Genomic DNA, 56403 nt, shown 5'->3' on the forward strand with positions numbered 1-56403 from the left:
ATGAGATTTCCCATAGCGCAAGCTAGTAAGATCCCTGAAAGATGATCAGGTTGATAGGTCAGAGGTGGAAGCGTGGCGACATGTGTAGCTGACTGATACTAATCGATCGAGGACTTAACCAAACTTTTAAAAGCGTAAGCTTTACTCAGCAAACTGTTACCTAGTTTTGAGAGAACAAAACTCTTTCAAAAAAGTCTTGCTTTCTTTTGAAAATCATGTATAATGTAATATGTCTGGTGGCGATAGCGAAGAGGTCACACCCGTTCCCATACCGAACACGGAAGTTAAGCTCTTTAGCGCCAATGGTAGTTGGGACTTTGTCCCTGTGAGAGTAGGACGTTGCCAGGCACCTGAAAAAGGACTAGCTATTTTAGCTAGTCCTTTTTTGTTTACAATTTATTTGTTTTATGAAAAAGTATAGTGAGAACAATAAAATTCACGATTTGCAGGTTTTGAAATAAATTTTAGTGGCAACGATAAAAGTAAAGAATAAACTTTAATAGTACATAGTTGAAAATTTTTTCGTTTCCTTTTATATTTAAATTAAGGTCAAATATAGTCAAAGTCAGAAGGAGGGGGCAGCGTGCCAAATATCTCTGACATTATCGAACAGTATTTAAAACAAGTACTTGAATTAAGTGAAAGAGAAATTGTTGAAATAAGGCGCAGTGAGATTGCTGATAAATTTCAATGCGTTCCGTCGCAAATTAATTACGTTATCAATACCCGTTTTACAGTTGAAAGAGGTTATCTTGTAGAAAGTAAGCGAGGCGGCGGCGGCTTTATTCGTATTGCAAAAGTAAAAATGCATGATGCAGCGGATTTGTTTCAGCAAGTAATTGAGATGATTCAAAATGAAATTTCACAAGTAAGCGCTGAAAACGTCATTATTAGGTTAGTTGAAGAAAAAGTCATCACAGAACGAGAAGCAAAAATCATGTTGAGTGTTATCAATCGTTCAGTTATTAATATTGAACTTCCTTATCGTGATGAGCTAAGGGCCAATCTTTTAAAAGCAATGCTTAATTCATTACGCTACCGATAAGCTCATGATCTATTTTATTTAGAACAGGGAGTGATGACAGGATGATTTGTCAGCAATGTGAAACGAGACCTGCAACTCTTCACTTCACAAAAATCATTAATGGTGAAAAGACGGAGATGCATGTATGTGAACAATGCGCTTCAGAAAATGGAGATGCATTTTCTTTTTCAAATCAGCAAGGTTTTTCAATCAATAACTTACTAGCTGGCCTACTTAACCTAGATCCGGCAGTAACTGAAAATTATAAGCAACAAAGTCAGGAGGTTCTTTCTTGTCCTACTTGTGGCATGACATATCAAAAATTTGCTAAAATCGGCAGGTTTGGATGTGCAGATTGCTACAAAACATTTGAGCGACCTCTTATTCCTTTCTTGAAGAGGCTGCATGGAGGTAATTATCTGCATCACGGAAAAATACCAGCAAGAATTGCAAGTAATCTTCATTTAAAAAAGGAATTACAGGCATTAAGATTGAACTTAAAAGAGTATATCGAAAAAGAGGAGTTTGAGAAAGCTGCCGAACTCCGAGATCACATTCGATTACTAGAAAAGAAGATGAACGAATCGAGAGAGGAGGAAGCGTAATTCATGTCCCAGGATTTGTTCTTTTCCCAGCCTGTTAGCTCTTGGATGCGTCAAGAAGCTTCGAATTCAGATATTGTTCTAAGCAGTCGAATCAGGCTGGCTCGAAATTTAACTCATTATCTTTTTCCAACTCTCTTTTCTAAAGAACAAGCAGTTGAAGTGGTTCGAGTATTCGAGCAAGTTTTTCAAAAAAGTGAGAACACCAATCAGTGGAATTTGCATTTACTAAAGATGAACGAATTACAGCCTCTTCAAAAGCAAGTGTTGGTTGAAAAGCATCTTATCAGTCCTAACTTGGCTGAAGGAGATAACAACGGAGCTTGTTTTTTATCAGAAAAAGAAGATTTGAGTATTATGGTTAATGAAGAAGATCATTTACGCATACAATGTTTATTTCCAGGCCTTCAATTATCTGAAGCTTTAAGCACAGCGAATAAAGTAGATAATTGGATTGAGAAATACGTAGATTATGCGTTTGATGAAAATAGAGGGTATTTAACCAGCTGTCCCACAAATGTGGGTACTGGGCTACGTGCATCCGTGATGATGCATCTGCCGGCTTTAGTGATGACCCGTCAAATTCATCGTATTATTCCCGCTATTAACCAGCTCGGTTTAGTGGTGAGAGGAATTTATGGAGAAGGTAGCGAAGCTTTAGGGAATATCTTTCAAATTTCTAATCAGATAACCTTAGGGAAATCTGAAGAAGATATTGTGGCAGATTTAAATAGTGTCGTACAGCAGTTAATTACACAAGAGCACTCTGCACGAGACGCGCTGTTTAAAACATCTCATGTAGAGTTAGAAGATCGAGTGTATCGTTCATATGGAGTATTGGCCAATAGCCGTATTATTGAGTCAAAAGAAGCTTCACAATGTTTATCAGATGTTCGATTAGGAATCGATTTAGGGTATATAAAAGGACTGAGTCAAAATATATTGAATGAACTTATCATTATGACGCAGCCAGGCTTTTTACAGAAGTATTCGGGAGGGCCCCTAAAGCCTCAAGAACGTGACATTAAAAGAGCCACCTTAATTCGAGAACGTCTCACTATAAATAAAAACACAAATTAAACGTGGAGGGTGACGATTATATGATGTTTGGTAGATTTACAGAGCGCGCACAAAAAGTATTAGCTTTAGCACAGGAAGAAGCACTACGCCTAGGTCACAACAACATTGGAACGGAGCATATTTTATTAGGTATCGTTCGTGAAGGTGAAGGAATTGCAGCAAAAGCTCTTTCTGCTCTAGGCCTAAGCACTGAAAAAATTCAAAAAGAAGTGGAAGCATTAATTGGCAGAGGCCAAGAATTAACGCAGACTATTCATTATACACCTCGAGCGAAAAAAGTCATTGAACTTTCAATGGATGAAGCCCGAAAGCTTGGTCATTCTTATGTAGGAACAGAACATATCTTACTAGGCTTAATTCGTGAAGGTGAAGGCGTTGCAGCACGCGTTTTAAATAATCTAGGTGTCAGCTTAAATAAAGCTCGTCAGCAAGTGCTTCATCTATTAGGTAGCAATGAAGCTGCTTCAAGCCATCAAGGCGGAGGCTCTTCAAATGCCAATACACCTACGCTAGACAGCTTAGCACGCGATTTAACAGTTGTAGCGCGTGAAGGAAGCTTAGACCCTGTTATCGGACGTGGGAAAGAAATTCAGCGTGTTATTGAAGTGTTAAGCCGACGTACAAAAAACAATCCTGTATTAATTGGGGAGCCAGGTGTCGGTAAAACGGCAATCGCTGAAGGTTTGGCTCAGCAAATCGTCAACAATGAAGTCCCAGAAATTTTACGCGATAAACGCGTTATGACTTTGGATATGGGAACGGTCGTTGCTGGTACAAAATACCGTGGAGAATTTGAAGATCGCCTGAAGAAAGTAATGGATGAAATTCGTCAAGCAGGTAATATCATTCTCTTTATCGATGAGTTACACACATTAATTGGCGCTGGTGGCGCAGAAGGTGCTATCGATGCTTCTAATATTTTAAAACCGTCTCTTGCTCGTGGAGAACTTCAGTGTATCGGTGCTACGACTTTAGATGAATACAGAAAATACATTGAAAAAGATGCAGCGCTAGAGCGTCGCTTCCAGCCAATTCAAGTGGATGAACCAACGTTGGAAGAGTCTATTCAAATCTTAAAAGGGCTTCGTGACCGTTATGAAGCGCATCACCGAGTATCTATTTCTGATGAGGCAATCGAGCAAGCGGTGAAACTATCAGATCGCTACATTTCAGATCGTTTCTTACCGGATAAAGCAATCGATTTAATTGATGAAGCTGGTTCAAAAGTGCGTTTACGTTCATTTACAACGCCGCCAAATTTAAAGGAATTAGAGCAAAAATTAGAATCAGTACGCAATGAAAAAGATGCGTCTGTTCAAAGTCAAGAATTTGAAAAAGCAGCATCTTTACGCGATACAGAGCAACGCCTACGCGAAGAATTAGAAGACACAAAGAAAATTTGGAAAGAGCAGCAAGGTAAAGAAAACTCAGCTGTAACCGTAGAAGATATTGCGATGGTGGTATCTAGCTGGACGGGTGTACCGGTCTCTAAGCTGGCACAGGAAGAGACAGAAAGACTGCTGAACATGGAAGAGATTCTTCACTCTCGTGTAATTGGGCAAGAAGAAGCGGTAAAAGCAGTTGCAAAAGCTGTGCGCCGTGCTAGAGCAGGCTTGAAAGATCCAAAACGTCCAATTGGTTCATTCATTTTCTTAGGACCAACAGGGGTTGGTAAAACAGAGCTTGCACGTGCATTAGCGGAGTCAATCTTTGGCGATGAAGATGCAATGATTCGTATCGATATGTCTGAGTACATGGAGAAACATTCTACTTCCCGATTAGTAGGTTCACCTCCAGGATATGTTGGATACGAAGAAGGTGGCCAGTTAACGGAAAAAGTAAGAAGAAAACCTTACTCAGTTGTTCTTTTAGACGAAATTGAAAAAGCGCATCCGGATGTATTTAACATTTTATTACAAGTGTTAGAAGATGGACGCTTAACAGATTCAAAAGGCCGTACAGTTGATTTCCGTAATACGATTTTAATTATGACATCAAACGTAGGTGCTGATACATTAAAACGAAGCAAGCACTTAGGGTTCACAGTTGAAGCAGAAGGGCAAGACTACAAAGATATGAAAGGAAAAGTAATGGCGGAAATGAAGCGCGCGTTCCGTCCGGAGTTCCTAAACCGTATCGATGAAATTATCGTCTTCCATTCATTAGAGAAACCTCACTTAGCTGAAATCGTTAAATTAATGGCAGATCAGTTAACAAAACGCTTAAAAGAGCAAGAAATTGATCTTGAATTAACAAAAGAGGCAATTGATAAGATTGCAGAGGAAGGTTTTGATCCAGAATACGGTGCTCGTCCACTTCGTAGAGCAATTCAAAAACATATTGAAGACCGTTTATCTGAAGAGCTGCTAAAAGGGGTTGTTCAAAAAGGTCAGAAAGTGACGCTAGATGTAGACAAAGGAGAATTTGTTGTTAAATCCTCCGCTCCAAGCAGCATCAGCTAAATTTACTCAAACCAAGACGAGGCATACGAAAAAACACGTATGCCTCCCTTTTTATTTTAGCTTAGGAAATAGTGTACAATAGAGATAGAAATCGATTGAATGAACGGAGAGATTGATAACATAATGGCGAAACGAAAAACAAAATTTGCATGTCAGCACTGCGGATATGAATCAGCAAAATGGATGGGGAAATGTCCCGGATGCGGAAGCTGGAATTCTATGGTAGAAGAAATGGAAGAAACGAAATCATCACGCCGAGGAGCTTTTTCCGGAGCTACTGCTTCTAAAGTCCAAAAACCTCAGTCAATTACAGCGATTGAATCTACAACAGAACCACGAATTTTTACACCTTCTGCAGAGTTAAATCGTGTATTAGGTGGAGGTATTGTCAGAGGCTCACTCGTTTTAATAGGGGGAGATCCGGGTATCGGAAAGTCTACTTTACTTTTGCAAACCTCCGCGCAGTTAGCAATGAAACAAAATAAAGTACTATATATTTCAGGAGAGGAATCAACCAAACAAACGAAGTTAAGAGCGGACAGGCTAGGTGTAAAAGCTGAAGAGCTTTATGTTCATGCAGAAACAAACTTAGAATTAATACTAGAGGCCATCTCAAGCATGCAGCCTGATTTTGTGGTGATTGATTCAATTCAAACCATTTACCATGCTGATGTGACATCAGCGCCAGGAAGCGTCTCACAGGTGCGAGAGTGTACGGCTGAACTAATGCGTGTTGCTAAAACGAATGGAATTGCCATCTTTATTGTGGGTCATGTAACGAAAGAAGGAGCCATTGCAGGACCAAGACTTCTTGAACATATGGTGGATACGGTTCTTTATTTTGAAGGAGAGCGCCATCATACGTATCGTATATTAAGAGCGGTTAAGAACCGATTTGGATCTACAAATGAAATGGGCATTTTTGAAATGAAAGAAAGTGGGCTAGAAGAAGTATTGAATCCATCTGAAATCTTTCTAGAAGAACGGTCTCAGGGAGCAGCAGGGTCGGTTGTTGTCGCTTCAATGGAAGGGACAAGACCGGTATTAGTAGAGCTGCAGGCGCTAATTAGTCCAACGAGCTTTGGAAACCCTAGAAGAATGGCTACGGGAGTAGATCATAATCGCGTTTCGCTTATCATGGCTGTCTTAGAAAAGCGTGTAGGAATGCTGCTGCAGAATCAAGATGCGTATTTAAAAGTAGCAGGTGGAGTGAAATTAGATGAACCAGCAATCGATTTAGCTGTAGCCGTTAGCATTGCTTCAAGCTTCAGAGATGCTGCTTCTAGCGCTACAGATGTTATTGTAGGAGAGGTAGGATTAACAGGTGAAGTACGCCGAGTGTCTAGAATTGAACAGCGCGTTCAAGAAGCGGTAAAATTAGGGTTTCAACGAATTATTATCCCCGAGAAGAATTTAGGAGGATGGAAAGTCCCAGATGGTATTGATGTGATTGGGGTATCAACAGTAGCGGAGGCTCTGCAATATACATTAGGAGGATAAGCAGTGGAAGGAGAAAAAACAACAGTTAGTCAAAAACAAATATCAGAAATTCTGCAGTTTGTAGCACCAGGAACCCCTATTCGTGACGGTATCGATAACGTCTTGCGGGCAAAGACGGGCGGCTTAATTGTTATGGGCTACAATGAACAAGTCAAAAAGATGGTGGATGGGGGATTTTCGATTAATTGTGCATTTACACCTGCGCACTTATACGAGTTAGCCAAAATGGATGGAGCGCTTATTTTAAACGACAGCGGAAGCAAGATATTATTTGCTAATGCTCAGCTCATGCCAGATCCCTCTACTCCTTCTTCACAGACAGGAATGCGTCACCGTACAGCAGAACGCGTAGCTAAGCAGTCAGGTGTATTGGTGATAGCTATTTCACAAAGACGAAATGTGATTACGCTTTACAAAGGGTCTCTGCAGTATGTATTGAAAGACATTAGTGTTATTTTAGCAAAAGCGAATCAAGCGCTTGGGACACTTGAAAAGTACAAGGCGGTATTAGACGAATCGATTACAAGTCTCAGTGCATTAGAGTTTGAAGAGCAAGTAACTCATACAGATGTGCTGCAGTCGCTTCATCGTACAGAAATGGTTCTGCGTATTAAAAATGAAATTTTGAGCTATATTAGCGAGTTAGGAACAGAAGGAAGACTAATCCGTCTCCAAATGAATGAATTACTTTCCCACTTAGAGGAAGAAGCAACTTTATTAATCAAAGATTATATGTATGACCTCAGCTTTGACCCTTACCGAGTAATTGAACGCATGCAGCAGCCGTCAAATAATGTTCTTCTCGATGACCAAACGCTCCTTCGCTTAATGGGATATCCCATGTATACAAGCTTTGAAGACAGCGTTATTCCTAGAGGGTATCGAATGCTTCATAAAATTCCAAGACTTCCATCGATTATTATTGAAAATCTCATTGATGAATTAGGGGATTTAAAAACGATAGCAGATGCGTCGGTAGAAGAATTGGATGAGGTAGAAGGCATCGGTGAAATTCGAGCAAGGAAAATCAGAGAAGGACTGAAAAGACTAAAAGAGCAGCATCTTACAAACCGTCAGCTATAGGATATTAATTGACATTAAATGTTTGATTCATTAAGATATTGTGAAAATACAAAAAAAGTGACAGTTTGTTTACAAATTCTGTTTTTTGGTTAAATAACAGGTTTCAATCATTGTAAACTGTTTATAATGATAAAGGGAGGTGAAGGCGTGTTAAAACGTTTTGTACAGTTATTTTTTATTATTACAGGTGGTACATTGGGCGTCTTTTTTATACCTGAACTTATTCAATTATTAAATCTGCAAGATGTAGCATTTCTAGAAAAGCCTTACGTCGATGCAATACTGGGAGCCATTTTGTTTTTCCTTGTCACGTTTTGGATTGTTGATTATATAGTTGAATTAATTCGCCGAGTGGAAGAGGCGTTACTGAAGGCGCCTGTAACGGATGTGCTTTTTGGGAGCTTAGGATTGATTTTAGGGCTTATTGTGGCCTACTTGGTCGGAGCTTTTTTAGGCAGAATTCAACTTCAAGTAGTAAGTACCATTTTACCAATCTTTCTAAGTATTCTTTTAGGTTACTTAGGGTTTCAAGTCGGGTTTAAAAAACGTGATGAGCTTGTAAGCGTGTTTTCGATGCCGGCTCGAATTGGGAAGAAAAAAGGCCAAGAAGAAGAAACAGATAACGAAGAATCATTAAAGTCTCTTAAGATTTTAGATACAAGCGTTATTATTGACGGCCGTATCGCAGATATTTGTCAAACAGGATTTTTAGACGGAACGATTGTTATTCCGCGCTTTGTGCTTGAGGAACTTCAGCATATTGCTGATTCGTCGGATGTTCTAAAACGAAACAGAGGTAGACGAGGTCTAGATATTCTAAACCGTATTCAAAAAGAACTGGCAATGAAGGTAGAAATTTATGAAGGCGATTTCGAAGACATTCAAGAAGTAGACAGCAAGCTGGTTAAATTGGCAAAGCTGACTTCCGGTTTGGTCGTGACAAACGATTTTAATTTAAATAAAGTATGTGAACTTCAAAATGTTGGCGTTTTAAATATCAATGACTTAGCAAATGCCGTCAAGCCAATTGTACTTCCAGGAGAAGAAATGAACGTATTGGTTATAAAAGACGGTAAAGAGCATAATCAAGGTATTGCCTATCTTGATGACGGTACAATGATTGTGGTAGAAGAAGGAAGAAATTATATTGGAAAGCAAATTGATGTACTGGTGACGAGCGTACTCCAAACCTCAGCAGGCCGTATGATTTTTGCGAAACCCAAGTTATTAGAAAAAGCACTGTGACGTAACAGGTAAAGGGAGTATACCTATGAAGTATGAAATTATCGTGTTAGCTGCAGGTCAGGGGAAGCGAATGAAAGCGGGGCGGAACAAACAATTTTTAACTATTCAAAACGTTCCGCTTATCATTCATACGCTGCAAAAATTCGAACAAGATCCTTGGTGCAGTGGAATTGTACTAGTCGTAAACGAAAAAGAAGTGCAGATTTTTGAAGAGTTATTAATCGAATATCCAATTCAAAAGGTTCAATCTTTGACAGTTGGAGGCGATGAACGTCAACATAGCGTTTATAACGGTCTTAAAAGTTTAAAGCATGCTCAGATGGTATTAATTCATGATGGCGCTCGTCCATTTGTTCAACAAAACACAATCCATGAGTTAGTAGAAAAAGCTGCTAGTGATAAGGCTGCTGTGCTGGCTGTTCCAGTAAAAGACACAATTAAGCGTGTGGAACAGGGTACTGTCATTGAAACAGTTGAGCGCTCTAGCTTGTGGGCTATTCAAACGCCGCAGGCTTTTCTTTTTGATGTAGTAATGGATGCACACGAAAAAGCAAAAACAAATGAATACTTAGGCACCGATGATGCAAGCTTAGTAGAAAAAGCGGGGCAAAAAGTATCGATTGTAGAGGGAAATTACGATAATATAAAACTAACAACACCAGAAGATTTGTTATATGCAGAAGCTATATTAACAAAGCTAAACAGGACTGAAGGAGTGGAAAAATGAACATTCGAGTAGGACAAGGTTTCGACGTACATGAATTTGCAGAAGGAAGACCTTTAATCATCGGCGGTTTAGAAATTCCGTATGAAAAAGGGTTATTAGGCCATTCAGATGCAGATGTGCTGTTACATACAATCGCAGATGCCTTATTAGGAGCGGCGGCTAAAGGAGATATCGGAAAGCATTTTCCGGATACAGACCCTGAATTTAAAGATGCTGATTCAGCAAAGCTTCTTCAACACGTATGGAAATTGCTAAAAGATGAAGGTTATGAATTAAGCAATGTAGATTGCACCATTATCGCGCAAAAACCTAAAATGGCTCCTTACATTGAACCAATGAGAGAGCGTATTGCGCAGCTGTTAGAAGCAAGCATTTCTCAAATTAACGTCAAGGCAACAACAACAGAAAAGTTAGGCTTTACGGGACGTGAGGAAGGAATTGCCGCCCAAGCAGCCGTTTTAGTTTATCAAAAATAAAAACAGTTGACTTTGACAGATACCTATTTGGTGATAAAATTAGAACATGTCTAAAACATATAAATACATACTATAAGTAATATTAAATTGGAGGTCATCTTAGTTATGTCAAGCGAAGTAAGAGTTCGTTATGCCCCGAGTCCAACTGGACATCTTCATATAGGGAATGCAAGAACAGCACTATTTAATTATTTATTTGCACGAAATCAAAACGGTAAATTTATTATCCGTATTGAAGATACAGATCAAAAGCGTAATATCGAAGGCGGAGAAGAAAGTCAGCTGCGCTATTTAAAATGGTTAGGTATTGAATGGGATGAGAGTATCGACGTAGGCGGCGAGTACGGTCCTTACCGCCAGTCTGAACGTACGGAAATCTATCAAAAATATACGGAAGAACTTCTTGAAAAAGGATTAGCTTATCACTGTTACTGTACGTCAGAAGAGCTTGAGAAAGAGCGTGAAGAACAACAGGCGAACAGTCAAATGCCGCGCTATTCAGGTAAGTGCCGTAACTTAACAGCTGAACAGCGTGCTGAACTAGAAGCAGAAGGCCGTGAGCCAAGCATTCGCTTCCGTGTTCCTAGCAACACAGAAATTAAGTGGAATGATATTGTCAAAGATGAAGTATCATTTGAGTCTGAAGGCATTGGTGACTTCGTTATTGTGAAAAAAGACGGTACACCAACATATAACTACGCTGTAGCCATTGATGATTATCTAATGAAGATGACGCATGTTCTACGCGGAGATGACCATATTTCTAATACACCGAAGCAAATTCTTGTGTATGAAGCTTTGGGCTGGACGCCTCCTGTATTTGGTCATATGACATTAATCGTAAACGAAAATCGCCGTAAGCTAAGTAAACGTGATGAGTCAATCATTCAGTTTATTGAGCAATATAAAGAATTAGGCTACTTGCCAGAAGCACTGTTTAATTTCATTACAATGCTTGGCTGGTCACCTGTGGGAGAAGAAGAAATCTTCTCTAAAGAACAGTTTATTGAAATCTTTGACCCAGCTCGTTTATCAAAATCTCCAGCACTATTTGATACAAGCAAATTACGTTGGATGAACAACCAATACATGAAACAATTGGATTTAGACGAGGTGGTAGCTTTATCAGTTCCTCACTTAGTGAAAGCCGGAAAAGTTGAAGAAACGCGCGATGCAGAAACAGAACAATGGGTACGTGACTTAGTCGCTCTATACCAAGAACAGATGAGCTTTGGCGCTGAGATTGTTGAACTTACTGAAATGTTCTTTAAGAAAGAGATTGATTACAGTGAAGAAGCGAAAGCAGTGCTTGCTGAAGAGCAAGTACCGGAAGTGTTAAAAGCATTTGCTGCAGAGATTTCTTCCTTAGAAGAATTCAGCGCTGATGAAATTAAGGCAGCAACAAAAGCTGTACAAAAAGCAACAGGTCAAAAAGGTAAAAAACTATTTATGCCAATTCGTGTAGCAACAACAGGCGAAACACACGGTCCTGAGCTTCCAAAAGCTATTTCTCTTTTAGGGAAAGAAACAGTTTTAGCTCGTCTAGAAAGCATTTATAGTTAACAAATTTCTATTTTGCCCATATGATAAAATAATCAAATATGGATATCGTTGAGAAGGAAGAGTAGGCAAGTTCATTGCATATCAGAGAGGGTTATCACCGGCTGAAAGTAACCTATGACAAAACTTGTTGAAGTGCGCCTTTGAGTCTTTTGTTGAATGCTACTAAGTAAGTAGGCAAAAGCGGGTACTTTCACGTTATGAGAGAAGAGTTGGGATTGTTTGTTGATCCAAACAGAGTGGAACCGCGTATATACGTCTCTGTGTCATTTGACATAGGGGCGTTTTTTTATACAATCAATGAGTAGATAGAGCAATAGCGGAATTGGGGTGAGATGATGCTAAAGTTGTTAAAGGAAGACATTGAAGCCATATTTGAACAAGATCCTGCAGCAAGAAGTTATATTGAAGTGATATTAACCTATTCGGGGTTGCATGCTATTTGGGCACATAGATTCGCTCACGGGCTTTTTAAAAGAAAGTGGTTTTTTCTGGCACGTGTAATCTCACAAATTAGCCGATTCTTCACAGGGATTGAAATCCATCCGGGTGCGAAAATTGGCCGCCGCTTTTTTATTGACCACGGAATGGGAATTGTTATTGGGGAAACGTGCGAAATTGGAGATAATGTAACAGTATATCAAGGAGTAACACTCGGAGGAACAGGGAAAGAAAAAGGAAAGCGTCACCCGACGATTGAAGACAATGTCTTAATTGCAACAGGTGCTAAAGTGCTAGGGTCAATTACGATTCATGCACACTCCAAAATTGGAGCAGGTTCAGTTGTGTTAAATGACGTCCCAGAAAACTCAACGGTTGTTGGTATCCCTGGCCGAGTCGTCATTCAAAATGGCGTCCGGATTCCAAAAGATTTGAATCATCAAGATTTGCCAGATCCAGATGCAGAGCGTTTCAAACAGCTAGAGAAAGAAATTTTACACCTGCAAAATCAATTAAAGGAATTAAAAGAAGGGAAGATTCACCATGGCAATTAAGCTATATAACACGTTAACACGTCAAAAAGAGACGTTTGTACCGCTGGAAGAAAACAAAGTCAAAATGTACGTGTGCGGACCGACTGTATATAACTATATTCATATTGGAAATGCGCGTCCTGCGATTGTATTTGATACGGTGCGCCGCTATTTAGAATTTAGAGGCTACGATGTAGAGTATGTCTCAAACTTCACAGATGTAGATGATAAATTAATTAAGGCAGCAAAAGAGTTAGGAGAAGATGTTCCAACGATCGCAAACCGCTTTATCGATGCTTACTTTGAAGATACGTCAGCTCTTGGATGCAAGCATGCCGATGTGCATCCGCGCGTAACTGAAAATATGGATATCATTATTGAGTTCATTGATGAACTTGTGAAAAAAGGTTATGCGTATGAGTCAGAGGGTGATGTATACTATCGTACACGTAAGTTTGAAGGATACGGAAAATTATCACATCAGTCTATTGATGAATTGCAATCCGGTGCTCGTATCGAAGTTGGCGAAAAGAAAGAAGATCCATTAGACTTTACTCTTTGGAAAGCAACCAAAGATGGAGAGATCGCATGGGATAGCCCTTGGGGTCAAGGCAGACCAGGCTGGCATATCGAGTGCTCGGCAATGGCACGCAAATATTTAGGTGACACAATTGATATACACGCAGGCGGTCAGGATTTAGCTTTCCCTCATCACGAAAATGAAATTGCCCAATCAGAAGCGCTCACTGGGAAATCGTTTGCGAAATACTGGCTTCATAACGGATATATCAATATTGATAATGAAAAGATGTCTAAATCACTAGGGAACTTCGTGTTAGTTCATGACATTATTAAAAAGCATGACCCTTCCCTACTTCGATTCTTTATTTTATCTGTTCACTATCGTCACCCAATTAACTATAACGAAGAAATTTTAGAGAATACGCGCAAAGCGCTTGAGCGTCTGCAAACAGCTTACGGCAACTTAACTCACCGTCTAGAGGCAGCAACAAATCTTCAAGAAGATGATTCGGAATGGTTCGAAAAGCTAAAAGAGCTTCGCGAAACGTTTGTTGAAGAGATGGATGATGATTTTAATACAGCAAATGCCATTTCTGTTCTGTTCGAGCTAGCAAAGCAAGCTAACTTGTATTTATTAGAACAAACAACGTCTACAGATGTAATTGAAGCCTTTATTAAAGAGTTTAAAGAATTAGGTGCTGCAATAGGCATTACGTTTGGAGAAGCTGAACTTCTAGACGAAGAAATTGATCAATTGATCCAAGATCGTATTCAGGCTCGTAAAGATCGTAATTTCCAATTAGCAGATCAAATTCGAGATGAATTAAAGGCTAAAAATATTATTTTAGAAGATACGGCGCAAGGAACAAGATGGAAAAGAGGATAATAGTGTTATGAGCAGCAGTAAATTAGATGTAAAACAGCTAAATAGCTTAGCTCTTGCTTATATGGGTGATGCGGTGTTTGATTTACATGTTCGCCGCCACCTGCTGGTGTTAGGGACAGTGCGCCCTAACCAGCTTCATAATAAAGCTAAAAAATATGTATCAGCAAAAGCACAAGCACAAATCGTATATTATTTTAAAAATGAAAACTTTTTTACTGAAGAAGAAGAAGGTGTACTGCGCCGAGGACGCAATGCAAAGTCCGGTACAGTCCCTAAAAACACAGATGTGCAAACGTATCGCTACAGTACGGCATTTGAAGCGGTCGTAGGCTATTTGTATCTTTTAGGTGAAGAAGAAAGAATGATGGAACTTATTACTAAAGCTATCTCTTTCGTCGATGAAGGAGAGGGAGGAATGAATCATGGAACATGAATTTATCATTGGACGTAATCCGGTCCTAGAAGCCCTAAAGTCTGGGCGCGACATTAACAAACTATGGATTGCCGAAGGATCGCAAGGCGGTTCTATGGGGCAAATCACGCAGTTAGCAAAAAGTAATGGTGTATTGGTGCAGTTTGTACCGAAAAAGAAAATTGAGCAAATGGTAGACGGTATTCATCAAGGAGTAGCTGCACAAGTTGCTGCTTATCAGTATGCAGAGCTAGATGATTTATTTAACTTAGCGGAAAAACGTAATGAAAGTCCGTTTTTTCTTCTGTTAGATGAGCTTGAAGATCCCCATAATTTAGGTTCTATTATGCGAACAGCCGATGCCGTTGGCGCACACGGTATTATTATTCCAAAGCGCCGTTCAGTTGGATTAACGGCCACTGTAGCTAAGGCCTCTACAGGAGCGATTGAACATGTTCCCGTAGCAAGGGTAACAAACCTATCAAGGACGATTGACGAATTAAAAGATCGAGGCGTATGGATTGTTGGAACAGATGCGAAAGAAAGCGATGATTACCGCAACTTAGATGGAGGTATGCCGCTTACGTTAGTGATTGGAAGCGAAGGAAAAGGCATGAGTCGTTTGATTCGTGAAAAATGCGACTTCCTTGTACAGCTTCCAATGGTTGGGCATGTTACATCGTTAAATGCATCTGTAGCAGCTAGTCTTCTCATGTATGAGGTTTACCGAAAACGCCATCCTCTAGGTGAATAAGAATGGATATTCTACTGGTGGATGGTTATAACATGATAGGTGCGTGGCCCGACCTAAGAAAGCTTAGAGATAATGATTTAGCCAGTGCTCGAGACCTGTTAATCGAAAAGATGGCAGAGTATCAAGCATATATGGGCTATCGTGTCATTATTGTCTTCGATGCTCATATGGTCGAAGGAATTGAAAAGAAGGCAAAAAATCATAAGGTTGACGTTGTATTTACAAGAGAAAATGAAACAGCGGATGAGTACATTGAAAAGCTGGCTCAAGAGCTAAACAATGTAAAGACACAGATCCATGTTGCTACATCTGATTTTACGGAGCAGTGGGCAATCTTTGGACAAGGTGCGCTTAGAATTTCTGCTCGAGAATTGTACAACGAAATTGAGCAAATTGAGAAACATATTAATCTTGATGTGAAGTCTATTCAAAATCAAAAGCCAGCGGCACGCATTCAACTTTCCAATCAAGTAGCCGAAATTTTCGAAAAATGGCGTCGGGGACAGCGGTGAGGTTATTGACGGTACGGAATTAGCTACTGTATAATATTTCTATCTACTGTGCGGTCGGGGGGATCGATATGGGCGATAATTATGGGAGAAAACTGCATGCTCATTTCGAACAACAAGAGGATGAAACAGTTGTCGATCTTGTGCATAAAGGCGATATTGACGCATTAGAGTATTTGATTCATAAATACAAAAACTTTGTGCGAGCAAAGGCGCGGTCATATTTTTTAATTGGGGCAGACCGTGAAGATATTGTACAAGAAGGTATGATAGGGTTATATAAGGCAATTAGAGATTTTAGAGAAGATAAGCTAACTTCGTTTAAAGCTTTTGCTGAACTTTGCATTACCAGGCAAATTATCACCGCTATTAAAACCGCAACAAGGCAAAAACATATTCCATTAAACTCTTATGTATCATTGGACAAGCCAATATATGATGAAGAGTCCGACCGAACCTTAATGGATGTTATTTCGGGGACAAAAGTAGCAAATCCAGAAGAGTTGCTCATTAATCGAGAGAAGTTTGATGATATTGAATTAAAGATGGCTGAACTGTTAAGTGATCTTGAGCGAAAAGTTCTCGTTCTTTATTTAGATGGTCAATCTTATCAAGAGATTTCAGAAGAGTTAAACCGCCACGTCAAATCCATCGATAATGCACTTCAGCGTGTGAAGAGGAAATTAGAGCGCTACCTCGAGATTCGTGAAATCACAATGTAGCCTTCTATCCTCATATTGACATGCTAAGAAAGTCTGTGATACTTTTTTATAGACATTATCACTCTATAGGTGGTTGACATTATGCGTAAAAAAGTTGTACTTGCGTGTGTGCAATGCGCTAGTCGTAACTATACGACTATGAAAAACACACAGCAAAACGAAGAGCGTTTAGAAATGAAGAAGTTTTGCAAAACGTGTAACGCACATACGATTCATCGTGAAACAAAGTAGATCAATAATCTGCACAGACTAATACCCCTTTTAATTTATTGGAGGTTACAAACATGAACCGTGTAGGAAATTTCTTGCGTGATGTTGGGCGTGAGATGAAGAAGGTAAGTTGGCCTAAAAAAAATGAGCTAACTCGTTATACAATTACTGTTATTTCTACAGTTGTATTTATGACACTCTTTTTTGTAGTAGTTGATTACGGAATTTCGTCACTTATTCGTTTAATCCCTTGAATAAATTGACTTAAATCATGGTATAATAAAGCTAAATTATGTTTTTTTTAGAAAAGCCCGGAGACGGGTTTTTTAATTTGCTTTAAGAATGATTGTGCTAGGAGTCAACTATTTTCCTAGTGCGTTGTCTGTGCAATAGATTAGGACATCTTATTTTATAGTGAGCTGGGAGGGAAGGACGTATAGTCCTCAGAAATGGAGAAAAATTGGTATGTAGTCCATACTTATTCTGGATATGAAAATAAAGTAAAAACAAATTTAGAAAAGCGCGTAGAAACAATGGGTATGCAAGATAAAATTTTCCGCGTTGTTGTTCCTGAAGAAGAAGAAAGAGAAATTAAGAACAACAAAGAAAAGATTACAAAGAAAAAAGTATTTCCAGGGTACGTGTTAGTTGAAATCATCATGACGGATGATTCATGGTATGTAGTTCGTAATACACCTGGCGTTACGGGCTTTGTAGGTTCAGCAGGTTCTGGATCAAAGCCAACTGCTCTTCTACCAGAAGAAGTAGAAATGATCTTAAAACAAATGGGCATGGACGAGAAGCATGCTGACTTTGACTTTGAACTAAAAGAAACAGTATTGGTTCAAGAAGGTCCGTTTGCAAACTTCGAAGGTACCATTGAAGAAATCGATACAGATAAACGCAAAGTTAAGGTTCATGTGGATATGTTCGGAAGACAAACGCCAGTAGAGCTAGACTTTACACAAATTGAAAAAATATAATCTGTAAGACCTTGCAATTCATGAAGTTTAATGTTAATATTTCATAAGTCAGTATGTCTCAAAACTAGAGACTAAAACAACTATTTCTTTATTTTATATATAAAGAACATTGAGTGGGAGGGCATCGCCCTATTACCACATCACGGACTTAAGGAGGTGTGTCTCGTGGCTAAAAAAGTAATTAAACTTGTTAAGTTACAAATTCCTGCAGGTAAAGCAAATCCAGCGCCACCAGTTGGTCCTGCATTAGGTCAAGCCGGTGTTAACATCATGGGTTTCTGTAAGGAGTTTAACGCTCGCACAGCTGATCAAGCTGGTCTTATCATTCCTGTTGAAATCACGGTATTTGAAGACCGTTCATTTACATTTATTACGAAAACTCCACCTGCTGCTGTACTACTTAAGAAAGCGGCTGGTATTGAGTCTGGTTCTGGTGAACCAAACCGTAATAAAGTTGCAACAGTCAAGCGTGACAAAGTGCGTGAGATTGCTGAAACTAAAATGCCTGACTTAAACGCTGCTAGCGTTGAATCTGCAATGCGCATGGTAGAAGGTACAGCGCGCAGTATGGGAATCGTAGTTGAAGACTAATTCCATTTGATTGGGTGTTAGAAGGTTGCGAGAAATGGAAGTTTTCCTATGCTCGCAACCTTTATTAGTGGGAGGTTATTCCGTTAAAACCACATAAGGAGGAAACAAAAATGGCTAAAAAAGGTAAAAAGTACGTTGAAGCTGCTAAGCTTGTAGATCGTACACAAACTTATTCAGTACAAGAAGCGATTGAATTAGTAAAGAAAACAAACACAACTAAATTTGATGCAACTGTAGAAGTAGCATTCCGTTTAGGAGTTGACCCTAAGAAAGCTGACCAACAAATTCGTGGTGCAGTAGTACTACCAAACGGTACAGGTAAAACTCAACGTGTATTAGTATTCGCTAAAGGCGAAAAAGCTAAAGAAGCTGAAGCTGCAGGCGCTGACTACGTTGGCGATGCTGACTACATCAACAAAATCCAACAAGGTTGGTTCGAGTTCGATGTAATCGTAGCTACTCCAGACATGATGGGTGAAGTTGGTAAACTTGGTCGTGTATTAGGACCTAAAGGTTTAATGCCAAACCCTAAAACTGGTACAGTAACATTTGATGTTCAAAAAGCAGTTAACGAAATCAAAGCTGGTAAAGTAGAATACCGCGTTGATAAAGCTGGTAACATCCACGTACCAATCGGTAAAGTATCTTTCGAAGAGAGCAAGTTAGTTGAAAACTTCACTACAATCTTCGAAACTATGGTAAAAGCTAAGCCGGCAGCAGCAAAAGGCACATACATGAAGAACGTAGCTGTTACTTCAACAATGGGCCCTGGTATCAAAGTTGATACTGCTTCATTCTCTGCTTAATAAATTTGGAAATAAATCGGTGTTGACTTTTTGAAAGTCCCTGATTATAATAGATAATGTTGTTAAAAAGAATAACATTTGTACCGTAGACAGTAGGTGCTGCAAAGCTTAATTTCCTACCGAGGTGTGTGAGATAAATTAGTGAAACGTTATGGTTCGCTTACTACACCTCCATGTCTTTATTGTCATGGAGGTTTTTTATTGCACCTTGTCTGAGTGTACGGAAGGAAATCTACAGGAGGTGTAAAGATGAGCAACGTAATTGAACAAAAGAAACAAGTCGTAGACGAAATTGCTGAAAAACTTCAAGCGAGTAACTCAATAGTTGTCGTTGACTACCGTGGTTTGAATGTTGCTGAAGTTACTGAACTTCGTAAGCAATTACGTGAAGCAGGCATTGAGTTCAAAGTTTACAAAAACACTTTAACTCGCCGTGCTGTAGAAAAACTTGAACTAACAGATCTTAATGATGCGTTAGTAGGTCCAAATGCAATCGCATTTGGTGGAGAAGATGTTGTTGCTCCAGCTAAAATTCTAAACAACTTCGCTAAAGAACACGAAGCGTTAGAAATCAAAGCTGGTGTAATTGAAGGTAATGTTGCATCTGTTGAAGAAATTAAAGCACTTGCAGAACTACCATCTCGCGAAGGCTTACTTTCTATGTTGCTTAGCGTGCTTCAAGCTCCAATTCGCAACCTTGCTCTTGCTACAAAAGCTGTGGCAGATCAAAAAGAAGAACAAGGTGCATAATCTAGTCTGTTATATATAACACAATCACAAGGAGGAAATTAACAATGACTCAAGAACAAATCATTGAAGCAGTTAAAAATATGACTGTTTTAGAACTTAACGATTTAGTAAAAGCAATCGAAGAAGAATTTGGCGTAACTGCTGCTGCTCCTGTAGCTGTAGCTGGCGGTGCTGCTGGTGAAGCTGCTGCTGAGAAAACTGAATTTGACCTAGTACTTGAAAGTGCTGGCGGACAAAAAATCAAAGTTATCAAAGTAGTACGTGAAATCACTGGTCTTGGCTTAAAAGAAGCTAAAGAAATCGTTGATAACGCTCCAAAAGCTCTTAAAGAAGGTATTTCTAAAGAAGAAGCTGAAGAAGCAAAAGCTAAACTTGAAGAAGTTGGCGCTTCTGTAGAAGTTAAGTAATTATTGCTTAACAACTGATATAAAAAAGCTCGCTTGTACAAGCGAGCTTTTTTGCTTCTGTCATCCTTTTCATTTATAGTAAAGAAGAACATATTGATTAGGAGGTTCTATTTTGACAGAACATTATTTTTCTAATACACCATCGTCTGCAAGTAATGAAGAGCGCTTTTCATTTGAATTGAGAGGAACCTCTTTTTCATTTACGAGTGACCACGGTGTTTTTTCAAAAAAAGAGATCGATTTTGGATCGCGCCTGTTAATTGAAACGTTTCAAATGCCCGAGAGTCCCGGCCCGCTTCTGGATGTTGGATGCGGATATGGCCCAATTGGGTTGGCGCTTGCAAAAGAGGACAGCCAAAGAAACGTTCATATGGTCGATGTTAATGAACGTGCATTAGCACTAGCTCAAAAAAATGCTGAAGTTAATTCAGTATCAAATGTTTCGATCTATCAAAGCTCTTGCTATGAAAATGTGAAGGAAACGAATTTTGCAGCTATTCTTAGTAATCCGCCGATCCGTGCGGGTAAAAAAGTTGTTCATGAAATTCTAGAAAAATCATTAGATCACCTTGCTGACCAAGGAGAACTTTGGATTGTGATTCAGAAAAAGCAAGGAGCGCCATCTGCTCTTGCGAAATTAGAATCTCTATTTAATGAAGTAGAAGTAGTAGACAAGAAAAAAGGGTATTATATCATATGTGCTAAAAAATGTTGACTAATATTTTTTAGTATGTTAGCATTATAAAATGCCAATATATAAATATTCCATATAAGCTCGGGTTATACATAAAATAAAAGGTATAATTTTGAATTATATGGGAAAAACTAATAAAATCAATAGTACGTTTTTATGAAATTGTGGTTTTCTATTTAAAGAGACCATTTTTCTTTTGTTCAATAATAAACATATGGTTTATTATATATTTTGAATAATAACGCTTGATTTGAGGGGTGAATCAGTTGACAGGTCAACTAGTTCAGTATGGACGCCACCGCCAACGCAGAAGTTATGCTCGTATTAGTGAAGTTTTAGAGTTACCGAACTTAATCGAGATTCAAACGGCTTCATACCAATGGTTTTTAGATGAAGGTTTACGAGAAATGTTCCAAGATATTTCTCCAATTGATGATTTTACAGGTAACTTATCACTAGAATTTATTGATTACAGCTTAGGTGAGCCAAAGTATTCAGTAGGAGAGTCTAAAGAACGTGATGTAACTTATGCAGCACCTCTTCGTGTTAAGGTGCGGTTAATTAATAAAGAAACAGGTGAAGTAAAAGACCAAGATGTGTTCATGGGAGATTTCCCATTGATGACCGAAACAGGTACCTTTGTAATTAATGGTGCTGAGCGTGTTATCGTATCACAGTTGGTTCGTTCACCAAGTGTTTACTATAGTGGAAAGCTTGATAAAAACGGTAAAAAAGGATATACAGCAACTGTTATCCCTAACCGTGGTGCATGGCTAGAATATGAAACTGATGCAAAAGATGTAGTATACGTGCGTATTGATCGTACTCGTAAACTGCCAGTAACAGTGCTGTTACGCGCGCTAGGTTTCGGTTCTGACCAAGAGATTATCGATTTAATCGGTGATAATGAATACATCCGTAATACGCTTGAAAAAGATAATACGGAAACAACGGAAAAAGCGCTATTAGAAATCTATGAGCGTTTACGTCCGGGTGAACCACCGACAGTTGAGAATGCGAAGTCTCTATTAGTATCTCGCTTCTTTGATCCAAAACGATATGACTTAGCGAACGTAGGTCGCTATAAAATTAATAAAAAGCTTCATATCAAACATCGCTTATTTAATCAAAAGCTAGCTGAAACATTAGTTGATCCTGAAACAGGTGAAATTATTGCAGAAAAAGGCGCAATGATTGACCGTCGTCTGCTAGATCGCTTGATTCCGATGCTTGAAGGTGGAGTAAACTTCAAAACTTACAGCCCGGTTGGTGGAGTAGTAGAAGACGATGTTACATTACAATCTATTAAGATTTATGCGCCAAATGATCCAGAAGGTGAAAAAGTCATCACTGTATCAGGTAACGCGTATGTAACAGAAGAAGTTAAAAATATCACACCTGCTGATATTTTAGCATCAATCAGTTATTTCTTTAACTTGCTTCATCAAGTAGGAGACACAGATGATATCGACCACTTGGGTAACCGTCGTCTGCGTTCTGTAGGTGAATTGTTACAAAACCAATTCCGTATCGGTTTATCTCGTATGGAACGTGTTGTTCGTGAAAGAATGTCAATTCAAGACACGAATACAATCACACCTCAACAATTAATTAATATTCGCCCAGTTATTGCGGCGATTAAAGAGTTCTTTGGAAGTTCTCAGTTATCACAGTTCATGGATCAAACGAATCCATTAGGCGAATTGACGCACAAACGTCGTCTTTCAGCTCTAGGACCTGGTGGTTTAACGCGTGAGCGCGCTGGTTTCGAAGTGCGTGACGTTCACTATTCTCACTATGGCCGTATGTGTCCGATTGAAACGCCAGAGGGTCCGAATATCGGGTTAATCAACTCACTATCTTCTTATGCAAAAGTAAACAAATTCGGTTTCATCGAAACACCTTACCGTCGTATCGATCCTGAAACAGGTAAAGTGACAGAGCGAATTGACTACTTAACAGCTGATGAAGAAGATAACTATGTTGTAGCCCAAGCGAACGCTCGTCTAGGCGATGATGGTTCATTCTTAGATGAAAATGTCGTCGCACGTTTCCGTGGAGAAAACACGGTTATCCGTCGCGATCGTTTAGACTATATGGATGTATCACCAAAACAAGTTGTATCTGCCGCTACAGCATGTATCCCATTCTTAGAGAACGATGACTCTAACCGTGCATTAATGGGTGCGAACATGCAACGTCAAGCAGTACCTTTATTAAATCCTGAAGCACCAATCGTAGGTACAGGTATGGAGTACGTATCTGGTAAAGACTCTGGTGCAGCCGTGATTTGTAAATATCCTGGCGTTGTAGAGCGCGTAGAAGCAAAACAAATTTTTGTTCGCCGCTATGAAGAAGTAGACGGACAAAAAGTTAAAGGTAACTTAGATCAATACAAACTATTAAAATTTGTTCGTTCTAACCAAGGTACTTGTTACAACCAGCGTCCAATTGTTTCAGTTGGCGACGAAGTAGTAAAAGGCGAGATCTTAGCCGACGGTCCTTCAATGGAAAAAGGTGAGCTTGCTTTAGGACGAAACGTAATGGTTGGTTTCATGACATGGGATGGTTACAACTATGAGGATGCCATCATCATGAGTGAACGCCTTGTGAAAGACGATGTATATACGTCTGTTCATATTGAAGAATATGAATCTGAATCTCGTGATACGAAACTTGGACCTGAAGAAATTACGCGTGACATTCCAAACGTAGGTGAAGATGCGCTTCGCAACTTAGATGAGCGTGGAATCATCCGCATTGGTGCAGAAGTAAAAGACGGAGATCTTTTAGTTGGTAAAGTAACGCCAAAAGGTGTAACAGAACTAACAGCTGAAGAACGTCTTCTACACGCTATTTTCGGTGAAAAAGCGCGTGAAGTTCGTGATACTTCTCTTCGTGTACCACACGGCGGCGGTGGAATCATTCTTGATGTTAAAGTCTTCAACCGTGAAGATGGCGACGAATTACCACCAGGTGTAAACCAATTAGTCCGTGTATACATTGTTCAGAAGCGTAAAATTTCTGAAGGTGACAAAATGGCCGGTCGTCACGGTAACAAAGGTGTAATTTCACGTATTTTACCTGAAGAAGATATGCCTTATCTACCAGACGGTACGCCAATTGACATCATGTTAAACCCATTAGGGGTACCATCTCGTATGAACATCGGTCAGGTGCTAGAGCTTCATTTAGGTATGGCTGCTCGTAAGCTTGGCATTCACGTTGCGTCTCCAGTATTTGATGGTGCGCGTGAGGAAGATGTTTGGGCAACAATCGAAGAAGCTGGCATGTCTCGCGATGCTAAAACAGTTCTATATGATGGTCGAACAGGTGAACCATTCGATAACCGTGTATCAGTAGGAATCATGTACATGATCAAACTTGCTCACATGGTAGACGATAAACTTCACGCTCGTTCTACTGGACCATACTCACTTGTTACACAACAACCACTTGGTGGTAAAGCGCAGTTCGGTGGACAGCGTTTTGGTGAGATGGAGGTATGGGCACTTGAAGCATACGGTGCTGCTTACACATTACAAGAGATCTTAACAGTGAAATCAGATGATGTAGTAGGTCGTGTGAAAACATACGAAGCAATTGTTAAAGGTGAAAACATTCCAGAACCTGGCATACCTGAATCGTTCAAAGTATTAATTAAAGAACTACAAAGTTTAGGTATGGATGTGAAGATGCTTTCTGCTGACGAGCAAGAAATTGATATCATGGACTCAGAAGAGGACCATGAGCAACCAACAGAATCAATTATTGCAGATAACGAAGAAAGCCTTTCTGAAGGACAAAAAGATCCTGTCACAAAAGAGTAAGGAATTACTTTCATATAAACGTTAAGGGAAAAAACCTGTAGATTAAAAGGGAGGTAGGCTCCTTGCTAGATGTAAATAACTTTGAGTATATGAAAATCGGTCTAGCTTCGCCAGATAAAATTCGTTCTTGGTCGTACGGTGAGGTAAAAAAACCTGAAACGATCAACTATCGTACGTTAAAACCTGAAAAAGACGGCTTATTCTGTGAGCGTATTTTTGGTCCACAAAAGGACTGGGAATGTCACTGCGGAAAATATAAGCGCGTTCGTTATAAAGGTGTTGTATGTGATCGTTGTGGCGTAGAAGTTACGCGCGCAAAAGTTCGTCGTGAACGCATGGGTCACATCGAACTAGCTGCACCTGTTTCTCATATTTGGTACTTTAAAGGTATTCCTAGCCGCATGGGACTTGTCTTAGACATGTCCCCTCGTGCGCTAGAGGAAATCATTTATTTTGCTTCTTATGTAGTAACAGATGCTGGTGATACACCACTTGAAAAGAAACAGCTTTTATCAGAGAAAGAATACCGTGCGTATCGTGAGAAGTACGGACAAACTTTCCATGCAGCAATGGGTGCTGAAGCTGTTAAAAAATTATTGCATGACATCGATCTTGATAAAGAAGTAGATGCTTTGAAAGAAGAATTGAAAACTGCTCAAGGTCAACGTCGTACACGTGCTATTAAACGTTTAGAAGTACTAGAGGCTTTCCGTCATTCTGGTAACGAACCTTCTTGGATGATTTTAGACGTTCTACCGGTTATTCCGCCAGAACTTCGTCCAATGGTTCAATTAGATGGTGGACGCTTTGCTACGTCTGATCTAAATGATTTATATCGCCGTGTAATTAACCGTAACAACCGCTTAAAGCGTCTATTAGACCTTGGAGCTCCTAGCATTATCGTTCAAAACGAAAAGCGTATGCTTCAAGAAGCTGTAGATGCATTAATCGATAATGGTCGTCGCGGACGTCCGGTAACAGGACCAGGTAACCGTCCATTAAAATCTCTTTCTCACATGTTAAAAGGTAAGCAAGGTCGCTTCCGTCAAAACTTATTAGGTAAACGTGTTGACTACTCTGGCCGTTCGGTAATCGTTGTAGGTCCGAACTTAAAGATGTATCAATGTGGTCTTCCAAAAGAAATGGCGTTAGAGCTTTTCAAACCTTTTGTAATGAAAGAGCTTGTTGAACGCGGTTTAGCTCATAACATCAAGAGTGCAAAACGTAAAATTGAACGTGTGCAACCTGAAGTATGGGACGTATTAGAATCGGTTATTAAAGAGCATCCAGTTCTTTTAAACCGTGCACCAACGCTACACAGACTAGGTATTCAAGCATTTGAACCTACGCTTGTAGAAGGTCGCGCTATCCGTCTTCACCCGCTTGTATGTACAGCATATAACGCTGACTTTGACGGTGACCAAATGGCGGTTCACGTTCCATTATCTGCAGAAGCACAAGCAGAAGCACGTATCTTAATGCTTGCTGCTCAAAATATCTTGAACCCTAAAGATGGTAAACCAGTTGTTACACCTTCACAGGATATGGTATTAGGTAACTACTACTTAACGCTTGAGCGTGAAGAGGCAGTTGGAGAAGGTATGGTGTTCAAGGATACGAACGAAGCACTATTAGCGTACCAAAACGGTTATGTGCATCTTCATACACGTGTAGGTGTGTATGCAGGTTCTTTAAACAACGAAACGTTTACAGAAGCACAAAATCAACAGTTGCTTGTTACAACGGTTGGTAAATTAGTTTTCAACGAAATTTTACCAAAATCGTTCCCATACATTAACGAACCAACAAGAGAAAACTTAGAAGTGAAAACTCCTGAGAAGTACTTTGTTGAAAAAGGTGCAGATGTGAAGGAATTCATCAAGAATCAACCGGCTATCGCACCGTTTAAGAAAAAAATCTTAGGTAATATTATCGCTGAAGTATTTAAACGTTTCAAAATTACTGAGACTTCTAAAATGCTTGACCGTATGAAAGACCTAGGTTTCAAATATTCTACTAAAGCTGGTATTACAGTTGGTGTAGCTGATATCGTGGTTTTAGGAGAAAAAGAAGTTATCTTAACAGAAGCGCAAGCTAAAGTAGATAACGTACTAAAACAATTCCGTCGTGGTTTAATTACTGAAGATGAGCGTTATGAGCGTGTTATCTCTGTATGGAGTAGCGCGAAAGACGTTATCCAAGGTAAATTAATGGCGTCATTAGACAAACGCAACCCAATCTTCATGATGAGTGACTCTGGTGCCCGTGGTAACGCATCTAACTTCACTCAGCTTGCAGGTATGCGTGGACTAATGGCCAACCCGTCTGGTCGTATCATTGAGTTACCAATCAAATCTAGTTTCCGTGAAGGTTTAACAGTATTAGAGTACTTTATCTCTACCCATGGTGCACGTAAAGGTCTTGCCGATACGGCTCTTAAAACAGCTGACTCAGGTTACCTTACTCGTCGTCTGGTTGACGTGGCACAAGACGTTATCGTACGTGATGACGACTGTGGTACAGACCGCGGTATTCTGGCTGTTGCAATCAAAGAAGGAACAGAAGAAATTGAGAAACTTGATGAGCGTCTAATTGGACGTTATGCAAGAAAAACACTACTTCACCCAGGAACAAACGAAGTGTTAGTGAAAGAAAACGAACTAATTACAGAAGACCTAGCTGAAACAATTGTGGATGCTGGTGTTGAAGAAGTATGGATTCGTTCTGCATTCACTTGTAACACTCGCCACGGTGTATGTAAAAAATGTTACGGTCGTAACCTTGCAACTGGTTCAGAAGTTGAAGTGGGTGAAGCAGTTGGTATCATCGCTGCTCAATCTATCGGTGAGCCAGGTACACAGTTAACGATGCGTACATTCCATACAGGTGGGGTTGCTGGAGACGATATCACTCAAGGTTTACCGCGTATCCAAGAGATCTTCGAAGCGCGTAACCCTAAAGGTCAAGCCGTTATTTCTGAAATTGAAGGTACAATTGCCGGCATTTCTGAAGGACGCGATCGTCAACATGAAATTACTGTTCAAGGAGAGATTGAAACTCGTTCTTACACAGCTCCGTACAGTGCACGTCTGAAAGTTATTGAAGGACAGCGCATTGCACGTGGTCAAGAATTAACAGAAGGTTCAATTGATCCTAAAGAATTACTAAAAGTAAAAGACATCACGGCGGTACAAGAGTACTTGCTTCGTGAGGTGCAAAAAGTATACCGTATGCAAGGGGTAGAAATTGGAGATAAACACGTAGAGGTAATGGTTCGCCAAATGCTTCGTAAAGTGCGCGTAATGGATTCAGGAGATACAGATGTATTACCAGGTTCATTACTTGATATTCACCAATTCACTGATGCAAATGAAAAAGTATTACTTGAAGGCAATCGTCCAGCGACAGGCCGTCCTGTATTACTTGGTATTACAAAAGCATCTCTTGAAACTGATTCCTTCTTATCTGCTGCATCATTCCAAGAAACAACGCGTGTTCTTACGGATGCTGCAATCAAAGGAAAACGTGATGAGTTGCTTGGACTTAAAGAGAATGTTATCATTGGTAAGCTAGTTCCGGCTGGTACAGGTATGACGAGATATCGTAATGCTGAACCGATCAAAAACCAAGCTGAAGAAACGGTAACAATCGACTAATTATAAAATCATTACTCTAGAATGGATGTTTTTTTAAAAAACTACAAAACGTTAGTTGACATCCATTCTAGGGAATGATACTATATCAAAGGTGCTCCTATAAACTACCTGTTACTTTGGAGGATATGATAATGTCTTATGAAAAAGTATTACAGGCTGATCATATTATTGTAGGAACAAAGCAGACGGTGAAAGCATTAAAAAAAGGTACAGTAAAGGAAGTCATCATTGCTGAAGACGCTGATTTTTATGTCACATCCATTGTGGCAAAAACAGCACAGCAAGAAAACGTTCCGTATACGTATGTCCCTTCTATGCGAAAGCTTGGTCAAGCTTGTAGGATAGAAGTTAACGCTGCAACTGTTGCAATTATTAGTTAACACGTTTTTGAACTTTTAGTTTCAAAGACTTTGTTTTTTGCTAAAAAATGAACCACCTGGATGTGTGGTCTTACAAAAGGCGAAAGGAGGAAAATTTAAATGCCTACTATTAACCAATTAATCCGTAATGGTCGTGTGAGTAAAGGTAAAAAATCTGACTCACCTGCTTTAAACAGAGGTTACAACAGCTTCAAAAAAGCTCAAACTAACCAATCTTCTCCACAAAAACGTGGTGTATGTACACGTGTGGGTACTATGACACCGAAGAAACCGAACTCGGCTCTTCGTAAATATGCTCGTGTACGTTTAACAAACGGTATCGAGGTAACAGCTTATATCCCAGGTATTGGTCACAACTTACAAGAACACAGCGTGGTACTTATCCGCGGTGGACGTGTAAAAGATTTACCAGGGGTACGTTACCATATCGTACGTGGTGCACTTGATACTGCTGGTGTGGATGGCCGTATGCAAGGTCGTTCTAAATATGGTACTAAGCGACCAAAAGCAGCTAAAAAATAATAGCTTAACAATTAATAGATAAACTTTTAAAAGTGAAAGGAGGAAGTAGAATGCCACGTAAGGGACCTGTTGCAAAAAGAGACGTATTACCAGATCCGATTTACAATTCTAAGCTTGTATCTCGCTTAATCAACAAAATGATGCTTGATGGAAAGCGCGGTAAGTCACAAGCTATTCTTTATAGAGCATTCGATTTAGTACAAGAGCGCAGTGGTAAAGAAGCTATGGAAGTATTCGACCAAGCTCTTAAAAACATCATGCCTGTACTAGAAGTTAGAGCACGCCGTGTAGGGGGTTCTAACTACCAAGTTCCTGTAGAAGTACGTCCAGAGCGTCGTACTACTTTAGGTCTTCGTTGGTTAGTAAACTATGCTCGTCTTCGTGGAGAAAAAACGATGGAAGAGCGTTTAGCTAACGAAATCCTTGATGCAGCTAACAACACTGGTGCTGCAGTTAAGAAACGTGAAGATACTCACAAAATGGCAGAAGCTAATAAAGCATTTGCTCATTACCGTTGGTAATCTTTTAACGAAACTTTTTAAAAAACAAATTATAATATGGAAGGAGAAATACCTAAGATGGCAAGAGAGTTCTCCTTAGAAAACACTCGTAATATTGGGATCATGGCTCACATTGATGCTGGTAAAACAACAACAACTGAGCGTGTTCTTTATTATACTGGCCGTATCCATAAAATTGGTGAAACTCATGAAGGAGCTTCACAAATGGACTGGATGGAGCAAGAGCAAGAACGTGGTATCACTATCACGTCTGCTGCGACAACTGCTTCTTGGAAAGGTCACCGCGTTAACATCATCGATACTCCTGGACACGTAGACTTCACTGTTGAAGTTGAGCGTTCATTACGTGTACTTGATGGCGCTGTGGCAGTTCTTGATGCTCAATCTGGTGTTGAGCCTCAAACAGAAACAGTATGGCGTCAAGCGACTACGTACGGTGTTCCCCGTGTCGTATTCGTTAACAAAATGGACAAAATTGGTGCTGACTTCTTGTACTCTGTAAAAACGATCCACGATCGTTTAGGTGCAAATGCTCACCCAATTCAGTTGCCAATCGGTGCTGAAGATGACTTCGAAGCAATCATTGACCTTGTGGAAATGAAAGCATACTTCTACGAAGATGACTTAGGTACTCGTTCAGAATCTCGTGAAATTCCTGAGGAATACAAAGAGCAAGCTGAAGAATACCGTGCAAGCCTAGTAGAAGCTGTTGCAGAACTTGACGAAGAATTAATGATGAAGTACTTAGACGAAGGCGAGCTTACAGTTGAAGAACTAAAAGCTGGTATCCGTAAAGGTACTTGTGACGTTGAATTCTACCCAGTTATCTGTGGTTCAGCATTCAAAAACAAAGGTGTACAATTAATGCTAGATGCGGTAATTGATTACCTACCATCTCCAGTTGATGTACCAGCAATCCAAGGTATCGTACCTGACACAGAAGAAGAAGTTACGCGTGAGTCTAGCGACAACGCTCCTTTCTCAGCATTAGCGTTCAAAGTTATGACGGACCCTTATGTTGGTAAATTAACATTCTTCCGTGTGTACTCTGGTGTACTAAGCTCTGGTTCATACATCAAAAACTCTACAAAAGGTAAGCGTGAGCGTGTAGGTCGTATCCTACAAATGCATGCTAACTCTCGTGAAGAGATTTCTGAAGTATACGCTGGAGATATCGCGGCAGCTGTAGGATTAAAAGATACTTCTACTGGTGATACTCTATGTGACGAAAAGAGTCTTGTAATTCTTGAGTCTATGGAATTCCCAGAGCCAGTTATCTCTTTATCTGTTGAGCCAAAATCAAAAGCTGACCAAGATAAAATGACTACAGCTCTTCAAAAGTTACAAGAAGAAGATCCAACTTTCCGTGCGGAAACTAATACAGAGACTGGTCAAATCATCATCTCTGGTATGGGTGAGCTTCACCTTGATATCATCGTTGACCGTATGCGTCGCGAATTCAAAGTAGAAGCAAACGTTGGTGCTCCTCAAGTAGCTTACCGTGAAACTTTCCGCGCTGGTGCGAAAGTTGAAGGTAAATTCGCTCGTCAATCTGGTGGTCGTGGACAATTCGGTCACGTTTGGATTGAGTTCGAACCTAACGAAGAAGGAAAAGGCTTTGAATTTGAGAACAAAATCGTTGGTGGTGTAGTTCCACGTGAATACATCCCTGCAGTTCAAGCTGGTCTTGAAGATGCATTACAAAACGGTGTTCTTGCTGGTTATCCATTAATCGATATCAAAGCTGCTTTAGTTGATGGATCTTACCATGACGTTGACTCAAGTGAGATGGCGTTTAAAATTGCCGCTTCTATGGCTCTTAAAAACGCAGTATCAAAATGTAACCCAGCTATCCTTGAACCAATGATGAAGGTTGAAGTTGTTATCCCTGACGAATACTTAGGAGATATCATGGGTGACGTTACGTCTCGTCGTGGACGTGTAGAAGGTATGGAAGCACGCGGTAACGCTCAAGTTGTACGTGCATTCGTTCCACTTTCTGAAATGTTTGGTTATGCAACTGCATTACGTTCAAACACTCAAGGTCGCGGAACATATTCTATGCACTTCGATCACTACGAAGAAGTTCCTAAATCAATTTCAGAAGAAATTATTAAAAAAAATAAAGGTGAATAATTGATTTTCACTCTTTATTGAAGTATAACTACTTATGTACGCTGTGAAAGTGGAGCTCATTCCCTTTCACGGCCTCATAAAACATAAACTACATGAATTTTAAGGAGGATTTTCGAATGGCTAAGGAAAAATTCGACCGTTCAAAAACACATGCCAATATCGGTACAATTGGTCACGTTGACCATGGTAAAACAACTTTAACAGCTGCTATCACTACTGTTCTTGCTAAGAAAAGTGGTAAAGGTGCAGCAATGGCTTACGACATGATCGACGCTGCTCCAGAAGAGCGCGAGCGTGGAATCACAATCTCAACTGCACACGTTGAGTACGAAACTGACACTCGTCACTATGCACACGTTGACTGCCCAGGACATGCTGACTATGTTAAAAACATGATCACTGGTGCTGCTCAAATGGATGGCGGTATCTTAGTAGTATCTGCTGCTGATGGTCCAATGCCACAAACTCGTGAGCACATCCTTCTTTCTCGTCAAGTAGGTGTACCTTACCTAGTTGTATTCTTAAACAAATGTGACATGGTAGACGACGAAGAGCTACTTGAATTAGTAGAAATGGAAGTACGTGACCTTCTTTCTGAATACGACTTCCCTGGTGACGATGTACCAGTAATCAAAGGTTCTGCTCTTAAAGCTCTTGAAGGCGAAGCTGATTGGGAAGCTAAAATCATCGAGCTTATGGACGCTGTTGATGAGTACATCCCAACTCCAGAACGTGACACTGAAAAACCATTCATGATGCCAGTTGAGGACGTATTCTCAATCACTGGTCGTGGTACAGTTGCTACAGGTCGTGTAGAGCGTGGACAAGTTAAAGTTGGTGACGTTATCGACATCATCGGTTTAACTGAAGAGCCAAAATCTACTACTGTAACAGGTGTAGAAATGTTCCGTAAGCTTCTTGACTATGCTGAAGCTGGCGACAACATCGGTGCTTTACTTCGTGGTGTAGCACGTGAAGAAATCCAACGTGGACAAGTATTAGCTAAACCAGGCTCAATCACTCCACACACTAAATTTACTGCTGAAGTATACGTTCTTTCTAAAGACGAAGGTGGACGTCACACTCCATTCTTCACAAACTACCGTCCACAGTTCTACTTCCGTACAACTGATGTAACTGGTATTTGTAACTTACCTGAAGGCGTAGAAATGGTAATGCCTGGCGACAACATCGAAATGACTGTTGAACTTATCGCTCCAATCGCGATTGAAGAAGGTACTAAATTCTCAATCCGTGAAGGTGGACGTACAGTAGGCGCTGGCGTTGTAGCTAAAATCAGCGAGTAATTTCTCGTTTCAGTAAAGGGAGTAGGGTAACCTACTCCTTTTTTATTTGGTGATAAAAGGTAAAGATAGTTTTTACTATTACACTTGCAAAATGATCTCCTTTTATATATAATGAAAAAAGTGTGCGACACATAAAAAAGTTTTTTAACTTTATTGTTGCAATATGAACCCATTTTTAGTATAATAAAAATGTTGGTCTTTGACTGCGATGATGCGGAAGGTTGCCGACACACCCGGCCGCTTTGCCATGGCGAGTGTGGGGAAATTTCCGCGGAGAATGTCTATTGTAAAATAGGCGAAAAAGGAGGGAAAATAATGGCAAAAGAAAAAATTCGCATTCGTTTAAAAGCATATGATCACAGAATTCTTGATCAATCTGCTGAGAAAATCGTAGAAACTGCAAAACGTTCTGGTGCGGCTGTATCTGGTCCGATTCCATTACCGACTGAAAAATCAATTTATACAATTCTACGTGCAGTACACAAATATAAAGATTCTCGTGAGCAGTTCGAAATGCGCACGCATAAACGCTTAATTGATATCGTGAATCCAACACCACAAACTGTTGATTCATTAATGCGTTTAGACTTACCATCTGGTGTAGATATCGAAATTAAACTTTAATTTAAAATAAAGAATGAAAAGATACTTAGGAGGTGTGACTAATGGCCAAAGGAATCTTAGGAAGAAAGATCGGTATGACTCAAGTATTTGCTGAAAATGGTGACTTGATCCCAGTAACAGTAATTGAAGCTTCTGCTAACGTAGTTCTTCAAGTTAAAAACGCTGAGACAGACGGTTACGAAGCAATCCAATTAGGTTTCGAAGATATCCGTGAAAAACTATCTAACAAACCTGCAAAAGGACATGCTACTAAAGCTAATACTGCTCCTAAGCGCTTCATCCGTGAGTTACGCGGTGTGGACGCTTCAGCATATGAAGTTGGTCAAGAAGTCAAGGTTGATATTTTCGCAGAAGGCGATGTAATTGATGTAACAGGAATCTCAAAAGGTAAAGGTTTCCAAGGTGCTATTAAACGCCACGGACAATCTCGCGGACCTATGTCTCATGGTTCTCGCTACCACCGTCGCCCAGGTTCAATGGGTCCTGTAGCTCCAAACCGCGTATTCAAAGGTAAATTATTACCAGGACGCATGGGTGGAGAGCGCATCACTGTGCAAAACTTATCAATCGTTAAAGTTGACGCAGAACGCAATCTTTTATTAGTAAAAGGTAACGTGCCAGGAGCTAGAAAATCTCTAGTTACTGTTAAATCTGCAGTTAAATCTAAATAATAATTCTTCGAGAAAGGAGGAATAACCAATGCCAAAAGTAGCATTGTTTAACCAAAACGGTGAAAACGTTGGAGAAATCGAACTTCAAGATGCCGTTTTCGGTATCGAACCAAACAACAAAGTACTTTTCGACGCGATCGTAATGCAACGCGCATCTCAACGTCAAGGTACTTCTAAAGTTAAAAATCGTTCTGAAGTAAGAGGCGGTGGCCGTAAGCCATGGCGTCAAAAAGGTACTGGTCGTGCTCGTCAAGGATCTATCCGTTCTCCACAATGGCGTGGTGGTGGCGTAGTATTTGGTCCAGTTCCAAGAAGCTATAGCTACAAATTACCTAAAAAAGTTCGTCGTTTAGCAATTAAGTCTGCATTATCAACTAAAGCTCAAGATAACAGCATCGTTGTTCTTGAAGCTCTTTCTTTTGACGCTCCAAAAACAAAAGAAATGGTAGCAGTTCTTAAAAACCTAACAGTAGAACGCAAAGCATTAGTAGTAACTGCGGATCTTAACGAAAATGTTGCACTTTCAGCACGTAATATTCCTGGTGTAACAGTTGTTGCAGCTAATGGTTTAAGCGTATTAGACGTTATGAACCATGATAAGCTTGTAATCACTAAAGACGCAGTTGAAAAAGTAGAGGAGGTGCTTGCATAATGAAAGATCCTCGTGATATTATTAAGCGCCCCGTAATTACAGAACGTTCAACAGACTTAATGGCTGAGAAAAAATATACGTTTGATGTTGATGTAAGAGCTAATAAAACTGAGGTTAAAGATGCTATCGAAAAAATCTTTGACGTAAAAGTTGAAAAAGTAAACATCATGAACTACAAAGGTAAATTCAAGCGTGTAGGTCGCTACAGTGGTCTTACTAACCGTCGTCGTAAAGCGGTAGTAACACTAACTCAAGAGAGCAACGAAATCGAATTCTTCGAAGCTTAAGATTACTAGAGAAGGAGGGAAATTGAGATGGCGATTAAAAAGTATAAACCAACCTCAAATGGTCGTCGTGGTATGTCAGTTTCTGATTTCGCTGAAATTACTACTGACAAACCAGAAAAATCGTTACTTGCACCTGTCAAGAGAAAAGGTGGTCGTAACAACCAAGGTAAATTGACTGTTCGTCACCAAGGTGGTGGGCACAAGCGTCAATACCGTATCATCGATTTTAAACGCGATAAAGATGGAATACCTGGACGCGTTGCTACAATCGAATATGATCCAAACCGTTCAGCTAACATCGCATTAATTCATTATGCTGATGGTGAAAAACGTTACATCCTTGCTCCTAAAAACCTAAAAGTAGGTTTAGAAGTTATGTCAGGTCCTGAAGCTGACATTAAAGTAGGTAACGCGCTTCCTTTAGCTAACATTCCTGTTGGTACAGTAGTACACAACATCGAATTGAAACCTGGTAAAGGTGGACAATTAGTTCGTTCTGCAGGTACATCTGCTCAAGTACTTGGTAAAGAAGGTAAATACGTATTAGTACGTTTAACTTCTGGTGAAGTACGCATGATCCTTGCAACTTGTCGTGCAACTGTAGGTCAAGTTGGTAACGAACAACACGAGTTAATCAACATCGGTAAAGCCGGTCGTTCTCGTTGGTTAGGTATCCGTCCAACTGTACGTGGTTCTGTAATGAACCCTAACGATCACCCACACGGTGGTGGTGAAGGACGTTCTCCAATCGGACGTAAGTCTCCAATGAGTCCATGGGGTAAACCAACACTTGGTTACAAAACTCGTAAGAAGAAAAACAAATCCGATAAATTTATCGTTCGTCGTCGTAAAAAATAACGGGATTGAGCTACGGTTCAAACGAACCGTAGGACAATCACGAAGGGAGGTTCATTTATGGGTCGCAGCTTAAAGAAAGGACCTTTTGTAGATGACCATTTAATCAACAAAATTGAGAAGTTAAACGAAACTGACAGCAAGCAAGTAGTAAAAACTTGGTCTCGTCGTTCAACTATCTTCCCTCAGTTCATTGGTCATACAATTGCTGTATATGACGGTCGTAAACATGTACCAGTTTATGTTACTGAAGACATGGTAGGTCACAAACTTGGTGAATTCGCACCATCTCGTACTTACAAAGGTCACGCAAGTGATGATAAGAAAACAAGACGCTAATATGAGAGGAGGCTTTTAAATGCAAGCTAAAGCTGTCGCGAGAACAGTACGTATTGCTCCTCGTAAAGTTCGTTTAGTTGTAGATTTAATTCGAGGTAAGCAAGTGGGTGAAGCGCTAGCAGTGCTACTTCACACGCCAAAGGCTGCTTCTCCAGTCGTTGAGAAAGTATTAAAATCTGCTATTGCCAATGCAGAACACAATTATGAAATGGACGCTAACAATTTAGTTATTACTGACGCTTTTGTTAACGAAGGTCCAACTTTAAAACGTTTCCGTCCACGCGCTATGGGACGTGCAAGCCAAATTAACAAGCGCACAAGCCACATCACAATCGTGGTATCAGAAAAGAAGGAGGGATAATTCATGGGTCAAAAGGTAAATCCGGTCGGTCTTCGCGTCGGTGTCATCCGTGATTGGGAATCAAGATGGTTCGCTGGCAAAGACTACGCTGACTTATTACATGAAGACTTAAAAGTACGTGAATATATCGCTAAACGTTTAAACGATGCAGCTGTTTCTAAAGTTGAAATCGAACGCGCTGCTAACCGCTTAAACGTAACGATCCACACTGCAAAACCTGGTATGGTAATTGGTAAAGGTGGTACTGAAGTAGAATCACTTCGTAAAGCTCTTAACCAATTAACAGGCAAGCGTGTACACATTAACATCCTTGAAATTAAACGAGCAGATTTAGATGCTAAACTAGTAGCTGAAAACATCGCTCGCCAACTTGAGAACCGTGTATCATTCCGTCGTGCTCAAAAGCAAGCTATCCAACGTAGTATGCGTGCTGGCGCACAAGGTATCAAAACAATGGTATCTGGTCGTTTAGGCGGAGCTGATATTGCTCGTTCTGAATATTACAGTGAAGGTACAGTTCCACTTCATACACTTCGCGCTGATATTGACTATGCTCACGCTGAAGCAGATACTACTTATGGTAAACTTGGTGTGAAAGTATGGATCTATCGTGGAGAGGTTCTTCCTACTAAAAAGAAAACTGAGGAAGGAGGAAAATAATTATGTTATTACCAAAACGCGTTAAATATCGTCGCGAACATCGCGGAAAAATGCGTGGACGCGCTAAAGGTGGTACGGAAGTACATTTCGGTGAATTCGGTTTACAAGCTACTGAAGCTTCTTGGATTACAAACCGTCAAATCGAAGCTGCTCGTATCGCAATGACTCGTTACATGAAACGTGGCGGTAAAGTATGGATTAAAATTTTCCCTTCTAAACCTTATACTGCTAAGCCTCTAGAAGTCCGAATGGGTTCTGGTAAAGGTGCTCCTGAAGGTTGGGTAGCAGTTGTTAAACCTGGAAAAGTAATGTTTGAAATTTCAGGTGTATCTGAAGAGGTTGCACGTGAAGCTTTACGTTTAGCTGCACACAAGCTACCTGTAAAATGTAAGTTTGTAAAACGTGAAGAAATTGGTGGTGATTCTAATGAAAGCTAATGAAATTCGTGACCTTACCACTGCTGAAATTGAACAAAAAGTTAAGGCTTTAAAAGAAGAGTTGTTTAACCTTCGTTTCCAATTAGCGACTGGACAATTAGAGAATACTACTCGTATTCGCGAAGTGCGCAAATCGATCGCTCGTATGAAAACTGTAGTTCGTGAAAGAGAGATTGCTGCTAATAAATAATTAAGTCTGAGAGGAGGCTTTCAGAATGAGTGAACGCAACCAACGTAAAGTTTACACTGGCCGCGTAGTTTCTGACAAAATGGATAAGACTGTTACTGTTCTTGTTGAAACTTACAAAAAGCATTCGCTTTATGGCAAGCGTGTAAAATACTCAAAGAAATTCAAAGCTCACGATGAAAACAATACAGCTCAACTAGGCGATATCGTGAAGATCATGGAAACTCGTCCGTTATCAGCTACTAAACGTTTCCGTCTAGTAGAAGTTGTAGAAAAAGCTGTTATCATCTAATAGTTAAGATAGATCGGATAAGAATGATTCATCCGAAGGGAGGTTTCGTACATGATTCAACAAGAATCTCGTTTAAAAGTTGCAGACAACTCTGGTGCACGTGAGGTACTTACTATTAAAGTACTTGGTGGTTCAGGTCGTAAGACAGCAAACATTGGTGATGTTATCGTTTGTACGGTGAAACAAGCAACACCAGGAGGCGTTGTTAAAAAAGGTGACGTTGTTAAAGCTGTTGTTGTACGTACAAAAAGTGGTGTTCGCCGTACTGACGGTTCTTACATCCGTTTCGACGAAAATGCTTGCGTAATCATCCGTGACGACAAAGGACCACGTGGTACTCGTATCTTCGGACCAGTTGCTCGTGAATTACGTGATAACAACTTCATGAAGATCGTATCATTAGCTCCAGAAGTTATCTAATTGATATATAGAACAAATACAAAATGCCTTTTAAGGAGGTGCGAATAGGATGCATGTTAAAAAGGGCGACAAAGTAGTGGTTATCTCTGGTAAAGACAAAGGTAAGCAAGGTGAAGTACTTGCAGCTTTCCCAAAGAAAGACCGTGTACTTGTTGAAGGTGTGAACGTTGTGAAAAAACACTCTAAACCTTCTCAAGTAAATCCACAAGGTGGAATCGTTAGCCAAGAGGCACCTATCCACGTATCAAACGTAATGCCGTTGGATCCTAAATCTGGTGAGCCAACTCGTGTTGGGTACCAAGTTATCGATGGCAAAAAGGTACGTGTAGCAAAAAAATCTGGTGAAACTTTAGATAAATAATTAATGAAATGTGAAGGGAGGTTTAGTTCACATGAACCGTCTTAAAGAGAAATTTACAAAAGAGATTACTCCTGCTCTAGTTAGCAAGTTTAATTATGAATCTGTAATGCAAGTGCCAAAAATCGACAAGATCGTAATCAACATGGGTATCGGTGATGCTGTTTCTAACTCAAAAGCTTTAGATAACGCTGTTGAAGAACTAGCTGAAATCACTGGTCAAAAACCTGTTGTAACTCGTGCGAAAAAATCTATCGCTGGTTTCCGTCTTCGTGAAGGTATGCCAATCGGTGCGAAAGTTACTTTACGCGGCGAGCGTATGTACGAATTCTTCGATAAATTAGTATCAGTATCACTTCCACGTGTGCGCGATTTCCGTGGTGTATCTAAAAAAGCATTTGATGGTCGTGGAAACTACACGTTAGGTGTTAAAGAACAATTGATCTTCCCAGAGATCGATTATGATAAAGTAACTAAAGTTCGTGGTATGGATATCGTTATTGTTACAACAGCAAACACTGATGAAGAAGCTCGTGAGCTTTTAACTCAGTTCGGTATGCCATTCCAGAAGTAATAACTGCCAACGTTAAGCAGAGGAGGCGAAAATGTGGCTAAAAAATCAATGATTGCGAAGCAAAAACGCCAGCAAAAATTCCAAGTACAAGAGTATACACGTTGCGAACGTTGTGGACGTCCACACTCAGTACTACGTAAATTCAAGCTTTGCCGTATTTGTTTCCGTGAGCTTGCTTATAAAGGTCAAATTCCTGGTGTTAAAAAAGCTAGTTGGTAAAACCCAAGTTTGGGAAGGAGGTAAATTAATATGGTAATGACTGATCCTATTGCAGATTTACTAACTCGTATCCGCAATGCGAACATGGTTCGTCATGAGAAAATTGAAGTTCCTGCTTCTAACATTAAGAAGCAAATTGCAGAAATCCTTAAGCGTGAGGGTTTCGTACGTGATGTAGAATACATCGAAGACAACAAACAAGGTATTATCCGTATCTTCTTAAAATACGGTTCAAATAACGAACGTGTAATTACAGGCTTAAAACGTATCAGTAAACCTGGTCTACGTGTTTATGCAAAAACTAACGAAGTACCACGTGTACTTAACGGTTTAGGTATCGCAATCGTTTCTACTTCTCAAGGTGTTTTAACTGACAAAGAAGCTCGTCAAAAGCAAACTGGTGGAGAAGTATTAGCGTACGTTTGGTAATAAGTTTTAAATGTGAATGGAGGTGTAACTATGTCACGTGTTGGTAAAAAGCCTTTAGAACTTCCAGCAGGTGTTACAGTTACGAACGAGAGCAACACTGTAACTGTAAAAGGACCAAAGGGTGAATTAACTCGTACATTCCACCCTGAAATCGAAATTAAAGTTGAAGACAACGTATTAGTTGTTAATCGTCCTAGTGACAATAAAGAGCACCGCGCTCTTCACGGAACTACTCGTAGCCTTTTAGGTAACATGGTTGAAGGTGTTACTAAAGGATTCGAACGTGGTTTAGAATTAGTCGGTGTAGGTTACCGTGCACAAAAATCTGGTAGCAAATTAGTATTGAGCGTTGGATACTCTCACCCAGTTGAGATTACTCCTGAAACAGGAATCGAAATCGAAGTTCCTTCTCAAACTAAGATCGTTATTAAAGGTATTGATAAAGAACGCGTAGGTGCATTAGCTGCAAATATTCGTGACGTTCGTCCACCAGAGCCTTACAAAGGTAAAGGTATTCGTTACGAAGGCGAATATGTACGTCGTAAAGAAGGTAAAACTGCTAAGAAGTAATGCCGGTTAGGTAAAAGAAAGGAGTGCCCGAAATGATCACGAAGCTTGATAAAAACAAAGTTCGTAAAAAAAGACATGCTCGTGTTCGTGCGAAGTTATCTGGAACTGCAACTCGTCCGCGTTTAAACGTGTTCCGTTCTAATCAACATATTTACGCACAAGTTATCGACGATTTAAATTCAGTAACAATCGCAAGTGCTTCAACGTTAGATAAAGACCTGACTTTAGAAAGCACTGGTAACACTGAAGCTGCTATCAAAGTTGGCGAATTAGTCGCTAAACGCGCAGTAGAAAAAGGTGTAAACGAAGTAGTATTCGACCGTGGCGGTTATTTATATCATGGCCGTGTTAAAGCATTAGCTGACGCTGCTCGTGAAGCTGGATTACAATTCTAATTGTAAAAGGAGGGAAAATCATGCGTCGTATTGATCCAAATAAATTAGAGCTTGAAGAACGTGTTGTTACCGTTAACCGCGTAGCTAAAGTTGTGAAAGGTGGACGTCGTTTCCGCTTCGCTGCATTAGTTGTAGTTGGTGACAAAAACGGTCACGTTGGATTCGGTACTGGTAAAGCACAAGAGGTACCAGATGCAATCCGTAAAGCAATTGAAGATGCGAAGAAAAACTTAATTACTGTACCTATGGTTGGTACAACTATTCCACACGAAATCCTTGGACAATTTGGTGCAGGTCAAATTTTCTTAAAACCTGCTTCTGAAGGTACAGGAGTTATCGCTGGTGGCCCAGTTCGTGCGGTACTAGAATTGGGTGGAGTAAGTGATATTCTATCTAAATCTTTAGGTTCAAACACTCCAATCAACATGGTACGTGCAACTCTTAACGGTTTAGCTAACCTAAAACGTGCTGAAGATGTTGCAAAACTACGTGGCAAGACTGTAGAAGAACTGTTAGGATAAGGGAGGGATATGGAATGGCAAACAAACTAGCAATTACCCTTACTCGTAGCGTAATTGGTCGTCCAGAAGATCAACGTGTAACTGTTCGTACACTTGGCCTACGTAAGTTAAATCAAACTGTCGTTCAAGACGATAATCCTGCAATTCGCGGAATGATTAACAAAGTAGCTCACCTTGTTACAGTAAAAGAGCAATAAGTATAAATTGTCACTCTAAGGAGGTGCTCCGGAATGAAACTTCATGAATTGAAACCAGCTGAAGGTTCACGTAAAGTACGTAACCGTGTAGGTCGTGGTACTGGTTCAGGTAACGGAAAGACTTCAGGTAAAGGTCACAAAGGGCAAAACGCTCGCTCTGGCGGTGGCGTAAGACCTGGCTTCGAAGGTGGTCAAACTCCTTTATTCCGTCGTCTTCCAAAACGTGGGTTCACTAATATCAATCGCAAAGAATACGCGATCGTTAATTTAGAAGCTCTTAACCGTTTTGAAGATGGAACTGAAGTAACACCAGAATTATTAATCGAAACTGGTTTAGTAAGCAAAGCAAAAGCTGGCGTTAAAGTACTAGGAAACGGTACATTAAACTCTAAGCTAACTGTTAAAGCTGCTAAATTCTCTTCAACTGCTAAAGAAGCTATCGAAGCTGCTGGCGGTACAGTTGAGGTGATCTAATGTTTCAAACAATCTCCAATTTAATGCGCGTGCGTGAAATAAGACAAAAAATCTTTTTCACTTTGTTAATGTTAATTGTCTTCCGAATTGGTACATTTATTCCTGTACCAAGTGTTAATACGGATGTACTAAAATTGCAAGATGGGTTAAATGTATTCGGGGTTCTGAATACATTTGGCGGCGGCGCGTTAAAAAACTTCTCCATTCTTGCTATGGGCATTATGCCTTATATTACAGCATCCATCATCGTCCAATTATTGCAGATGGATGTTGTACCTAAGTTTACAGAATGGTCAAAGCAGGGAGATGTTGGGCGCCGTAAATTAGCTCAAGTAACTCGTTATGGAACAATTGTGCTTGGATTTATCCAGGCTTTAGGTATGTCTATAGGATTCAACAATATTTCGGGCGGACAATTGATCGCTAATCCAGGAATTTCTACGTATCTTCTAATTGCTACAGTGTTAACGGCAGGTACTGCCTTCTTAATGTGGTTAGGAGAGCAGATTACTGCAAAAGGCGTAGGTAACGGTATTTCTATCATTATCTTTGCTGGGATTGCAGCTGGTATTCCGACAACATTAAATCAAATTTATGCACAGCAATTTGAAGACGTTGGGGATCAATTATTCATTCGTATCGTAACGGTAGTTTTAATTGCGATTGCAGTTTTAGCTATTATTGTTGGGGTTATTTACTTCCAACAAGCGCTACGAAAAATTCCTATTCAATATGCAAAGGGTTCAGCTGGTCGTAATCCTGTTGGAGGTCAATCCACTCATTTGCCGTTAAAAGTAAATGCAGCTGGGGTTATTCCTGTTATCTTTGCAGTTTCATTTATTATTACACCACCAACAATTGCATCATTTTTCGGTCCAAATGATGTAACGACGTGGATTCAGAATACATTTGACTATACTAAGCCAATTGGTATGATAGTGTATGTAGCGTTAATCATTGCTTTTTGTTACTTCTATACTTTTGTTCAAGTTAACCCTGAACAAGTAGCAGAGAACTTGAAAAAGCAAGGTGGCTACATCCCAGGCATCCGTCCTGGTAAAAGCACACAAGCTTATTTAACGAAAGTGTTATATCGTCTGACATTAATCGGTTCGATATTCCTTGCGTTAATTGCTGTGTTGCCGGTTCTGTTCATCAAAATTGCAAACTTACCATCATCTGCTCAGATCGGCGGTACTAGTTTGTTAATTGTTGTCGGTGTAGCTCTTGAGACAATGAAACAGCTTGAGAGTCAATTAGTGAAACGTCATTATAAGGGATTTATTAAGTAAAGCTGTTTAGTGGGAAGCAAGCCGCTTTCCCATTAAACGGATAAGATACTGAGGGGGAAGCAAGAAATGAATTTAGTGTTAATGGGCCTTCCTGGTGCTGGGAAAGGTACTCAAGCAGAAAAAATCGTTGAGCATTACGATATCCCTCATATCTCAACAGGAGATATGTTCCGAGCTGCAATTAAAGAAGGAACGCAACTAGGTTTAAAAGCTAAATCATTTATGGACCAAGGTAACCTTGTTCCTGATGAAGTAACAATTGGAATTGTGCGCGAGCGTTTAAACAAACAAGATTGTGAAAACGGCTTTTTACTTGATGGCTTCCCAAGAACAGTAGCCCAAGCAGAAGCTCTTGAAACAATTACAAAAGAACTAAACAAGCAAATTGATTATGTGATTAATATTGATGTAGATCAAAGCATTTTAATGGAGCGTCTTACTGGACGCCGCATTTGTAAAGATTGCGGAGCTACTTACCACTTAGTATTCAATCCTCCTGCGAAAGAAGGAGTTTGTGACAAATGTGGCGGAGAGCTTTACCAACGTGCAGATGACAATGCTGAGACGGTTTCAACTAGACTTTCAGTTAATGTTAAACAATCTCAACCTCTACTTGATTTCTATCAAGAAAAAGGTTATCTACGCAATATTAATGGTAATCAAGATATTAACATTGTGTTTGAGGATGTTCGTCAATTACTTGCTGGGGTTAAGCAATGATCATTTGCAAGACACCAGAGGAAATTGAGGTCATGCGTGAAGCTGGACGAATCGTGGCTTTAACTCATCAAGAGTTAAAAAAGCATATCGCTCCAGGTATTACGACTATAGAATTGGATGCAATTGCTGAAAATTTTATTCGTCAACATGATGCAATTCCGTCTTTTAAAGGGTATAATGGTTTTCGCGGCAGTGTATGTGCTTCTGTGAATGAAGAATTAGTTCATGGTATTCCGGGTGAACGCAAGCTTAATGAAGGAGATATCATCAGTTTAGACATCGGAGCTAAATTCGGTGGCTATCACGGTGATTCAGCTTGGACATATGGAGTAGGAAAGATTTCATTAGAAAATCAAGAGCTGCTTGATGTGACTGAGCAATCTCTCTACAAGGGATTAGCAGAAGCTAAGCCGGGTGAGCGTTTGTCGAATATTTCACATGCTATTCAACAGTACGCAGAATCACGTAACTTTTCGATTGTAAGAGAATATGTTGGCCATGGTGTCGGCAAAGACTTACATGAAGATCCGCAAGTACCTCATTATGGTCCACCGAATAAAGGACCGCGTCTACGTCCAGGCATGGTATTGGCAGTTGAGCCAATGGTGAATGCTGGTATGCGATATGTAAAAACATTACCTGATAACTGGACAGTTGTCACAGCAGATGGTAAAATGTGTGCGCACTTCGAACATACTATTGCAATTACTGAGACGGGATATGAAATTCTGACAGCATTGTAATATTAAAGGATGTTATCTCTATCCATTCCTCGCTAGATGCACTGGACAGTAAACAGTAATTATCTAAATTCACGATGATCGTTTTTCGTCTGAATTGCTGTTAAAATGGTAAAGATGTATATTAGCGTCAATCATCTTGAATTTAATGATTACGATCTCCGGATGTTCAGAACAGGTTCTTTTTAAGTCGTTTAATGATAGCTTGTTACTGTTTCAAAGAAAGGAGAGCACTTTAATGGCAAAAGACGATGTAATTGAAGTTGAAGGTACAGTTGCTGAGACTTTACCTAACGCTATGTTCAAGGTAGAATTAGAAAATGGTCATACAGTACTTGCTCACGTATCAGGAAAAATTCGCATGCATTTCATTCGAATCTTACCTGGTGATAAAGTAACTGTAGAATTGTCACCATACGATTTAACTCGCGGTAGAATTACGTACCGTTTCAAATAAAACCTATGCACTCCGTACTATCAAGGAGGTATGAAACATGAAAGTCAGACCATCAGTTAAACCAATCTGCGAAAAATGTAAAGTTATCCGTAGAAAAGGTAAAGTAATGGTAATTTGTGAAAACCCTAAGCATAAACAAAAACAAGGTTAATCAATAAGGAGGTGCACTATTCATATGGCACGTATTGCTGGTGTTGATATTCCTCGTGACAAGCGTGTAGTAATTTCATTAACATACATTTTCGGTATTGGTCGTCCAACTGCTGAAAAAGTTCTAGCTGAAGCTGGAGTTTCTGAAGATACTCGCGTTCGTGACTTAACAGAAGAAGAATTAGGTAAAATTCGTGATATTTTAGATAGCTATAAAGTAGAAGGCGATCTTCGTCGTGAAGTTTCTTTAAACATCAAACGTTTAATTGAGATTGGTTCATACCGTGGTATCCGCCACCGTCGTAGTTTACCAGTTCGTGGTCAAAACAGTAAAAACAATGCTCGTACACGTAAAGGCCCACGCCGTACTGTAGCGAACAAGAAGAAATAATTAGTAAGGGAGGTCATTAACAGATGGCACGTAAAACTAATACACGTAAACGTCGCGTGAAAAAGAATATTGAAGCTGGTGTAGCTCATATTCGCTCAACGTTTAACAACACTATTGTAACAATTACAGATGTTCACGGTAATGCGATTGCTTGGTCTAGTGCAGGCGCACTTGGCTTCAGAGGTTCTCGTAAATCTACTCCATTTGCTGCGCAAATGGCTGCTGAAACTGCTGCTAAAGTTTCTATGGATAACGGAATGAAAACTCTTGAAGTTACAGTTAAAGGCCCTGGTGCTGGTCGTGAAGCAGCTATCCGTGCTCTTCAAGCTGCAGGTTTAGAAGTAACAGCTATTAAAGATGTTACTCCTGTACCTCACAACGGATGCCGCCCACCAAAACGTCGTCGTGTATAATTAATATGTATAGATTCTATTTCGTTGTCTATAATGATGATGGTGTAGAATTTATTCATGCAACGAAATGTTTTCCATTTGTTGTGCACATTCGGGAACTGTCTAATAGGGAATTTCGGTTAGGCATTTGAGAAATCAGCCGTCTAGCCGAGGTTTCGACGTTTTGAAGGAGGGTTTATATTGATAGAGATTGAAAAGCCAAAAATCGAAACGGTAGAAATCAGCGATGATAGAAAGTACGGTAAATTCGTCGTCGAACCACTTGAGCGTGGATATGGTACTACTTTGGGTAACTCCTTACGTCGTATCCTATTATCCTCACTCCCTGGTGCAGCTGTAACATCTATTCAAATTGAAGGTGTATTACATGAATTTTCAACAGTTCCTGGAGTTGTTGAAGATGTAACAAACATCATTTTAAACGTTAAAAAGTTAGCGTTAAAGATTTACTCTGATGAAGAGAAAACACTTGAGATCGATGTTAAAGGTCCTGGTACAGTAACGGCTGCTGACATTCAAGCAGACAGTGATATCGAAGTTCTAAATCCGGATCTTCATATTGCAACACTTGAGTCAGATGCTCATTTCCGTATGAGACTTACTGCTCGCACAGGTCGAGGTTATAATCCTGCCGATGCTAACAAGCGTGAAGACCAACCAATTGGTGTACTTCCAATTGATTCAATCTATACGCCTGTTACTCGCGTATCGTATTATGTAGAGAATACTCGTGTTGGTCAAATGACAAATTACGATAAGTTAACGTTGGATGTTTGGACTGACGGTAGCATCGAGCCAGAAAAAGCCGTTGCTTTAGGTGCAAAGATTCTAACTGAACACTTAAATATCTTCGTTAACTTAACAGATGAAGCTCAAAAAGCAGAGATCATGGTAGAAAAAGAAGAAGATCAGAAAGAAAAAGTTCTAGAGATGACGATCGAGGAACTGGATTTATCTGTTCGTTCTTACAACTGCTTAAAACGAGCAGGCATCAATACTGTACAAGAGCTTGCTAATAAAACAGAAGAAGATATGATGAAAGTTCGTAACTTAGGCCGTAAATCTTTAGAAGAAGTTAAAGCTAAACTTGAAGAATTAGGTTTGGGTCTACGTAAGGACGACTGATTATATCTACCTGTTTAACTACTTAACAAAGGAGGGGACCTCACATGTCTTACCGTAAATTAGGTCGTACAAGCGCACAACGCAAGGCGCTTCTTCGTGATTTAACAACTGATTTAATCATCAGTGAACGCATTGAGACAACTGAAGCTCGTGCAAAAGAATTACGTTCAACTGTTGAAAAAATGATTACTTTAGGTAAACGTGGAGATCTACACGCTCGTCGTCAAGCTGCATCTTACATCCGTAATGAAGTAGCTAACGAAGAAGCTGGTCAAAGCGCTTTACAAAAACTATTCAGCGATATCGCTACTCGCTACGAAGATCGCCAAGGCGGTTACACTCGTATCTTAAAAGTTGGACCTCGCCGTGGTGACGGTGCTCCAATGGTTATCATTGAATTAGTTTAATATTTTTAATACAGATAGAAAAGGGCGAGACAGTGTGTAACTAGTCGTTGCCCTTTTTTTATACCTAAAACCGGGTAAATAGCGTAAAAAATCAATGTAGGCAATGCTGCAATAGAAAAAGCTGAGAGGAAGATAGCGTTGAAAGAAATGTCTTTAGAGGTAAAAGATTTATGCTTTCGATACGATCCTGAAGCAGACCTAACATTAGATCACCTTTCTCTCTCTGCTTATAAAGGTGAATGGTTAGCGATAGCTGGACATAATGGATCTGGTAAGTCGACGCTGGCACGAATTCTAAACGGCCTTTTGCTACCTGAAAAAGGAACGGTTCGAGTGGGCGATACGCTTTTATCTGAAGAAACAATATGGGATGTGCGCAAGCAGATTGGAATGGTGTTTCAAAATCCAGATAATCAATTTGTTGGCTCAACCGTTCAAGACGATATTGCGTTTGGGCTTGAAAACAACGGGATTCCATTTGAGATTATGGAAAAACGTATACCTGAAGCAATCGAAATGGTCAATATGAGTGCTTTTCTGGATCAAGAGCCTCATCAGCTATCAGGTGGACAAAAACAGCGTGTGGCCATTGCGGGTATAATTGCCGTACAGCCATCTGTCATCATTCTAGATGAAGCAACATCTATGTTAGATCCTATTGGGCGAACTGAAGTACTTGAAACTGTTAGAAAATTAAAAGAAGAAAAACAACTGACGGTTATTTCAATTACTCACGATTTAGATGAAGTAGCAATGGCTGACAGAGTCGTTGTGATGAACAAAGGGAAGATCTATGCAACAGGTACTCCACGCGAAGTATTTGCATTAGGTTCCAAGTTAACGGATATTGGACTAGACTTGCCGTTTTCCGTTAAACTAAGCCATCGTTTTGCTTCCGTAGGAATTCCTTTATCAAAAATTCATTTAACAGATGAGGACTTGGTGGACGAACTATGGACATTATATTCAAAGAAGTAGAGCATCGTTATCAAGTTAATACACCATTTGAACGAATTGCTCTACATGACTTAAATTTAAACATTCAATCAGGTACATTTTTGGCTGTTATTGGCCATACTGGTTCTGGGAAATCAACAATCATACAGCATCTGAATGCCTTATTGAAGCCAACTGCTGGCGAAATTCAAATCGGTGAGCGCACCATTAAAGCCAATCGAAAAGAAAAGAATTTAAAAGCTATTCGTCAGCAAGTAGGCGTGGTGTTTCAATTTCCAGAACATCAGCTTTTTGAAGAAACGGTGGAAAAAGATATAGCTTTTGGCCCAATGAATTATGGCGTTTCTGAAGAAGAAGCAAAGCAAAAAGCAAGAGAGCTTATCAAGTTAGTAGGGTTGCCAGAAGACATTCTCACCAGATCTCCTTTTGATTTGAGTGGTGGACAAATGCGTCGTGTAGCGATAGCAGGTATTCTAGCGATGAATCCTAATGTGCTAATTTTAGATGAACCAACTGCTGGATTGGACCCTAGAGGGCGTCAAGAAATTATGAATATGATTTATCGTCTTCATAAAGAAAAAGGCTTGACGACGATTCTCGTGACTCACAGCATGGAAGATGCAGCTATGTACGCGGATGAGCTAATTGTGATGAATAAGGGAACGATTGCGATGAAAGGGTCACCTAGAGAAGTATTTGGTCAGCATACGCAGTTAAAAGAATATGGATTGGATGTTCCAGAATCGCTTCGCTTTATGCTGAAGCTGCAAGAGAAATTTCAGCTCGAAGCATCGGATACGGTTATTACCTTTTCTGAAGTGGTAGAGAAAGTGCAGCACCTTATGCAGCAAGGTGAACGATTATGATGAACTCAATCATTATTGGTAAGTATGTGCCGGGTCATTCGGTTGTCCATCGAATGGATCCTCGGGCCAAGCTGCTTCTTGTATTTGCGTATGTATTAATTGTGTTTTTAGCAAATAACCCTATCGGCTATGCTTTTTTAGGTGTGTATACCCTTATGATAGTGGCCATGAGTAAAGTGCCCGTCTCGTTTATTTTAAGAGGGTTAAAGCCCGTTCTATTTATTATTATCATCACGTTTCTTTTGCACATTTTTATGACAAAGGAAGGTCCTCTTTTGTTTGAATGGGGATGGTTTTCTGTCTATAAAGGCGGCCTTATTCAAGGTGTTTTAATTTCCTTGCGCTTCTTGTTCTTAATTTTAATTACGACGATGCTAACTTTAACGACTACGCCTATTGAAGTAACAGATGGAATGGAAAGCTTGCTGAATCCATTTAAAAAGCTCAAGCTTCCCGTACACGAATTAGCTTTAATGATGTCCATTTCTCTTCGCTTTATTCCTACATTGATGGAAGAGACAGATAAAATTATTAAAGCGCAGACAGCACGAGGAGTGGACTTTAGCAGCGGCCCCGTTACGGATCGTTTGAAAGCTGTCGTTCCTTTGCTTGTTCCTCTATTTATAGGTTCATTTAAGCGTGCTGAAGAGCTGGCTATTGCCATGGAAGCAAGGGGTTATAAAGGCGGAGAAGGGCGTACAAAGTATCGTCAATTGAAATGGGGAAGCATAGATACAATTATGCTTTTACTTCTGCTGGTAGTAGCAGTTGTTTTAGTGCTGATTAGAACGTAAAGATTGTTTGGTGAAAAGATGAAACGTTTAAAATGTATAGTTGCATACGACGGCACACACTTTTCAGGTTATCAAGTTCAGCCCAATAAGCGAACTGTTCAACTGGAGATTGAAGCTGTTTTAGAGAAAATGCATAACAAAAAAGTGCCGGTTTACGCCTCTGGACGAACGGACACAAATGTTCATGCACAGGGGCAAGTCATTCATTTTGATACAAACCTAAATATTCCATGTGATAAGTGGAAAAAAGCATTGAATTCAATGCTACCAGATGATATTGTAATGAAGAATGTATGTGAAGTTGATGCACATTTTCACGCCCGGTATGACGTTACTTCAAAAGAGTATCGCTATCATATTTTGCGCGGCGAAGATCGAAATCCTTTCACTCGTTCTTATGCATACCATTACCCTTATCCATTAGACTACTCAAAAATGAAAAAAGCCATCACATATTTACTCGGTACACACGACTTTACAAGCTTTTGTTCAGCGAGGACAGAAGTGGAAGATAAGATTCGTACGATTTACAAGATTGATATGTATGAAGAGAATAGTCAGCTCGTGTTTAGATTCGTTGGAAGTGGCTTTCTGTATAATATGGTTCGTATTCTTGTTGGAACGCTTTTAGAAGTAGGACAAGGTCGTATTGAACCAGATGCTATAAAAGATATTCTAGAAAGCAAATCACGTCCTCGTGCAGGGAAAACTGCGCCTTCGCAAGGGCTATATTTATGGCGCGTTTTCTATGACAACTAAACCTGGTGTAACATTTTCTTGACATTAGTAGCTTAAAGATATAATATATCATATGGTATGTATTTTAACCCCACGGTTAGCCCCGGAAATTAATCGTGTTGAAATAGAAGGTTGAAATAATTTTATAATTGATGATGAAAATTAGGAGGGAAACTCATGCGTACAACTTTCATGGCGAAAGCAAACGAAGTAGAGCGTAAATGGTATGTTGTCGATGCTGAAGGTAAAACTTTAGGTCGTTTAGCAAGTGAAGTAGCATCAATCTTACGCGGTAAACATAAACCAACTTTTACACCACATGTTGATACTGGTGATCACGTGATCCTTATCAATGCGTCAAAAATCGAACTAACAGGTAAAAAATTAACTGATAAAATTTATTACCGTCACAGCATGCACCCAGGTGGTTTGAAACAACGTACAGCATTAGAAATGCGTACTAACTACTCTGAGAAAATGCTTGAATTAGGAATCAAAGGCATGCTTCCAAAAGGTAGCCTAGGCCGTCAAATGTTCAAAAAATTACATGTGTATGCTGGTGAAACACATCCACATGAAGCACAAAAACCAGAAGTTTACGAACTTCGCGGATAATTAATAAGAGGAGGTTATTATCTTGGCACAGGTACAATATTACGGAACTGGTCGTCGTAAAAGCTCTGTTGCTCGTGTACGTTTAGTACCAGGTAACGGTCGCGTAACAATCAACGGTCGTGAAATCGAAGAATACATTCCATTTGCTGCACTACGTGAAGTAGTAAAACAACCACTTGCTTTAACTGAAACTGTAGGTAACTATGACGTATTTGTAAACGTTAATGGTGGAGGTTATGCAGGTCAAGCTGGCGCTATTCGTCACGGAATCTCTCGTGCTTTATTAGAAGCAGACCCTGAATACCGTGGAACATTAAAACGTGCTGGTCTATTAACTCGTGACGCTCGTGCGAAAGAACGTAAAAAATACGGTCTTAAAGGCGCTCGTCGTGCACCACAATTCTCAAAACGTTAATTTTATATTACGTTTCAAGCCTTGGTCTTTGGACCAAGGCTTTTTTTATTTGTTGTTTGCGTATGAGACGAAGGCTTGTGCAGACAATATGTAAAAAAGGGAGGCGTTATCGTGAACGAGGTTACATATTTAAAAGAAAAACGTTATGAAAAAGAAATGAAATATGAACGCAAAGTCCTAAGAGAACTGTCGTTTGATTTGCTTCAAGAGAGGCTGCACCGTTATTTTCATCCCATGTTTCAGTGGAACATGCTAGGAGACGAACATGTGGAGGAGTACTGTCTTGATATTGCCATCGAATCATTTTTATTAGGTGCTCGGGTGAGTAAACGTGGTAAAGGCTACGAAGACTTTCAGAAGCACAGTAAGCAAGAAGAGTCTCTGTTAATTGATACATTGTACGGAGCCGTCAGCATGTCTGTAACAGATCTTTATCAAGACGGTCTGTATTATTTGTGTCAAGGATATGTGCAAGACTGGTGGAAAGAAGGTTATCGTACCGCAGAAAAAAGACGTCGGTTACGTTTGCATTAAAAAGTACTCATAATTCCCGTTCTTGTCCCATATAGAAATAAATAGGTGAGGCAAGAAGGGAAGGGATAAAATGTCTAAAGTAAAAATAATGAGCACAATTATAGCGCTTCTCGTTCTTTTTGTCATTGTACAATATCAGATAGATCATAGAACATCATCCGGTTCGCTTTCACTCCCTCTTAGCGGGAAAGTTATTGTACTAGATCCTGGACATGGCGGTGTTGATGGAGGAGCCGTAGGAGAGGATGAAGTGCTTGAAAAAGAAATAACTCTTAAAATTTCGTTGATGCTTCGGGACTATCTGCAAGAGCAAGGGGCACTTGTTATTATGACGAGAGAAAAAGACGAAGACCTAGCGGCCAAAGACACAAGAGGATATAGTCGCAGAAAAGTAGAGGACTTAAAAAATCGCTTAACGATGATTAATAAATCCAATGCTGATTTGTACTTAAGTATTCACTTGAATGCTATTCCATCCTCTGCATGGAGAGGGGCTCAAACTTTCTATTACGGGTCCCTAAAAGAAAACGAGCAAGTGGCTAAACTCATTCAACAAGAGCTAAGAAATAATCTGGATAATACGAGTCGTGAAGCAAAAGCTATTCAAACTCTTTACCTTCTTAAGCATTCTAAGCCACCAGGTGCTTTGGTTGAAGTAGGATTCTTATCAAATCCTACAGAACGTAAAATGCTTCAATCGAAACGCTATCAAAAAAAGTTAGCTGAATCCATTTATGAAGGAGTCAGCCGGTATTTTACTGGAGAAAAGCCTAAATAAAAAGCATAGCATCCTTCTATTCAGAAAAATCTAATATGTATGATATACTTGATAGTATAAATAAATAGATTTTAACATGGTGGTGGGAGTATGCTAACGGAAAAGCAAGTAAAAGAAGTAGTAGGGGAAATTACAGATCCATTTTTAAATAAAAAACTATCAGAAACAGATGCGATTAAAGAAATAACAATTAAATCTGAAAAACAGCATATAAGCCTGAAGATTGCTGTTGCAAAAACAGGTACTAGTGAACAGCTGAGCCTTCAAGGCACAATTGTAGAAGAATTAAAAAAAGCAGGTGTACAGTCGGTTGGATTGCGATTTGTTGAGTTTACGCCTGAAGAACTTCAGCAGTACCGCGCTGAGCAACCGAATACTGGCAACTTACTAACTAGTCCGAATGCACCTGAATTTATTGCTATTGCCAGCGGTAAAGGAGGCGTTGGTAAATCAACAGTCTCTGTTAACTTGGCCGTTTCTCTAGCTCGTTTAGGAAAGAAAGTTGGTTTAATTGATGCTGACATTTATGGATTCAGCGTTCCAGATATGATGGGAATCACACAGCGTCCTGTAGTAGAAGGTGAAAAGATTATTCCAGTTGACCGTTTCGGAGTAAAAGTTATTTCCATGGGCTTCTTTGTAGAAGATAATTCACCTGTTATCTGGCGAGGACCTATGCTTGGAAAAATGTTGACAAGCTTTTTTACAGAAGTTGAATGGGGAGAATTAGATTATCTTTTACTAGACTTACCTCCCGGAACAGGTGATGTCGCATTAGACGTTCACTCTATGCTTCCTGCTTGTAAAGAAGTGATTATTACAACACCACATCCTACAGCGGCATTTGTTGCAGCTAGAGCGGGTGCTATGGCTTTGAAAACCGATCATGAGGTAATTGGAGTTGTAGAAAATATGGCCTACTTTGAAAGCCAGCTAACAGGGGAAAAAGAGTATGTATTTGGTAAAGGCGGAGGTCCAAAACTTGCTGAGGAACTTCAGACAGAGCTGTTAGGACAGCTTCCGTTAAGTCAGCCTGACTGGAATGAAGAAGATTTTGCACCTTCCATTTACGATGAATCGCATCGTTTAGGTAAAATATATGGAGAGATTGCAAGCAAGATTGCATTTATTTGCGAAAATAAAAAAGCAGCAACAGGAAAATAACAAAAAGCACGCGCTGTTCGAGCGCGTGCTTTTTGCTGTTATACAGAGAGTTCAATCTGCGCCTTTTTTAAATCAAATGCAAGGTTTTGTTTTAAGAGAGCTAAAAATGTTTTTCCGGCTGTACTTACGGTGTGAGACTGGTGCTTTAAAATGCCGATTGCAGGCCCCTCATGCAAGTCATGAATCGTTTTAACCACCACTTGATCTGGCGGAAGAGTTGCGCTTATTTGTGGAACAACGGCTATTCCTAAGTTTTCTTTTACAAAATGCTGAAGTGTGCTAATAGTGCCTAACTGGACTTTAGCAGGCAGTTGGCCTGTTCGTTCAAAGATTAGCTGCTCAATTTTCTTTTGAACGGAAGATTGCCCAGCTGTAATCAGCGTTTCGTGTATTAAATCTTTTGCAAAGATTGTTTTTCTTTTTGTTAGAGCATGATTGAATGGTAGTAGCAGCACAAGTTTTTCCGTTAGTAATGCCTCAAATTCTATATCTCTGAACGATTCTGAGACAGTGCCAATCGCGAAATCAATTTCTTGATTGCGTATATGTTGATGAAGATGCTTTTCGTCTGCAACGAGTAAGCTAATTTCTGTGTTGGGATATCTTTTTTTAAATAATGAGAGAATGGAAGGCAGTCGACTGCTTGCTGTAGGCTCTGCAGCACCTATACGGATCGTGCCAGCTTCGCCTGTTGAATAATCCTTTAAGGTGTTATTTAGATATTCATATTCCTTTAGTAAAATATTTGCCCGCTCGTAAAAGATTTTACCTGCTTCAGTAAGTTTTATGCTTTTTCCTCGTTCTAAAAGCTTAAATCCTAGTTCGGATTCTAACTTTTGAATGTGCAGTGTAATGGTAGGCTGAGAGTACTTTAAATATTCAGCGGCTAATTGAAAGCTTCCTAAACGAACAATGGTTTGAAACGTTTTAATAACGCGAAATTCCATCGAATTCCCTCCTTTTGCTATAAAACGATTGTGTCAATTTCTAATAT

The 56403-nt window shown here is 39.8% G+C and carries 71 protein-coding genes, 2 rRNA genes and 2 other annotated features; of the genes, 72 read left to right on the plus strand and 1 reads right to left on the minus strand.

The window, feature by feature from the left end; translation table 11 throughout:
• From MMB68_RS25915 to MMB68_RS26270, 72 genes are all read left to right on the plus strand, one after another.
• Positions 1-122, plus strand: a 23S ribosomal RNA gene (locus MMB68_RS25915); the annotation flags it as partial.
• A gap of 110 nt (positions 123-232) precedes the next feature.
• Positions 233-348, plus strand: a 5S ribosomal RNA gene (gene rrf / locus MMB68_RS25920).
• A 235-nt stretch (positions 349-583) separates the two neighbouring features.
• Positions 584-1045 (plus strand): CtsR family transcriptional regulator, encoded by a 462-nt coding sequence (locus MMB68_RS25925; RefSeq protein ID WP_013054895.1) that lies wholly within the window; start codon positions 584-586, stop codon positions 1043-1045.
• Positions 1046-1086: 41 nt separating this feature from the next.
• Positions 1087-1629 carry a protein-arginine kinase activator protein McsA gene (gene mcsA, locus MMB68_RS25930; protein ID WP_025753183.1) on the plus strand — a complete coding sequence of 181 codons (543 nt, stop codon included), beginning with the start codon at positions 1087-1089 and terminating at the stop codon, positions 1627-1629.
• A gap of 3 nt (positions 1630-1632) precedes the next feature.
• Positions 1633-2706: a protein-arginine kinase McsB gene (mcsB, locus tag MMB68_RS25935; protein ID WP_013054897.1), complete on the plus strand. Its 1074-nt coding sequence runs from the start codon at positions 1633-1635 to the stop codon at positions 2704-2706.
• A 20-nt stretch (positions 2707-2726) separates the two neighbouring features.
• Complete coding sequence (gene clpC / locus MMB68_RS25940; protein ID WP_014462041.1) at positions 2727-5168, plus strand: ATP-dependent protease ATP-binding subunit ClpC; 2442 nt, start codon at positions 2727-2729, stop codon at positions 5166-5168.
• Positions 5169-5291: 123 nt separating this feature from the next.
• A complete protein-coding gene (gene radA, locus MMB68_RS25945; RefSeq protein WP_013054899.1) occupies positions 5292-6668 on the plus strand; it encodes a DNA repair protein RadA in 1377 nt (458 codons plus the stop codon).
• 3 nt (positions 6669-6671) lie between these two features.
• A complete protein-coding gene (gene disA / locus MMB68_RS25950; RefSeq protein ID WP_013054900.1) occupies positions 6672-7751 on the plus strand; it encodes a DNA integrity scanning diadenylate cyclase DisA in 1080 nt (359 codons plus the stop codon).
• A 147-nt stretch (positions 7752-7898) separates the two neighbouring features.
• Positions 7899-8996, plus strand: coding sequence for a PIN/TRAM domain-containing protein (locus MMB68_RS25955; RefSeq protein WP_013054901.1), 1098 nt, complete (start codon positions 7899-7901; stop codon positions 8994-8996).
• Positions 8997-9021: 25 nt separating this feature from the next.
• A complete protein-coding gene (gene ispD, locus MMB68_RS25960) occupies positions 9022-9723 on the plus strand; it encodes a 2-C-methyl-D-erythritol 4-phosphate cytidylyltransferase (RefSeq protein WP_221785578.1) in 702 nt (233 codons plus the stop codon).
• Positions 9720-10199, plus strand: coding sequence for a 2-C-methyl-D-erythritol 2,4-cyclodiphosphate synthase (ispF, locus tag MMB68_RS25965; RefSeq protein WP_013054903.1), 480 nt, complete (start codon positions 9720-9722; stop codon positions 10197-10199). Before ispD ends, ispF begins: the two co-directional genes overlap by 4 nt.
• Before the next feature lie 105 nt (positions 10200-10304).
• A complete protein-coding gene (gene gltX / locus MMB68_RS25970; RefSeq protein ID WP_153253074.1) occupies positions 10305-11762 on the plus strand; it encodes a glutamate--tRNA ligase in 1458 nt (485 codons plus the stop codon).
• Positions 11763-11801: 39 nt separating this feature from the next.
• Positions 11802-12025: a binding site (T-box leader), on the plus strand.
• 72 nt (positions 12026-12097) lie between these two features.
• The gene (cysE, locus tag MMB68_RS25975; protein WP_025753192.1) at positions 12098-12754 is read left to right on the plus strand and encodes a serine O-acetyltransferase; all 657 of its coding nucleotides are present in this window, start codon (positions 12098-12100) and stop codon (positions 12752-12754) included.
• Positions 12744-14141, plus strand: coding sequence for a cysteine--tRNA ligase (gene cysS, locus MMB68_RS25980; RefSeq protein ID WP_153253075.1), 1398 nt, complete (start codon positions 12744-12746; stop codon positions 14139-14141). The genes cysE and cysS overlap by 11 nt, the downstream gene beginning before the upstream one ends.
• A gap of 7 nt (positions 14142-14148) precedes the next feature.
• A complete protein-coding gene (locus MMB68_RS25985; RefSeq protein ID WP_013054907.1) occupies positions 14149-14574 on the plus strand; it encodes a Mini-ribonuclease 3 in 426 nt (141 codons plus the stop codon).
• Positions 14564-15307 (plus strand): 23S rRNA (guanosine(2251)-2'-O)-methyltransferase RlmB, encoded by a 744-nt coding sequence (gene rlmB / locus MMB68_RS25990; RefSeq protein ID WP_221785577.1) that lies wholly within the window; start codon positions 14564-14566, stop codon positions 15305-15307. Before MMB68_RS25985 ends, rlmB begins: the two co-directional genes overlap by 11 nt.
• 2 nt (positions 15308-15309) lie before the next feature.
• On the plus strand, positions 15310-15819 hold the full coding sequence (locus MMB68_RS25995; RefSeq protein ID WP_014462033.1) for an NYN domain-containing protein: 510 nt from the start codon (positions 15310-15312) through the stop codon (positions 15817-15819).
• A gap of 68 nt (positions 15820-15887) precedes the next feature.
• Positions 15888-16538 (plus strand): RNA polymerase sporulation sigma factor SigH, encoded by a 651-nt coding sequence (sigH, locus tag MMB68_RS26000; protein ID WP_013054910.1) that lies wholly within the window; start codon positions 15888-15890, stop codon positions 16536-16538.
• A gap of 81 nt (positions 16539-16619) precedes the next feature.
• A complete protein-coding gene (rpmG, locus tag MMB68_RS26005) occupies positions 16620-16769 on the plus strand; it encodes a 50S ribosomal protein L33 (RefSeq protein WP_013081365.1) in 150 nt (49 codons plus the stop codon).
• A 53-nt stretch (positions 16770-16822) separates the two neighbouring features.
• Positions 16823-17002, plus strand: coding sequence for a preprotein translocase subunit SecE (secE, locus tag MMB68_RS26010; protein ID WP_013054912.1), 180 nt, complete (start codon positions 16823-16825; stop codon positions 17000-17002).
• Positions 17003-17197: 195 nt separating this feature from the next.
• Positions 17198-17731 (plus strand): transcription termination/antitermination protein NusG, encoded by a 534-nt coding sequence (gene nusG, locus MMB68_RS26015; RefSeq protein WP_013054913.1) that lies wholly within the window; start codon positions 17198-17200, stop codon positions 17729-17731.
• A 165-nt stretch (positions 17732-17896) separates the two neighbouring features.
• Positions 17897-18322, plus strand: a complete 426-nt coding sequence (rplK, locus tag MMB68_RS26020; RefSeq protein ID WP_013054914.1) for a 50S ribosomal protein L11 — start codon at positions 17897-17899, stop codon at positions 18320-18322.
• A 110-nt stretch (positions 18323-18432) separates the two neighbouring features.
• Positions 18433-19128 carry a 50S ribosomal protein L1 gene (gene rplA, locus MMB68_RS26025; RefSeq protein WP_013054915.1) on the plus strand — a complete coding sequence of 232 codons (696 nt, stop codon included), beginning with the start codon at positions 18433-18435 and terminating at the stop codon, positions 19126-19128.
• Between the two features lie 65 nt (positions 19129-19193).
• Positions 19194-19337: a sequence feature (ribosomal protein L10 leader region), on the plus strand.
• A 40-nt stretch (positions 19338-19377) separates the two neighbouring features.
• Positions 19378-19878 carry a 50S ribosomal protein L10 gene (gene rplJ, locus MMB68_RS26030; RefSeq protein ID WP_013054916.1) on the plus strand — a complete coding sequence of 167 codons (501 nt, stop codon included), beginning with the start codon at positions 19378-19380 and terminating at the stop codon, positions 19876-19878.
• 44 nt (positions 19879-19922) lie between these two features.
• Positions 19923-20285, plus strand: coding sequence for a 50S ribosomal protein L7/L12 (rplL, locus tag MMB68_RS26035; protein ID WP_013054917.1), 363 nt, complete (start codon positions 19923-19925; stop codon positions 20283-20285).
• A 112-nt stretch (positions 20286-20397) separates the two neighbouring features.
• Positions 20398-21000 carry a class I SAM-dependent methyltransferase gene (locus MMB68_RS26040; RefSeq protein ID WP_221785576.1) on the plus strand — a complete coding sequence of 201 codons (603 nt, stop codon included), beginning with the start codon at positions 20398-20400 and terminating at the stop codon, positions 20998-21000.
• A 245-nt stretch (positions 21001-21245) separates the two neighbouring features.
• Positions 21246-24809, plus strand: a complete 3564-nt coding sequence (rpoB, locus tag MMB68_RS26045) for a DNA-directed RNA polymerase subunit beta (RefSeq protein WP_028412662.1) — start codon at positions 21246-21248, stop codon at positions 24807-24809.
• Positions 24810-24871: 62 nt separating this feature from the next.
• A complete protein-coding gene (rpoC, locus tag MMB68_RS26050; protein ID WP_013081369.1) occupies positions 24872-28465 on the plus strand; it encodes a DNA-directed RNA polymerase subunit beta' in 3594 nt (1197 codons plus the stop codon).
• Positions 28466-28596: 131 nt separating this feature from the next.
• The gene (locus MMB68_RS26055; RefSeq protein ID WP_013054921.1) at positions 28597-28845 is read left to right on the plus strand and encodes a 50S ribosomal protein L7ae-like protein; all 249 of its coding nucleotides are present in this window, start codon (positions 28597-28599) and stop codon (positions 28843-28845) included.
• A gap of 99 nt (positions 28846-28944) precedes the next feature.
• Positions 28945-29367 carry a 30S ribosomal protein S12 gene (gene rpsL / locus MMB68_RS26060; protein ID WP_013054922.1) on the plus strand — a complete coding sequence of 141 codons (423 nt, stop codon included), beginning with the start codon at positions 28945-28947 and terminating at the stop codon, positions 29365-29367.
• Positions 29368-29417: 50 nt separating this feature from the next.
• Positions 29418-29888 carry a 30S ribosomal protein S7 gene (gene rpsG / locus MMB68_RS26065; protein WP_013054923.1) on the plus strand — a complete coding sequence of 157 codons (471 nt, stop codon included), beginning with the start codon at positions 29418-29420 and terminating at the stop codon, positions 29886-29888.
• 57 nt (positions 29889-29945) lie between these two features.
• A complete protein-coding gene (gene fusA, locus MMB68_RS26070) occupies positions 29946-32024 on the plus strand; it encodes an elongation factor G (protein WP_028412663.1) in 2079 nt (692 codons plus the stop codon).
• 116 nt (positions 32025-32140) lie between these two features.
• Entirely contained in the window at positions 32141-33331 is a 1191-nt protein-coding gene (tuf, locus tag MMB68_RS26075; RefSeq protein ID WP_013081371.1) for an elongation factor Tu, read from the plus strand.
• Positions 33332-33646: 315 nt separating this feature from the next.
• Positions 33647-33955, plus strand: coding sequence for a 30S ribosomal protein S10 (gene rpsJ / locus MMB68_RS26080; protein WP_013054926.1), 309 nt, complete (start codon positions 33647-33649; stop codon positions 33953-33955).
• 41 nt (positions 33956-33996) lie between these two features.
• Complete coding sequence (gene rplC / locus MMB68_RS26085; protein ID WP_013054927.1) at positions 33997-34626, plus strand: 50S ribosomal protein L3; 630 nt, start codon at positions 33997-33999, stop codon at positions 34624-34626.
• A gap of 28 nt (positions 34627-34654) precedes the next feature.
• The gene (rplD, locus tag MMB68_RS26090; RefSeq protein ID WP_013081372.1) at positions 34655-35278 is read left to right on the plus strand and encodes a 50S ribosomal protein L4; all 624 of its coding nucleotides are present in this window, start codon (positions 34655-34657) and stop codon (positions 35276-35278) included.
• Positions 35278-35565, plus strand: coding sequence for a 50S ribosomal protein L23 (rplW, locus tag MMB68_RS26095; RefSeq protein WP_013054929.1), 288 nt, complete (start codon positions 35278-35280; stop codon positions 35563-35565). Before rplD ends, rplW begins: the two co-directional genes overlap by 1 nt.
• A 27-nt stretch (positions 35566-35592) precedes the next feature.
• On the plus strand, positions 35593-36423 hold the full coding sequence (gene rplB, locus MMB68_RS26100) for a 50S ribosomal protein L2 (RefSeq protein WP_013081374.1): 831 nt from the start codon (positions 35593-35595) through the stop codon (positions 36421-36423).
• 57 nt (positions 36424-36480) lie between these two features.
• A complete protein-coding gene (rpsS, locus tag MMB68_RS26105) occupies positions 36481-36759 on the plus strand; it encodes a 30S ribosomal protein S19 (protein ID WP_013054931.1) in 279 nt (92 codons plus the stop codon).
• Positions 36760-36778: 19 nt separating this feature from the next.
• The gene (rplV, locus tag MMB68_RS26110) at positions 36779-37120 is read left to right on the plus strand and encodes a 50S ribosomal protein L22 (protein WP_013054932.1); all 342 of its coding nucleotides are present in this window, start codon (positions 36779-36781) and stop codon (positions 37118-37120) included.
• 3 nt (positions 37121-37123) lie between these two features.
• Positions 37124-37780: a 30S ribosomal protein S3 gene (gene rpsC / locus MMB68_RS26115; RefSeq protein WP_013054933.1), complete on the plus strand. Its 657-nt coding sequence runs from the start codon at positions 37124-37126 to the stop codon at positions 37778-37780.
• A 2-nt stretch (positions 37781-37782) separates the two neighbouring features.
• Positions 37783-38217: a 50S ribosomal protein L16 gene (gene rplP / locus MMB68_RS26120; protein WP_013054934.1), complete on the plus strand. Its 435-nt coding sequence runs from the start codon at positions 37783-37785 to the stop codon at positions 38215-38217.
• Positions 38207-38407 carry a 50S ribosomal protein L29 gene (rpmC, locus tag MMB68_RS26125; RefSeq protein WP_013054935.1) on the plus strand — a complete coding sequence of 67 codons (201 nt, stop codon included), beginning with the start codon at positions 38207-38209 and terminating at the stop codon, positions 38405-38407. Before rplP ends, rpmC begins: the two co-directional genes overlap by 11 nt.
• A gap of 25 nt (positions 38408-38432) precedes the next feature.
• The gene (gene rpsQ, locus MMB68_RS26130; RefSeq protein WP_013054936.1) at positions 38433-38696 is read left to right on the plus strand and encodes a 30S ribosomal protein S17; all 264 of its coding nucleotides are present in this window, start codon (positions 38433-38435) and stop codon (positions 38694-38696) included.
• Positions 38697-38747: 51 nt separating this feature from the next.
• Complete coding sequence (rplN, locus tag MMB68_RS26135) at positions 38748-39116, plus strand: 50S ribosomal protein L14 (protein WP_013054937.1); 369 nt, start codon at positions 38748-38750, stop codon at positions 39114-39116.
• 49 nt (positions 39117-39165) lie between these two features.
• Positions 39166-39477, plus strand: a complete 312-nt coding sequence (gene rplX, locus MMB68_RS26140; protein WP_013054938.1) for a 50S ribosomal protein L24 — start codon at positions 39166-39168, stop codon at positions 39475-39477.
• A gap of 31 nt (positions 39478-39508) precedes the next feature.
• The gene (rplE, locus tag MMB68_RS26145) at positions 39509-40048 is read left to right on the plus strand and encodes a 50S ribosomal protein L5 (protein ID WP_013054939.1); all 540 of its coding nucleotides are present in this window, start codon (positions 39509-39511) and stop codon (positions 40046-40048) included.
• A gap of 33 nt (positions 40049-40081) precedes the next feature.
• Positions 40082-40267, plus strand: coding sequence for a type Z 30S ribosomal protein S14 (locus MMB68_RS26150; RefSeq protein WP_013054940.1), 186 nt, complete (start codon positions 40082-40084; stop codon positions 40265-40267).
• Positions 40268-40297: 30 nt separating this feature from the next.
• Positions 40298-40696, plus strand: coding sequence for a 30S ribosomal protein S8 (rpsH, locus tag MMB68_RS26155; protein WP_013054941.1), 399 nt, complete (start codon positions 40298-40300; stop codon positions 40694-40696).
• A 30-nt stretch (positions 40697-40726) separates the two neighbouring features.
• Positions 40727-41266 carry a 50S ribosomal protein L6 gene (gene rplF / locus MMB68_RS26160; protein ID WP_013054942.1) on the plus strand — a complete coding sequence of 180 codons (540 nt, stop codon included), beginning with the start codon at positions 40727-40729 and terminating at the stop codon, positions 41264-41266.
• Between the two features lie 32 nt (positions 41267-41298).
• Positions 41299-41661 (plus strand): 50S ribosomal protein L18, encoded by a 363-nt coding sequence (rplR, locus tag MMB68_RS26165; protein ID WP_013054943.1) that lies wholly within the window; start codon positions 41299-41301, stop codon positions 41659-41661.
• 20 nt (positions 41662-41681) lie between these two features.
• On the plus strand, positions 41682-42182 hold the full coding sequence (gene rpsE / locus MMB68_RS26170) for a 30S ribosomal protein S5 (protein ID WP_013054944.1): 501 nt from the start codon (positions 41682-41684) through the stop codon (positions 42180-42182).
• A 14-nt stretch (positions 42183-42196) separates the two neighbouring features.
• Positions 42197-42379, plus strand: a complete 183-nt coding sequence (gene rpmD / locus MMB68_RS26175) for a 50S ribosomal protein L30 (protein WP_013054945.1) — start codon at positions 42197-42199, stop codon at positions 42377-42379.
• A 33-nt stretch (positions 42380-42412) separates the two neighbouring features.
• The gene (gene rplO, locus MMB68_RS26180) at positions 42413-42853 is read left to right on the plus strand and encodes a 50S ribosomal protein L15 (RefSeq protein WP_013054946.1); all 441 of its coding nucleotides are present in this window, start codon (positions 42413-42415) and stop codon (positions 42851-42853) included.
• Entirely contained in the window at positions 42853-44145 is a 1293-nt protein-coding gene (gene secY, locus MMB68_RS26185; protein ID WP_013054947.1) for a preprotein translocase subunit SecY, read from the plus strand. The genes rplO and secY overlap by 1 nt, the downstream gene beginning before the upstream one ends.
• 66 nt (positions 44146-44211) lie before the next feature.
• Positions 44212-44865 (plus strand): adenylate kinase, encoded by a 654-nt coding sequence (locus MMB68_RS26190; RefSeq protein WP_013054948.1) that lies wholly within the window; start codon positions 44212-44214, stop codon positions 44863-44865.
• Positions 44862-45608 (plus strand): type I methionyl aminopeptidase, encoded by a 747-nt coding sequence (gene map, locus MMB68_RS26195; RefSeq protein WP_221785575.1) that lies wholly within the window; start codon positions 44862-44864, stop codon positions 45606-45608. The genes MMB68_RS26190 and map overlap by 4 nt, the downstream gene beginning before the upstream one ends.
• A gap of 235 nt (positions 45609-45843) precedes the next feature.
• On the plus strand, positions 45844-46062 hold the full coding sequence (infA, locus tag MMB68_RS26200; RefSeq protein WP_010285101.1) for a translation initiation factor IF-1: 219 nt from the start codon (positions 45844-45846) through the stop codon (positions 46060-46062).
• Positions 46063-46099: 37 nt separating this feature from the next.
• Positions 46100-46213 carry a 50S ribosomal protein L36 gene (rpmJ, locus tag MMB68_RS26205; protein ID WP_003156543.1) on the plus strand — a complete coding sequence of 38 codons (114 nt, stop codon included), beginning with the start codon at positions 46100-46102 and terminating at the stop codon, positions 46211-46213.
• A gap of 24 nt (positions 46214-46237) precedes the next feature.
• Entirely contained in the window at positions 46238-46603 is a 366-nt protein-coding gene (gene rpsM / locus MMB68_RS26210) for a 30S ribosomal protein S13 (RefSeq protein WP_013054950.1), read from the plus strand.
• A 23-nt stretch (positions 46604-46626) separates the two neighbouring features.
• On the plus strand, positions 46627-47016 hold the full coding sequence (rpsK, locus tag MMB68_RS26215; RefSeq protein ID WP_013054951.1) for a 30S ribosomal protein S11: 390 nt from the start codon (positions 46627-46629) through the stop codon (positions 47014-47016).
• Positions 47017-47196: 180 nt separating this feature from the next.
• Positions 47197-48141 carry a DNA-directed RNA polymerase subunit alpha gene (locus tag MMB68_RS26220; protein ID WP_013054952.1) on the plus strand — a complete coding sequence of 315 codons (945 nt, stop codon included), beginning with the start codon at positions 47197-47199 and terminating at the stop codon, positions 48139-48141.
• Between the two features lie 44 nt (positions 48142-48185).
• Positions 48186-48548, plus strand: a complete 363-nt coding sequence (gene rplQ, locus MMB68_RS26225; RefSeq protein ID WP_013054953.1) for a 50S ribosomal protein L17 — start codon at positions 48186-48188, stop codon at positions 48546-48548.
• A 138-nt stretch (positions 48549-48686) separates the two neighbouring features.
• Positions 48687-49526 carry an energy-coupling factor ABC transporter ATP-binding protein gene (locus MMB68_RS26230; RefSeq protein WP_013054954.1) on the plus strand — a complete coding sequence of 280 codons (840 nt, stop codon included), beginning with the start codon at positions 48687-48689 and terminating at the stop codon, positions 49524-49526.
• Positions 49502-50371, plus strand: a complete 870-nt coding sequence (locus tag MMB68_RS26235) for an energy-coupling factor ABC transporter ATP-binding protein (RefSeq protein ID WP_057240830.1) — start codon at positions 49502-49504, stop codon at positions 50369-50371. Before MMB68_RS26230 ends, MMB68_RS26235 begins: the two co-directional genes overlap by 25 nt.
• Positions 50368-51165 (plus strand): energy-coupling factor transporter transmembrane component T family protein, encoded by a 798-nt coding sequence (locus MMB68_RS26240; RefSeq protein WP_221785574.1) that lies wholly within the window; start codon positions 50368-50370, stop codon positions 51163-51165. The genes MMB68_RS26235 and MMB68_RS26240 overlap by 4 nt, the downstream gene beginning before the upstream one ends.
• A gap of 18 nt (positions 51166-51183) precedes the next feature.
• Positions 51184-51924 (plus strand): tRNA pseudouridine(38-40) synthase TruA, encoded by a 741-nt coding sequence (gene truA / locus MMB68_RS26245; RefSeq protein WP_221785573.1) that lies wholly within the window; start codon positions 51184-51186, stop codon positions 51922-51924.
• Between the two features lie 156 nt (positions 51925-52080).
• Positions 52081-52518 carry a 50S ribosomal protein L13 gene (rplM, locus tag MMB68_RS26250; RefSeq protein ID WP_013054958.1) on the plus strand — a complete coding sequence of 146 codons (438 nt, stop codon included), beginning with the start codon at positions 52081-52083 and terminating at the stop codon, positions 52516-52518.
• Between the two features lie 22 nt (positions 52519-52540).
• Positions 52541-52933: a 30S ribosomal protein S9 gene (rpsI, locus tag MMB68_RS26255; protein ID WP_013054959.1), complete on the plus strand. Its 393-nt coding sequence runs from the start codon at positions 52541-52543 to the stop codon at positions 52931-52933.
• A gap of 111 nt (positions 52934-53044) precedes the next feature.
• Positions 53045-53467: a YbaK family protein gene (locus MMB68_RS26260; protein ID WP_264134462.1), complete on the plus strand. Its 423-nt coding sequence runs from the start codon at positions 53045-53047 to the stop codon at positions 53465-53467.
• 70 nt (positions 53468-53537) lie between these two features.
• Positions 53538-54245 carry an N-acetylmuramoyl-L-alanine amidase CwlD gene (gene cwlD, locus MMB68_RS26265; RefSeq protein ID WP_034654901.1) on the plus strand — a complete coding sequence of 236 codons (708 nt, stop codon included), beginning with the start codon at positions 53538-53540 and terminating at the stop codon, positions 54243-54245.
• A gap of 90 nt (positions 54246-54335) precedes the next feature.
• Complete coding sequence (locus tag MMB68_RS26270) at positions 54336-55409, plus strand: Mrp/NBP35 family ATP-binding protein (RefSeq protein WP_221785572.1); 1074 nt, start codon at positions 54336-54338, stop codon at positions 55407-55409.
• A gap of 38 nt (positions 55410-55447) precedes the next feature.
• Here the strand turns inward: MMB68_RS26270 and MMB68_RS26275 are convergent, their stop codons facing one another.
• Complete coding sequence (locus MMB68_RS26275) at positions 55448-56356, minus strand: LysR family transcriptional regulator (RefSeq protein WP_071277644.1); 909 nt, start codon at positions 56354-56356, stop codon at positions 55448-55450.
• Positions 56357-56403: the final 47 nt, after the last annotated feature.

The sequence above is a fragment of the Priestia sp. Y58 genome, assembly GCF_029522095.1.
In the GTDB taxonomy this organism is placed as follows: domain Bacteria; phylum Bacillota; class Bacilli; order Bacillales; family Bacillaceae_H; genus Priestia; species Priestia megaterium_E.

Coding starts and splice junctions, on each gene's coding strand:
- mcsA (WP_025753183.1), top strand. CDS start 1,087: ATGATTTGTCAGCAATGTGAAACGAGACCTGCAACTCTTCACTTCACA.
- mcsB (WP_013054897.1), top strand. CDS start 1,633: ATGTCCCAGGATTTGTTCTTTTCCCAGCCTGTTAGCTCTTGGATGCGT.
- clpC (WP_014462041.1), top strand. CDS start 2,727: ATGATGTTTGGTAGATTTACAGAGCGCGCACAAAAAGTATTAGCTTTA.
- radA (WP_013054899.1), top strand. CDS start 5,292: ATGGCGAAACGAAAAACAAAATTTGCATGTCAGCACTGCGGATATGAA.
- ispD (WP_221785578.1), top strand. CDS start 9,022: ATGAAGTATGAAATTATCGTGTTAGCTGCAGGTCAGGGGAAGCGAATG.
- ispF (WP_013054903.1), top strand. CDS start 9,720: ATGAACATTCGAGTAGGACAAGGTTTCGACGTACATGAATTTGCAGAA.
- gltX (WP_153253074.1), top strand. CDS start 10,305: ATGTCAAGCGAAGTAAGAGTTCGTTATGCCCCGAGTCCAACTGGACAT.
- cysE (WP_025753192.1), top strand. CDS start 12,098: ATGCTAAAGTTGTTAAAGGAAGACATTGAAGCCATATTTGAACAAGAT.
- cysS (WP_153253075.1), top strand. CDS start 12,744: ATGGCAATTAAGCTATATAACACGTTAACACGTCAAAAAGAGACGTTT.
- MMB68_RS25985 (WP_013054907.1), top strand. CDS start 14,149: ATGAGCAGCAGTAAATTAGATGTAAAACAGCTAAATAGCTTAGCTCTT.
- rlmB (WP_221785577.1), top strand. CDS start 14,564: ATGGAACATGAATTTATCATTGGACGTAATCCGGTCCTAGAAGCCCTA.
- MMB68_RS25995 (WP_014462033.1), top strand. CDS start 15,310: ATGGATATTCTACTGGTGGATGGTTATAACATGATAGGTGCGTGGCCC.
- sigH (WP_013054910.1), top strand. CDS start 15,888: ATGGGCGATAATTATGGGAGAAAACTGCATGCTCATTTCGAACAACAA.
- rpmG (WP_013081365.1), top strand. CDS start 16,620: ATGCGTAAAAAAGTTGTACTTGCGTGTGTGCAATGCGCTAGTCGTAAC.
- secE (WP_013054912.1), top strand. CDS start 16,823: ATGAACCGTGTAGGAAATTTCTTGCGTGATGTTGGGCGTGAGATGAAG.
- nusG (WP_013054913.1), top strand. CDS start 17,198: ATGGAGAAAAATTGGTATGTAGTCCATACTTATTCTGGATATGAAAAT.
- rplA (WP_013054915.1), top strand. CDS start 18,433: ATGGCTAAAAAAGGTAAAAAGTACGTTGAAGCTGCTAAGCTTGTAGAT.
- rplJ (WP_013054916.1), top strand. CDS start 19,378: ATGAGCAACGTAATTGAACAAAAGAAACAAGTCGTAGACGAAATTGCT.
- rplL (WP_013054917.1), top strand. CDS start 19,923: ATGACTCAAGAACAAATCATTGAAGCAGTTAAAAATATGACTGTTTTA.
- MMB68_RS26055 (WP_013054921.1), top strand. CDS start 28,597: ATGTCTTATGAAAAAGTATTACAGGCTGATCATATTATTGTAGGAACA.
- rpsL (WP_013054922.1), top strand. CDS start 28,945: ATGCCTACTATTAACCAATTAATCCGTAATGGTCGTGTGAGTAAAGGT.
- rpsG (WP_013054923.1), top strand. CDS start 29,418: ATGCCACGTAAGGGACCTGTTGCAAAAAGAGACGTATTACCAGATCCG.
- fusA (WP_028412663.1), top strand. CDS start 29,946: ATGGCAAGAGAGTTCTCCTTAGAAAACACTCGTAATATTGGGATCATG.
- tuf (WP_013081371.1), top strand. CDS start 32,141: ATGGCTAAGGAAAAATTCGACCGTTCAAAAACACATGCCAATATCGGT.
- rpsJ (WP_013054926.1), top strand. CDS start 33,647: ATGGCAAAAGAAAAAATTCGCATTCGTTTAAAAGCATATGATCACAGA.
- rplC (WP_013054927.1), top strand. CDS start 33,997: ATGGCCAAAGGAATCTTAGGAAGAAAGATCGGTATGACTCAAGTATTT.
- rplD (WP_013081372.1), top strand. CDS start 34,655: ATGCCAAAAGTAGCATTGTTTAACCAAAACGGTGAAAACGTTGGAGAA.
- rplW (WP_013054929.1), top strand. CDS start 35,278: ATGAAAGATCCTCGTGATATTATTAAGCGCCCCGTAATTACAGAACGT.
- rplB (WP_013081374.1), top strand. CDS start 35,593: ATGGCGATTAAAAAGTATAAACCAACCTCAAATGGTCGTCGTGGTATG.
- rpsS (WP_013054931.1), top strand. CDS start 36,481: ATGGGTCGCAGCTTAAAGAAAGGACCTTTTGTAGATGACCATTTAATC.
- rplV (WP_013054932.1), top strand. CDS start 36,779: ATGCAAGCTAAAGCTGTCGCGAGAACAGTACGTATTGCTCCTCGTAAA.
- rpsC (WP_013054933.1), top strand. CDS start 37,124: ATGGGTCAAAAGGTAAATCCGGTCGGTCTTCGCGTCGGTGTCATCCGT.
- rplP (WP_013054934.1), top strand. CDS start 37,783: ATGTTATTACCAAAACGCGTTAAATATCGTCGCGAACATCGCGGAAAA.
- rpmC (WP_013054935.1), top strand. CDS start 38,207: ATGAAAGCTAATGAAATTCGTGACCTTACCACTGCTGAAATTGAACAA.
- rpsQ (WP_013054936.1), top strand. CDS start 38,433: ATGAGTGAACGCAACCAACGTAAAGTTTACACTGGCCGCGTAGTTTCT.
- rplN (WP_013054937.1), top strand. CDS start 38,748: ATGATTCAACAAGAATCTCGTTTAAAAGTTGCAGACAACTCTGGTGCA.
- rplX (WP_013054938.1), top strand. CDS start 39,166: ATGCATGTTAAAAAGGGCGACAAAGTAGTGGTTATCTCTGGTAAAGAC.
- rplE (WP_013054939.1), top strand. CDS start 39,509: ATGAACCGTCTTAAAGAGAAATTTACAAAAGAGATTACTCCTGCTCTA.
- rpsH (WP_013054941.1), top strand. CDS start 40,298: ATGGTAATGACTGATCCTATTGCAGATTTACTAACTCGTATCCGCAAT.
- rplF (WP_013054942.1), top strand. CDS start 40,727: ATGTCACGTGTTGGTAAAAAGCCTTTAGAACTTCCAGCAGGTGTTACA.
- rplR (WP_013054943.1), top strand. CDS start 41,299: ATGATCACGAAGCTTGATAAAAACAAAGTTCGTAAAAAAAGACATGCT.
- rpsE (WP_013054944.1), top strand. CDS start 41,682: ATGCGTCGTATTGATCCAAATAAATTAGAGCTTGAAGAACGTGTTGTT.
- rpmD (WP_013054945.1), top strand. CDS start 42,197: ATGGCAAACAAACTAGCAATTACCCTTACTCGTAGCGTAATTGGTCGT.
- rplO (WP_013054946.1), top strand. CDS start 42,413: ATGAAACTTCATGAATTGAAACCAGCTGAAGGTTCACGTAAAGTACGT.
- secY (WP_013054947.1), top strand. CDS start 42,853: ATGTTTCAAACAATCTCCAATTTAATGCGCGTGCGTGAAATAAGACAA.
- MMB68_RS26190 (WP_013054948.1), top strand. CDS start 44,212: ATGAATTTAGTGTTAATGGGCCTTCCTGGTGCTGGGAAAGGTACTCAA.
- map (WP_221785575.1), top strand. CDS start 44,862: ATGATCATTTGCAAGACACCAGAGGAAATTGAGGTCATGCGTGAAGCT.
- infA (WP_010285101.1), top strand. CDS start 45,844: ATGGCAAAAGACGATGTAATTGAAGTTGAAGGTACAGTTGCTGAGACT.
- rpmJ (WP_003156543.1), top strand. CDS start 46,100: ATGAAAGTCAGACCATCAGTTAAACCAATCTGCGAAAAATGTAAAGTT.
- rpsM (WP_013054950.1), top strand. CDS start 46,238: ATGGCACGTATTGCTGGTGTTGATATTCCTCGTGACAAGCGTGTAGTA.
- rpsK (WP_013054951.1), top strand. CDS start 46,627: ATGGCACGTAAAACTAATACACGTAAACGTCGCGTGAAAAAGAATATT.
- rplQ (WP_013054953.1), top strand. CDS start 48,186: ATGTCTTACCGTAAATTAGGTCGTACAAGCGCACAACGCAAGGCGCTT.
- MMB68_RS26235 (WP_057240830.1), top strand. CDS start 49,502: ATGGACATTATATTCAAAGAAGTAGAGCATCGTTATCAAGTTAATACA.
- MMB68_RS26240 (WP_221785574.1), top strand. CDS start 50,368: ATGATGAACTCAATCATTATTGGTAAGTATGTGCCGGGTCATTCGGTT.
- truA (WP_221785573.1), top strand. CDS start 51,184: ATGAAACGTTTAAAATGTATAGTTGCATACGACGGCACACACTTTTCA.
- rplM (WP_013054958.1), top strand. CDS start 52,081: ATGCGTACAACTTTCATGGCGAAAGCAAACGAAGTAGAGCGTAAATGG.
- cwlD (WP_034654901.1), top strand. CDS start 53,538: ATGTCTAAAGTAAAAATAATGAGCACAATTATAGCGCTTCTCGTTCTT.
- MMB68_RS26270 (WP_221785572.1), top strand. CDS start 54,336: ATGCTAACGGAAAAGCAAGTAAAAGAAGTAGTAGGGGAAATTACAGAT.
- MMB68_RS26275 (WP_071277644.1), bottom strand. CDS start 56,356: ATGGAATTTCGCGTTATTAAAACGTTTCAAACCATTGTTCGTTTAGGA.